This is a genomic window from Citrobacter sp. MGH 55, from assembly GCF_016906145.1.
In the GTDB taxonomy this organism is placed as follows: Bacteria; Pseudomonadota; Gammaproteobacteria; order Enterobacterales; family Enterobacteriaceae; genus Citrobacter_A; species Citrobacter_A amalonaticus.
Window position 1 is genome coordinate 2,077,763 of the sequence record NZ_CP070239.1, and the last position, 57,671, is coordinate 2,135,433.

The 57,671-nt window shown below is 55.0% G+C and carries 53 protein-coding genes, 1 other RNA gene and 1 pseudogene (2 of these 55 running past the window's edge); 34 read left to right on the forward strand and 21 right to left on the reverse strand.

Annotated features, from left to right (window positions below; all coding sequences use genetic code 11):
• The 7 genes from rimI to JTI98_RS08355 form a co-directional block, all read left to right on the forward strand.
• Positions 1-9 carry the final stretch of a ribosomal protein S18-alanine N-acetyltransferase gene (gene rimI, locus JTI98_RS08325; protein WP_044327054.1) on the forward strand. 438 nt of this gene lie to the left of the window's left edge, so the window shows 9 of its 447 coding nt (coding positions 439-447); its start codon lies beyond the left edge, outside the window; it ends in the stop codon at positions 7-9.
• A 14-nt stretch (positions 10-23) separates the two neighbouring features.
• Positions 24-701: a pyrimidine 5'-nucleotidase gene (gene yjjG / locus JTI98_RS08330; RefSeq protein ID WP_044264694.1), complete on the forward strand. Its 678-nt coding sequence runs from the start codon at positions 24-26 to the stop codon at positions 699-701.
• A gap of 92 nt (positions 702-793) precedes the next feature.
• Positions 794-2,383 carry a peptide chain release factor 3 gene (gene prfC / locus JTI98_RS08335; RefSeq protein WP_216082118.1) on the forward strand — a complete coding sequence of 530 codons (1,590 nt, stop codon included), beginning with the start codon at positions 794-796 and terminating at the stop codon, positions 2,381-2,383.
• Between the two features lie 414 nt (positions 2,384-2,797).
• Positions 2,798-3,415 (forward strand): molecular chaperone OsmY, encoded by a 618-nt coding sequence (gene osmY / locus JTI98_RS08340; protein ID WP_042999335.1) that lies wholly within the window; start codon positions 2,798-2,800, stop codon positions 3,413-3,415.
• 131 nt (positions 3,416-3,546) lie between these two features.
• Positions 3,547-3,708, forward strand: a complete 162-nt coding sequence (locus tag JTI98_RS08345; RefSeq protein ID WP_003019081.1) for a DUF1328 domain-containing protein — start codon at positions 3,547-3,549, stop codon at positions 3,706-3,708.
• A gap of 121 nt (positions 3,709-3,829) precedes the next feature.
• A complete protein-coding gene (locus JTI98_RS08350; protein ID WP_042999336.1) occupies positions 3,830-4,903 on the forward strand; it encodes a patatin family protein in 1,074 nt (357 codons plus the stop codon).
• Positions 4,900-5,682 carry a metal-dependent hydrolase gene (locus tag JTI98_RS08355; protein WP_216082119.1) on the forward strand — a complete coding sequence of 261 codons (783 nt, stop codon included), beginning with the start codon at positions 4,900-4,902 and terminating at the stop codon, positions 5,680-5,682. The genes JTI98_RS08350 and JTI98_RS08355 overlap by 4 nt, the downstream gene beginning before the upstream one ends.
• Here the strand turns inward: JTI98_RS08355 and JTI98_RS08360 are convergent.
• Both JTI98_RS08360 and JTI98_RS08365 read right to left on the reverse strand, forming a co-directional pair.
• Positions 5,671-6,534 carry a YjjW family glycine radical enzyme activase gene (locus tag JTI98_RS08360; RefSeq protein ID WP_216082120.1) on the reverse strand — a complete coding sequence of 288 codons (864 nt, stop codon included), beginning with the start codon at positions 6,532-6,534 and terminating at the stop codon, positions 5,671-5,673. The two genes, JTI98_RS08355 and JTI98_RS08360, sit on opposite strands and share 12 nt — an antisense overlap.
• Positions 6,506-8,056: a YjjI family glycine radical enzyme gene (locus JTI98_RS08365; RefSeq protein WP_054176771.1), complete on the reverse strand. Its 1,551-nt coding sequence runs from the start codon at positions 8,054-8,056 to the stop codon at positions 6,506-6,508. Before JTI98_RS08365 ends, JTI98_RS08360 begins: the two co-directional genes overlap by 29 nt.
• Before the next feature lie 261 nt (positions 8,057-8,317).
• Here JTI98_RS08365 and deoC point away from each other — a divergent pair, with 261 nt between their 5' ends.
• The 4 genes from deoC (at position 8,318) to deoD (ending at position 12,719) form a co-directional block, all read left to right on the forward strand.
• Complete coding sequence (deoC, locus tag JTI98_RS08370) at positions 8,318-9,097, forward strand: deoxyribose-phosphate aldolase (protein ID WP_042999340.1); 780 nt, start codon at positions 8,318-8,320, stop codon at positions 9,095-9,097.
• A 106-nt stretch (positions 9,098-9,203) separates the two neighbouring features.
• The gene (gene deoA, locus JTI98_RS08375; protein WP_058587105.1) at positions 9,204-10,526 is read left to right on the forward strand and encodes a thymidine phosphorylase; all 1,323 of its coding nucleotides are present in this window, start codon (positions 9,204-9,206) and stop codon (positions 10,524-10,526) included.
• Between the two features lie 51 nt (positions 10,527-10,577).
• On the forward strand, positions 10,578-11,801 hold the full coding sequence (gene deoB / locus JTI98_RS08380; protein ID WP_216082121.1) for a phosphopentomutase: 1,224 nt from the start codon (positions 10,578-10,580) through the stop codon (positions 11,799-11,801).
• 198 nt (positions 11,802-11,999) lie between these two features.
• Positions 12,000-12,719 carry a purine-nucleoside phosphorylase gene (gene deoD / locus JTI98_RS08385; protein WP_042999343.1) on the forward strand — a complete coding sequence of 240 codons (720 nt, stop codon included), beginning with the start codon at positions 12,000-12,002 and terminating at the stop codon, positions 12,717-12,719.
• A gap of 82 nt (positions 12,720-12,801) precedes the next feature.
• On the opposite strand, the pseudogene lplA reads toward deoD, so the two are convergent.
• Both lplA and JTI98_RS08395 read right to left on the reverse strand, forming a co-directional pair.
• Positions 12,802-13,819, reverse strand: a pseudogene (gene lplA / locus JTI98_RS08390) (lipoate--protein ligase LplA).
• A gap of 25 nt (positions 13,820-13,844) precedes the next feature.
• Complete coding sequence (locus JTI98_RS08395; RefSeq protein ID WP_216082122.1) at positions 13,845-14,489, reverse strand: YtjB family periplasmic protein; 645 nt, start codon at positions 14,487-14,489, stop codon at positions 13,845-13,847.
• A 117-nt stretch (positions 14,490-14,606) separates the two neighbouring features.
• Between JTI98_RS08395 and serB the strand changes: the two genes are divergently transcribed.
• The 4 genes from serB (at position 14,607) to JTI98_RS08415 (ending at position 19,222) form a co-directional block, all read left to right on the forward strand.
• A complete protein-coding gene (serB, locus tag JTI98_RS08400; RefSeq protein WP_042999345.1) occupies positions 14,607-15,575 on the forward strand; it encodes a phosphoserine phosphatase in 969 nt (322 codons plus the stop codon).
• A gap of 89 nt (positions 15,576-15,664) precedes the next feature.
• Positions 15,665-17,047, forward strand: coding sequence for a DNA repair protein RadA (radA, locus tag JTI98_RS08405; RefSeq protein WP_044253979.1), 1,383 nt, complete (start codon positions 15,665-15,667; stop codon positions 17,045-17,047).
• A gap of 21 nt (positions 17,048-17,068) precedes the next feature.
• Positions 17,069-18,301, forward strand: coding sequence for a multifunctional transcriptional regulator/nicotinamide-nucleotide adenylyltransferase/ribosylnicotinamide kinase NadR (gene nadR / locus JTI98_RS08410; RefSeq protein ID WP_042999347.1), 1,233 nt, complete (start codon positions 17,069-17,071; stop codon positions 18,299-18,301).
• Between the two features lie 21 nt (positions 18,302-18,322).
• The gene (locus JTI98_RS08415) at positions 18,323-19,222 is read left to right on the forward strand and encodes a LysR family transcriptional regulator (protein WP_042999348.1); all 900 of its coding nucleotides are present in this window, start codon (positions 18,323-18,325) and stop codon (positions 19,220-19,222) included.
• 7 nt (positions 19,223-19,229) lie between these two features.
• Here the strand turns inward: JTI98_RS08415 and argP are convergent, their stop codons facing one another.
• Entirely contained in the window at positions 19,230-20,123 is an 894-nt protein-coding gene (gene argP / locus JTI98_RS08420) for a DNA-binding transcriptional regulator ArgP (RefSeq protein ID WP_042322080.1), read from the reverse strand.
• A 159-nt stretch (positions 20,124-20,282) separates the two neighbouring features.
• On the opposite strand from argP, the gene rpiA reads away from it, so the two are divergent.
• Entirely contained in the window at positions 20,283-20,942 is a 660-nt protein-coding gene (rpiA, locus tag JTI98_RS08425; protein WP_042322083.1) for a ribose-5-phosphate isomerase RpiA, read from the forward strand.
• Between the two features lie 267 nt (positions 20,943-21,209).
• On the forward strand, positions 21,210-22,442 hold the full coding sequence (gene serA / locus JTI98_RS08430; protein WP_042999349.1) for a phosphoglycerate dehydrogenase: 1,233 nt from the start codon (positions 21,210-21,212) through the stop codon (positions 22,440-22,442).
• 394 nt (positions 22,443-22,836) lie between these two features.
• On the opposite strand, the gene JTI98_RS08435 is transcribed toward serA, so the two are convergent.
• The 3 genes from JTI98_RS08435 to zapA form a co-directional block, all read right to left on the reverse strand.
• Positions 22,837-23,433, reverse strand: a complete 597-nt coding sequence (locus JTI98_RS08435) for a 5-formyltetrahydrofolate cyclo-ligase (RefSeq protein ID WP_044253985.1) — start codon at positions 23,431-23,433, stop codon at positions 22,837-22,839.
• Positions 23,434-23,453: 20 nt separating this feature from the next.
• A non-coding RNA gene (gene ssrS / locus JTI98_RS08440) (6S RNA) lies at positions 23,454-23,637 on the reverse strand.
• A gap of 42 nt (positions 23,638-23,679) precedes the next feature.
• On the reverse strand, positions 23,680-24,009 hold the full coding sequence (gene zapA / locus JTI98_RS08445) for a cell division protein ZapA (RefSeq protein WP_042999351.1): 330 nt from the start codon (positions 24,007-24,009) through the stop codon (positions 23,680-23,682).
• Between the two features lie 166 nt (positions 24,010-24,175).
• On the opposite strand from zapA, the gene ygfB reads away from it, so the two are divergent.
• The 8 genes from ygfB (at position 24,176) to JTI98_RS08485 (ending at position 34,352) form a co-directional block, all read left to right on the forward strand.
• Positions 24,176-24,754, forward strand: coding sequence for a UPF0149 family protein YgfB (gene ygfB / locus JTI98_RS08450; RefSeq protein ID WP_086512802.1), 579 nt, complete (start codon positions 24,176-24,178; stop codon positions 24,752-24,754).
• A gap of 28 nt (positions 24,755-24,782) precedes the next feature.
• Entirely contained in the window at positions 24,783-26,099 is a 1,317-nt protein-coding gene (gene pepP, locus JTI98_RS08455; RefSeq protein WP_042999353.1) for a Xaa-Pro aminopeptidase, read from the forward strand.
• A complete protein-coding gene (ubiH, locus tag JTI98_RS08460) occupies positions 26,096-27,274 on the forward strand; it encodes a 2-octaprenyl-6-methoxyphenyl hydroxylase (protein ID WP_216082123.1) in 1,179 nt (392 codons plus the stop codon). The genes pepP and ubiH overlap by 4 nt, the downstream gene beginning before the upstream one ends.
• 88 nt (positions 27,275-27,362) lie before the next feature.
• Entirely contained in the window at positions 27,363-28,565 is a 1,203-nt protein-coding gene (gene ubiI, locus JTI98_RS08465) for an FAD-dependent 2-octaprenylphenol hydroxylase (RefSeq protein WP_044327065.1), read from the forward strand.
• A gap of 450 nt (positions 28,566-29,015) precedes the next feature.
• A complete protein-coding gene (gene gcvT, locus JTI98_RS08470; protein ID WP_216082124.1) occupies positions 29,016-30,110 on the forward strand; it encodes a glycine cleavage system aminomethyltransferase GcvT in 1,095 nt (364 codons plus the stop codon).
• A gap of 25 nt (positions 30,111-30,135) precedes the next feature.
• Positions 30,136-30,525: a glycine cleavage system protein GcvH gene (gene gcvH / locus JTI98_RS08475; protein ID WP_200112056.1), complete on the forward strand. Its 390-nt coding sequence runs from the start codon at positions 30,136-30,138 to the stop codon at positions 30,523-30,525.
• A 131-nt stretch (positions 30,526-30,656) separates the two neighbouring features.
• Positions 30,657-33,530: an aminomethyl-transferring glycine dehydrogenase gene (gcvP, locus tag JTI98_RS08480; protein WP_216082125.1), complete on the forward strand. Its 2,874-nt coding sequence runs from the start codon at positions 30,657-30,659 to the stop codon at positions 33,528-33,530.
• 78 nt (positions 33,531-33,608) lie between these two features.
• The gene (locus tag JTI98_RS08485) at positions 33,609-34,352 is read left to right on the forward strand and encodes an SDR family oxidoreductase (protein WP_042999359.1); all 744 of its coding nucleotides are present in this window, start codon (positions 33,609-33,611) and stop codon (positions 34,350-34,352) included.
• 104 nt (positions 34,353-34,456) lie between these two features.
• Here the strand turns inward: JTI98_RS08485 and bglA are convergent, their stop codons facing one another.
• Positions 34,457-35,890: a 6-phospho-beta-glucosidase BglA gene (bglA, locus tag JTI98_RS08490; protein WP_042999360.1), complete on the reverse strand. Its 1,434-nt coding sequence runs from the start codon at positions 35,888-35,890 to the stop codon at positions 34,457-34,459.
• Positions 35,891-36,009: 119 nt separating this feature from the next.
• Positions 36,010-36,738 (reverse strand): MurR/RpiR family transcriptional regulator, encoded by a 729-nt coding sequence (locus JTI98_RS08495; protein WP_044264419.1) that lies wholly within the window; start codon positions 36,736-36,738, stop codon positions 36,010-36,012.
• Positions 36,739-36,790: 52 nt separating this feature from the next.
• Between JTI98_RS08495 and yqfB the strand changes: the two genes are divergently transcribed.
• Positions 36,791-37,102, forward strand: coding sequence for a N(4)-acetylcytidine aminohydrolase (gene yqfB / locus JTI98_RS08500; protein ID WP_042999362.1), 312 nt, complete (start codon positions 36,791-36,793; stop codon positions 37,100-37,102).
• 162 nt (positions 37,103-37,264) lie between these two features.
• Complete coding sequence (locus tag JTI98_RS08505) at positions 37,265-37,924, forward strand: hemolysin III family protein (RefSeq protein WP_042999363.1); 660 nt, start codon at positions 37,265-37,267, stop codon at positions 37,922-37,924.
• 80 nt (positions 37,925-38,004) lie between these two features.
• Here the strand turns inward: JTI98_RS08505 and ygfZ are convergent, their stop codons facing one another.
• Positions 38,005-38,985 carry a tRNA-modifying protein YgfZ gene (ygfZ, locus tag JTI98_RS08510; RefSeq protein ID WP_044327232.1) on the reverse strand — a complete coding sequence of 327 codons (981 nt, stop codon included), beginning with the start codon at positions 38,983-38,985 and terminating at the stop codon, positions 38,005-38,007.
• A 256-nt stretch (positions 38,986-39,241) separates the two neighbouring features.
• Between ygfZ and sdhE the strand changes: the two genes are divergently transcribed.
• Both sdhE and JTI98_RS08520 read left to right on the forward strand, forming a co-directional pair.
• Entirely contained in the window at positions 39,242-39,508 is a 267-nt protein-coding gene (sdhE, locus tag JTI98_RS08515; RefSeq protein ID WP_042322123.1) for an FAD assembly factor SdhE, read from the forward strand.
• Positions 39,489-39,896: a protein YgfX gene (locus JTI98_RS08520; RefSeq protein ID WP_044254016.1), complete on the forward strand. Its 408-nt coding sequence runs from the start codon at positions 39,489-39,491 to the stop codon at positions 39,894-39,896. Before sdhE ends, JTI98_RS08520 begins: the two co-directional genes overlap by 20 nt.
• Positions 39,897-39,996: 100 nt before the next feature.
• Here JTI98_RS08520 and fldB read toward each other — a convergent pair whose 3' ends face one another.
• Complete coding sequence (fldB, locus tag JTI98_RS08525) at positions 39,997-40,518, reverse strand: flavodoxin FldB (RefSeq protein ID WP_042999366.1); 522 nt, start codon at positions 40,516-40,518, stop codon at positions 39,997-39,999.
• Between the two features lie 100 nt (positions 40,519-40,618).
• Between fldB and xerD the strand changes: the two genes are divergently transcribed.
• The 5 genes from xerD (at position 40,619) to lysS (ending at position 46,722) form a co-directional block, all read left to right on the forward strand.
• Positions 40,619-41,515, forward strand: a complete 897-nt coding sequence (gene xerD / locus JTI98_RS08530; RefSeq protein WP_042999367.1) for a site-specific tyrosine recombinase XerD — start codon at positions 40,619-40,621, stop codon at positions 41,513-41,515.
• A gap of 23 nt (positions 41,516-41,538) precedes the next feature.
• The gene (gene dsbC, locus JTI98_RS08535) at positions 41,539-42,252 is read left to right on the forward strand and encodes a bifunctional protein-disulfide isomerase/oxidoreductase DsbC (protein WP_042999368.1); all 714 of its coding nucleotides are present in this window, start codon (positions 41,539-41,541) and stop codon (positions 42,250-42,252) included.
• Positions 42,253-42,257: 5 nt separating this feature from the next.
• Positions 42,258-43,991: a single-stranded-DNA-specific exonuclease RecJ gene (gene recJ / locus JTI98_RS08540; protein WP_044327230.1), complete on the forward strand. Its 1,734-nt coding sequence runs from the start codon at positions 42,258-42,260 to the stop codon at positions 43,989-43,991.
• Positions 43,992-44,096: 105 nt separating this feature from the next.
• Positions 44,097-45,195, forward strand: a protein-coding gene (gene prfB, locus JTI98_RS08545; RefSeq protein ID WP_114149111.1) for a peptide chain release factor 2 whose coding sequence is annotated in 2 segments (ribosomal slippage) — positions 44,097-44,171 and positions 44,173-45,195 — 1,098 coding nt in all. Because the reading frame shifts where the segments join, the coding sequence is not laid out codon by codon here.
• Between the two features lie 9 nt (positions 45,196-45,204).
• Positions 45,205-46,722 (forward strand): lysine--tRNA ligase, encoded by a 1,518-nt coding sequence (gene lysS, locus JTI98_RS08550; RefSeq protein WP_042999370.1) that lies wholly within the window; start codon positions 45,205-45,207, stop codon positions 46,720-46,722.
• Positions 46,723-46,774: 52 nt separating this feature from the next.
• Here the strand turns inward: lysS and idi are convergent, their stop codons facing one another.
• From idi to ssnA, 9 genes are all read right to left on the reverse strand, one after another.
• Entirely contained in the window at positions 46,775-47,323 is a 549-nt protein-coding gene (gene idi, locus JTI98_RS08555; RefSeq protein WP_044327228.1) for an isopentenyl-diphosphate Delta-isomerase, read from the reverse strand.
• Between the two features lie 134 nt (positions 47,324-47,457).
• Positions 47,458-47,583 (reverse strand): hypothetical protein, encoded by a 126-nt coding sequence (locus JTI98_RS21170; RefSeq protein WP_099433739.1) that lies wholly within the window; start codon positions 47,581-47,583, stop codon positions 47,458-47,460.
• Between the two features lies 1 nt (position 47,584).
• Positions 47,585-49,033: a nucleobase:cation symporter-2 family protein gene (locus JTI98_RS08560; RefSeq protein ID WP_044327227.1), complete on the reverse strand. Its 1,449-nt coding sequence runs from the start codon at positions 49,031-49,033 to the stop codon at positions 47,585-47,587.
• Between the two features lie 63 nt (positions 49,034-49,096).
• Complete coding sequence (gene ghxQ / locus JTI98_RS08565; protein ID WP_058587097.1) at positions 49,097-50,464, reverse strand: guanine/hypoxanthine transporter GhxQ; 1,368 nt, start codon at positions 50,462-50,464, stop codon at positions 49,097-49,099.
• Positions 50,465-50,496: 32 nt separating this feature from the next.
• Complete coding sequence (guaD, locus tag JTI98_RS08570; protein WP_058587096.1) at positions 50,497-51,813, reverse strand: guanine deaminase; 1,317 nt, start codon at positions 51,811-51,813, stop codon at positions 50,497-50,499.
• Positions 51,814-51,830: 17 nt separating this feature from the next.
• Positions 51,831-53,231: an NCS2 family protein gene (locus JTI98_RS08575; RefSeq protein WP_042999375.1), complete on the reverse strand. Its 1,401-nt coding sequence runs from the start codon at positions 53,229-53,231 to the stop codon at positions 51,831-51,833.
• A 162-nt stretch (positions 53,232-53,393) separates the two neighbouring features.
• Entirely contained in the window at positions 53,394-56,264 is a 2,871-nt protein-coding gene (locus tag JTI98_RS08580; RefSeq protein WP_216082126.1) for a molybdopterin-dependent oxidoreductase Mo/Fe-S-binding subunit, read from the reverse strand.
• A complete protein-coding gene (ygfM, locus tag JTI98_RS08585) occupies positions 56,261-57,040 on the reverse strand; it encodes a molybdopterin-dependent oxidoreductase FAD-binding subunit (RefSeq protein WP_042999377.1) in 780 nt (259 codons plus the stop codon). The genes JTI98_RS08580 and ygfM overlap by 4 nt, the downstream gene beginning before the upstream one ends.
• A gap of 45 nt (positions 57,041-57,085) precedes the next feature.
• A protein-coding gene (gene ssnA, locus JTI98_RS08590) for a putative aminohydrolase SsnA (RefSeq protein WP_181627863.1) crosses the window boundary here: on the reverse strand, positions 57,086-57,671 show its end. It continues 743 nt past the right edge of the window; the window shows 586 of its 1,329 coding nt (coding positions 744-1,329); its start codon lies off the right edge, out of view; its stop codon occupies positions 57,086-57,088.

Genomic DNA, 57,671 nt, shown 5'->3' on the forward strand with positions numbered 1-57,671 from the left:
AGTATGTAAAAGAAGGTGTAATGATGAAGTGGGACTGGATTTTCTTTGATGCCGACGAAACGCTGTTCACGTTTGACTCGTTTACTGGCTTACAGCGGATGTTTCTCGACTACAGCATCACCTTTACCGCTGAGGATTTTCAGGACTACCAGGCCGTGAATAAACCGCTATGGGTGGATTATCAGAACGGCGCGATCACCTCATTACAGCTTCAGCATGCTCGCTTCCAGAGCTGGGCAGAACGGTTAAAGGTTGAACCGGGCTCGCTTAACGATGCCTTTATGAACGCGATGGCCGAAATTTGCGCGCCGCTGCCAGGGGCCGTTTCGCTGCTCAATGCGATACGCGGCAAAGCCAAAATTGGCATTATTACCAACGGTTTCACCTCCTTACAGCAGATCCGCCTGGAGCGCACGGGACTACGCGACTACTTTGATTTGCTGGTCATTTCTGAAGAAGTGGGCGTGGCGAAGCCGGATCCGAAGATTTTTGATTACGCCCTGGCGCAGGCGGGCAATCCCGATCGTGATCGGGTGCTGATGGTTGGAGATACCGCTGCGTCCGATATTCTTGGCGGCATCAACGCCGGGCTTTCTACCTGCTGGCTGAATGCGCATCATCGCGAGCAGCCCGAAGGCATCGAGCCGACCTGGACCGTATCGTCATTACACGAACTGGAGCTGCTCCTGTGTAAACACTGATTGCCTCCCCCCCGCTGATGGGTAAAATAGCCGCAATTTTTCGTATTCAACATGCGCGGTGCGATGCCGCGTTTACTCAAGAAGAATGAACTATGACGTTGTCTCCTTATTTGCAGGAGGTGGCCAAGCGCCGCACTTTTGCCATTATTTCTCACCCGGATGCGGGTAAAACGACCATCACTGAGAAGGTGTTGCTGTTCGGACAGGCGATCCAGACTGCCGGTACGGTAAAAGGCCGTGGTTCCAGCCAGCATGCGAAATCAGACTGGATGGAAATGGAAAAGCAGCGTGGGATCTCCATTACCACCTCCGTGATGCAATTTCCGTATCACAACTGCCTGGTTAACCTGCTGGACACCCCGGGGCACGAAGACTTCTCCGAAGATACCTATCGTACCCTGACGGCAGTGGACTGCTGTCTGATGGTGATCGACGCCGCGAAAGGTGTTGAGGATCGTACCCGTAAGCTGATGGAAATCACCCGTCTGCGCGATACGCCGATCCTGACTTTTATGAACAAACTCGACCGCGACATCCGTGACCCGATGGAGTTGCTGGACGAAGTTGAGAACGAGCTGAAAATCGGCTGTGCGCCGATCACCTGGCCGATTGGCTGCGGCAAGCTGTTCAAAGGGGTTTACCACCTCTATAAAGATGAAACCTATCTGTATCAGACGGGTAAAGGCCATACCATTCAGGAAGTGCGCATCGTTAAAGGACTGGATAACCCGGATCTCGACGCGGCCGTTGGCGAGGATCTGGCACAGCAGTTGCGTGACGAACTGGAACTGGTGAAGGGCGCCTCTAACGAGTTTGATAAAGAGCTGTTCCTGGCGGGCGAAATTACCCCGGTCTTCTTTGGTACCGCACTGGGTAACTTCGGCGTTGACCACATGCTGGATGGTCTGGTGGAGTGGGCGCCAGCACCAATGCCACGCAAGACCGATACGCGCGTGGTGGAAGCGGAAGAAGAGAAGTTCACTGGCTTTGTCTTTAAAATTCAGGCCAACATGGATCCGAAACACCGTGACCGCGTGGCATTCATGCGCGTTGTTTCCGGCAAGTACGAAAAAGGCATGAAGATGCGTCAGGTCCGTATCGGCAAAGACGTGGTGATCTCTGACGCGCTGACCTTTATGGCCGGTGACCGTTCGCATGTAGAAGAGGCTTACCCGGGCGATATCCTCGGTCTGCACAACCACGGTACAATCCAGATTGGCGATACTTTCACCCAGGGTGAAATGATGAAGTTCACCGGTATACCGAACTTCGCGCCGGAACTGTTCCGTCGTATTCGCCTGAAAGATCCGCTGAAGCAGAAACAGTTGCTGAAGGGGCTGGTACAGCTTTCCGAAGAAGGTGCGGTACAGGTGTTCCGTCCGATCGCCAATAACGATCTGATTGTGGGCGCGGTCGGGGTACTGCAGTTCGACGTGGTTGTTGCCCGTCTGAAGAGCGAGTACAACGTTGAAGCCATTTATGAATCTGTCAACGTGGCGACGGCACGCTGGGTGGAATGTGCTGATGCGAAGAAATTCGAAGAGTTTAAGCGTAAGAATGAAGTTCAACTGGCACTGGATGGCGGTGATAACCTGACCTACATCGCACCGACGATGGTGAACCTCAACCTGACGCAAGAGCGTTATCCAGACGTTCAGTTCCGTAAGACGCGCGAACACTAATTACCCCTTCAGGGCGCGGCTGTCGCTGCGCCCTGCGACTTTTCCAGCCTTATTATCCCCTTGCGGAATGTTCTTAAATCCCTCTGTTTTGCTTATGACTGCCTGTTTTTTATACAATCCTCCGCGCTTTTTCAAAATTGTGATCTATATTTAACAAAGTGATGACATAAACATTGGCTTTAAATACCGTTCAACTCGTGAATCTAAGTAGTTAAAGCTAATGTCTGATGTAGTCACGATATTAATAACTGACTCAGAGGGGCGCCTGTCAGCGTATCATCATCACCTTTTCTGTTGCGTGATTGTGACCGCCGCCATTGACTTCTGAGCTGGGTGAATTTTTCACCATATTCAGCAATGCAACCTTATGTTGCCTGAGCTCAAATTATGAGCAAACCATACAGGAAAAAATCGATGACTATGACAAGACTGAAGATTTCTAAAACTCTGCTGGCCGTGATGTTGACCTCCGCTGTGGCAACGGGTTCTGCGTATGCAGAAAACACCACAATGGATAAAGCGCAATCCGGTGTAGAAAGCGCAGGGCAGAAAGTCGATAGCTCTATGAATAAAGTCGGTAATTTCATGGATGACAGCGCCATTACCGCCAAAGTGAAAGCGGCACTGGTGGATCATGAAAACATTAAGAGTACCGATATTTCCGTCAAAACCGAACAGAAAGTCGTAACGCTGAGCGGCTTCGTCGAAAGCCAGGCGCAGGCGGAAGCGGCCGTGACCGTGGCGAAAGGTGTTGAAGGCGTAACCTCCGTCAGCGACAAACTCCACGTGCGCGACAGCAAATCAGACTCCGTAAAAGGCTATGCCGGCGATACGGCAACCACCAGCGAGATCAAAGCGAAACTGCTGGCGGATGACATCGTTCCTTCTCGCAAAGTGAAAGTAGAAACGACCGATGGTGTGGTCCAGCTTTCCGGCACCGTGGATTCCCAGGCGCAAATCGAGCGCGCTGAGAGCATCGCGAAAGCCGTTGATGGCGTAAAAAGCGTCAAAAACGATCTGAAAGCGCAGTAAGTCTTCGGTTTCTCCTCCGGCCCCGGTCGGAGGACGTCATGAGCACTAGCACTACACAAACAATAGCGTGAATGAGCAGCCTGAGCGCTCATATCAAGCGGTCGACATTAACTATGGTAAAGGAGAAGCGTATGTTTCGTTGGGGCATTATATTTCTGGTTATCGCGTTAATTGCCGCCGCTCTGGGATTTGGTGGACTGGCCGGTACGGCAGCGGGCGCGGCGAAAATCGTCTTCGTCGTCGGGATTATTCTCTTCCTGGTCAGCCTGTTTACAGGGCGTAAGCGGCCCTAGCGCGTAAAGCGTACAATGATTTTGCTGTCAAGCCAGTCCAGTGGACTGGCTTTTTCGGTTTTAGCCGCCGTCTATTTGCGTTATTTTGGCACATTACGTAATAAGAAACAGGAAGGCAGAGGTGGGGCAGCGTATACCCGTCACGCTCGGCAATATTGCGCCGTTGTCATTAAGAAGGTTCAAACCGGGTCGCCTGGCGTTGGTCTGCGAGGGCGGCGGGCAGCGTGGCATCTTTACCGCAGGTGTACTGGACGAGTTCATGCGCGCGCAGTTTAATCCGTTCGATCTCTATTACGGCACCTCGGCGGGGGCGCAAAACCTGTCGGCCTATCTGTGCAACCAGCCCGGCTACGGGCGCAAAGTCATCATGCGCTATACCACCAGACGGGAATTCTTTGACCCGGTACGCTTCGTGCGCGGCGGGAATCTGATCGATCTCGACTGGCTGGTGGAATCTACGGCCAGTCAGATGCCGTTACAGATGGATACCGCCTCGCGCCTGTTCGAAACCGGGAAATCGTTTTACATGTGCGCCTGTCGGGGGGATGACTACACACCGTACTATTTCTCTCCCAATACGCAAAACTGGCTCGATCTGATCCGGGCGTCCAGCGCGATCCCAGGGTTCTATCGTAGCGGCGTATCGCTGGAGGGAATCAATTACCTGGATGGTGGGATCAGCGATGCCATTCCGGTGCGTGAGGCCGTGAAGCAGGGGGCGAAAACGCTGGTGGTGATTCGGACGGTGCCTTCGCAAATGTATTACACTCCGCAGTGGTTCAAGCGGATGGAGCGCTGGCTGGGCGAAAGCAGCCTGCAGCCGCTGCTCAATCTGGTTCAACACCACGAAGCCAGCTATACGGAAATTCAGCGATTCATTGAAAAACCGCCGGGCAAGCTGAAGATCTTTGAAATCTACCCGCCGAAGCCGCTAAAAAGTATGGCGCTGGGAAGCCGGATTCCGGCATTGCGGGAAGATTATAAAACCGGGCGGCTGTGTGGGCGCTACTTCCTGGCGACCGTGGGAAAACTACTGGCAGCGGAACCGCCGTTATCACGCCATCTGCCGCAAATCGTCACGCCGACGCCAGTGGTGGTTCCACCAGCACCGGTGGCCAACGATACCCATGCGGCGGTGGTGAGCGATGCGCCGCAGGCTAACGATACGACATTCAGCAATGAGGATCTGGCGTGAGTTTTCGCTTTATCGATACCCACTGTCACTTTGATTTTCCGCCTTTTACCGGGGATGAAACCCACAGCCTGCAACTCGCGGGTAAGGCGGGCATTGAGAAGATCATCATTCCGGCCACCGCAGCGGAAAACTTTGCCCGCGTGCAGGCGCTGGCGGAACGCTTTTCGCCTCTCTATGCCGCGCTCGGTTTACATCCGATTGTGATTGAACAGCATACGGAAGAGCATCTCGAACGGCTGCGACAGGCGCTGGAACAGCGTCCGGCAAAGGTGGTCGCTGTTGGTGAGATAGGCCTGGATCGGTATCGCGACGATCCGCAATTTGCGAAGCAGGAGCGGTTTCTGCAAGCGCAATTGACGCTGGCAAAACGGTTCGATCTTCCGGTGATCCTCCATTCCCGGCGCACGCATGACACGCTGGCGATGCATCTTAAACGTCATGATTTACCGCGTACGGGTGTGGTGCATGGATTCGCCGGCAGCCTGCAACAGGCCGAACGCTTTGTACAACTGGGATACAAAATCGGCGTCGGTGGCACGATAACCTATCCGCGCGCCAGTAAAACCCGTGACGTGATGGCACGATTGCCGCTGGAGGCGCTGCTGCTGGAGACCGACGCGCCGGATATGCCGTTGAATGGTTTTCAGGGGCAGCCAAATCGTCCGGAACAGGCGGCGAGAGTGTTCGATGTGTTATGCGAACTGCGCCCGGAACCCGCAGAGGCGATCGCTGAGACGCTGTATCGCAATACGACAGCATTATTTACTCTAGAGATATAGTGCAGGGAAGATAAGCTCAGTCACGCCGCGTTCCCGTAATGCCTGCGCCAGCGTCTCCACCTCTTGTGGCGTCGCGCTCGGCCAGGATTTTGCCTCACCGTATACCCCGTGCGCATGAAAGGCATTCAGTCGTAGCGGGACATTTCCCAGTTGTCCGATGAATGCGGCGAGTGAATCAATGTGCTGCAGATAATCCACCTGCCCGGGGATGACCAGCAGGCGCAGTTCTGCCAGCTTTCCTCGCTGCGCCAACAGCGTAATACTGCGCTTGATCTGCGCGTTATCCCGACCGGTGAGTGCGATGTGGCGCTCACTATCCCAGGCTTTGAGATCGAGCATCACGCCATCGCAAACCGGTAGCAGTTTCTGCCAGCCGGTTTCGCTCAACAGCCCATTGCTGTCGACCAGACAAGTCAGCGACCGGAGCTGCGGGTCGGCCTTAATCGCCGTAAACAAATCCACAACGAAAGGCAACTGCGTTGTGGCTTCGCCGCCGCTGACGGTGACTCCCTCAATGAACAATGATGCTTTGCGGATCTGGCGCAACACCTCGTCCACGCTCATTGTTTGCGCCATCGGCGTTGCCTGCTGCGGGCACATCTGCAAACAGGTATCACACTGTTCGCAGACCTCGGCATGCCAGACAACATTCCCATCACTGAAACTCAGCGCCTGGTGTGGGCACTGTGGAACGCATTCGCCGCAGTCGTTGCAGCGTCCCATCGTCCACGGGTTATGGCAATTCTTACAGCGCAGATTGCACCCTTGCAGAAAGAGGGTCAGACGACTGCCCGGCCCGTCCACGCAGGAGAACGGGATAACCTTACTGACTGAAGCGCATCTGCTGTTCATGACTGACGACACGAGGTTGGCGTTCCAGAATATGCGTATTGCGTGCGGCCTCTTCCCCCAGCCAGGTGGTATTGGTCCGCGAGCCTTCGGCGCGGTATTTTTCCAGATCCGACAGGCGCACCATGTACCCGGTAACGCGGACCAGATCGTTGCCGCTGACGTTGGCGGTAAACTCGCGCATTCCCGCTTTGAACGCGCCCAGACAGAGTTGCACCAGCGCCTGCGGGTTACGCTTGATGGTCTCATCGAGCGTCAGAATGTCGCTGATACCGGACTGATAATGCGCATGGTGCGGTGCGACGGTTTGCAGGTGGGTGATCGGATCGGGTTCATCGCCATAGGGCAAACGTGCGCCCGGCGTAGTACCAATATCTGAACTGATCCCCGACTGGGCATGCAGCATTGCGCGCTGCTGCCAGCCATATTTCACCGGCGTGTTCTCGACAAAATCCGCAAGCTGGGCGCTGATGCGATAGCCCAGATCGTTCGCCGTCTCATCTTTGCCGTAGCGCGCATTCATACCCGCTTTTTCGCACAACAGGTTAACCGCCTCCGCCAGGCCGTACATACCGAACATCGGCACAAAACGTTGTGGATCGATCAGACCTTCCTGCACCAGGAAGCTATTCTCAAAGAAATGTGATTTTTCATAGAGGAACTCACATCGCGCATCGATGATGGCAATTTGCTGCTGACAATAGTACGGCAGTGTGCGGTTAAAGAAGTCATAGACAGAAGTGCTGCGCTCGGCAATGGCTTTCAGATTGAGACGAACCAGCGTGCTGCCGCCACCGGCAAGCGGCAGAGAGTTGTAACAGCTGACAATACCATAGTGACCTTTTGTGAAAATTTTATCATTTACCGGCCCATTGGAAATATGCGGCTTGCTGCATTCACAGATGTTTTTTGCCACTTCCAGCAGCAGATCATCGGGGGTGATTTCCGGGTCGTAGATGAACGTCAGATTAGGCGCAACCTGCTTTAACTCTGCGTCGGCGCGTAAAATAGCCCGGGTGATGGGGGTATCTGCCGGGCCAATGTTGGCGTGCATAAAAGCGTCAGGCAGCGTTCTGTCGAGATACCGCCAGAAACGTTTTATTCGAATATCGATCGCTTCTTGTGTTAGAATTTTCACATATGGTTGCAGCAGCGTATCCAGTTGCCCCAGGTAAACCGGCATCGATGTGACGGAAGGCACGTGGTGATACAGAATGGTCAACAGAGACAGTGCATCGTCCAGATCTTTCGCCCCTTCCAGTTCCAGCCAGGCTGAACCGTTGGCCAGAAAACGCGCGTAATCGGGAAGCACATAGCGCGGTTTATACGGTGCGTGACCTTCGAACATATCGCAGATAACCCCGTCGTCCAGCGCCTGGCGCGCCCCGGCGGGCAGTGAAGGGTAAGGCAGGTTGTTCTCTGCTTCCAGCGCGAGAAAATGACGTTTCTGTTCCGGACTGAGGAGTGAGCTGGTGACGATTTGCTGGCAACGTTGTTGCAGCGCGGTTTCATGGGTCGTAGGCATCGTAATTCCTTTATAGGCCGAAGATCATAACGTCATTGTAGAAAGATGTGCTGTCAGCACTTTGATCCTGATGCGCCTGAGTGGAGAAGAAATCGACAGAAAAGGACTATTTTTTGAAGTTGATCTCATTACAGTAATGCAAATTTGTACGTAGTTTTCATTAACTGTGATGTATATCGAAGTGTAACGGTGAGTCGATGTTAGAATACTAACAGACTCGCAAGGTGAGAATTTTATACGGCGACGCCGTTGGAGAATGTTATGAGCGATTTAACTGCAAGCAGCCTGCGCGCACTGAAACTGATGGACCTGACCACCCTGAATGACGACGACACCAATGAAAAAGTGATCGCCCTGTGTCATCAGGCGAAAACTCCGGTTGGCAACACGGCAGCAGTCTGCATCTATCCGCGTTTTATCCCGATTGCGCGTAAAACGCTGAAAGAGCAGGGCACCCCGGATATCCGTATTGCGACGGTGACTAACTTCCCGCATGGCAACGACGATATTGAGATCGCGCTGGCGGAAACCCGCGCGGCGATTGCTTACGGGGCGGATGAAGTGGACGTGGTCTTCCCGTACCGTGCGCTGATGGCTGGTAACGAGCAGGTCGGCTTCGATCTGGTGAAAGCCTGTAAAGACGCGTGCGCGACGGCAAACGTGCTGCTGAAAGTGATCATCGAAACCGGTGAGCTGAAAGAAGAGCAGCTTATTCGTAAGGCCTCTGAAATCTCTATCAAAGCAGGTGCGGATTTCATTAAAACCTCTACCGGTAAGGTACCCGTAAACGCCACGCCGGAAAGCGCTCGCATCATGATGGAAGTGATCCGCGATATGGGCGTATCCAAAACCGTGGGCTTCAAACCTGCGGGCGGCGTGCGCACCGCCGAAGATGCTCAGCAGTTTCTGGCTATCGCTGACGAACTGTTCGGCGCGGACTGGGCGGATTCTCGTCACTATCGCTTTGGGGCATCCAGCTTGCTGGCAAGCCTGCTGAAAGCGCTGGGTCACGGCGATGGTAAGAGCGCAAGCAGTTACTAAATTTGAATTGCCCATCGTAGGCCGGATAAGGCGTTAGCCGCCATCCGGCATCAATACGACTCGCCGGGGAGCACATGGCTTACCCGGCCCTAATCGGGAGGTTATCGTGTTTCTCGCACAAGAAATTATTCGTAAAAAACGTGATGGTCAGGCGTTGAGCGATGAAGAAATTCGTTTCTTTATCAATGGTATTCGTGACAATACCATTTCAGAAGGGCAGATCGCCGCCCTGGCGATGACCATTTTCTTCCACGATATGACGATGCCAGAACGCGTTTCGCTGACCATGGCAATGCGGGATTCAGGAACCGTCCTGGACTGGAAGAGCCTGAATCTGAACGGCCCGATCGTGGATAAACACTCCACCGGCGGTGTGGGCGACGTGACGTCGCTGATGCTCGGCCCAATGGTCGCAGCCTGTGGCGGCTACATTCCGATGATTTCAGGTCGCGGACTGGGTCATACCGGCGGTACGCTCGATAAACTGGAAGCTATTCCGGGATTCGACATCTTCCCGGACGACAACCGTTTCCGCGAAATCATTAAGGACGTGGGTGTGGCGATCATCGGGCAAACCAGCTCGCTCGCACCGGCGGACAAACGTTTTTATGCCACCCGCGATATTACCGCAACGGTGGATTCCATCCCGCTTATCACCGGCTCCATTCTGGCGAAAAAACTGGCTGAAGGGCTGGATGCGCTGGTTATGGATGTGAAAGTCGGCAGCGGCGCGTTTATGCCAACCTATGAGCTCTCTGAAGCGCTGGCGGAAGCAATTGTGGGCGTGGCGAACGGTGCTGGCGTGCGCACCACCGCGCTGCTGACCGACATGAACCAGGTACTGGCGTCCAGCGCGGGTAACGCGGTGGAAGTACGCGAAGCGGTGCAGTTCCTGACCGGCGAATACCGCAACCCACGCCTGTTCGATGTGACGATGGCGCTGTGTGTTGAAATGCTGATCTCCGGCAATCTGGCGAAAGACGACGCTGACGCGCGGGCGAAATTGCAGGCGGTGCTGGATAACGGTAAAGCAGCTGAGATCTTTGGCCGGATGGTTGCCGCCCAGAAAGGCCCGACCGACTTCGTGGAGAACTACGCGAAATACCTGCCGACGGCAATGCTCAGTAAAGCGGTTTATGCTGATAACGAAGGGTTCGTCAGCGCGATGGATACGCGTGCGCTGGGTATGGCGGTGGTGTCGATGGGCGGCGGTCGTCGCCAGGCGTCGGATACCATTGATTACAGCGTCGGCTTTACCGATATGGCGCGTCTTGGCGACAGCGTAGACGGGCAGCGTCCGCTGGCGGTGATCCACGCGAAAGATGAAGCCAGCTGGCAGGACGCGGCGAAAGCCGTCAAAGCGGCAATTATCCTTGACGATAAAGCGCCTGAAAGCACACCAACGGTCTATCGTCGTATCACCGAATAGCTATATACTGATCTGATCGCTTTTTTGCAGCGCAGATGAATGGAGAACAAGATGAAACGTGCATTTATTATGGTGCTGGACTCCTTTGGTATTGGTGCGACGGAAGACGCAGATCGCTTTGGCGACGTCGGTTCCGACACCATGGGGCATATCGCTGAAGCCTGTGCCAAAGGCGAGGCTGACAAAGGGCGTAAAGGCCCACTGAATCTGCCAAACCTGACCCGCCTGGGTCTGGTGAAAGCGCATGAAGGGTCTACCGGTAAAATCGCAGCCGGTATGGACGCTAACGCACAAGTGATTGGCGCATACGCCTGGGCGCATGAGCTCTCTTCCGGTAAAGATACGCCGTCTGGCCACTGGGAAATCGCCGGTGTGCCGGTTCTGTTTGACTGGGGCTATTTCAGCGACCACGAAAACAGTTTCCCGCAGGAACTGCTGGATAAACTGGTCAAACGGGCAAACCTGCCGGACTATCTCGGTAACTGCCACTCTTCCGGTACGGTGATTCTGGACCAGTTGGGCGAAGAGCATATGAAAACCGGCAAACCGATTTTCTATACCTCCGCGGATTCCGTGTTCCAGATTGCCTGCCATGAAGAGACGTTTGGCCTGGATAAACTTTACGAGCTGTGCGAGATCGCCCGTGAAGAGCTGACCGAAGGCGGTTACAACATCGGTCGCGTCATCGCGCGTCCGTTCATTGGCGACAAAGCGGGTAACTTCCAGCGTACCGGCAACCGTCACGATCTGGCCGTTGAACCGCCCGCGCCGACCGTGTTGCAGAAACTGGTTGATGAGAAAGACGGCCACGTAGTTTCCGTCGGTAAAATCGCGGACATCTACGCCAACTGCGGCATCACTAAAAAAGTGAAAGCCACCGGCCTGGACGCGCTGTTTGACGCCACTATTAAAGAGATGAAAGAAGCGGGTGACAAGACGATTGTCTTCACTAACTTCGTTGACTTCGACTCCTCCTGGGGCCACCGCCGTGATATCGCCGGTTATGCGGCCGGTCTGGAATTGTTCGACCGCCGTCTGCCGGAGCTGATGGAGCTGGTGGGTGAAGATGACATTCTGATCCTGACCGCTGACCATGGCTGCGATCCGAGCTGGACCGGTACCGATCACACCCGTGAACACATTCCGGTGCTGGTGTACGGCCCGAAAGTAAAACCGGGCTCGTTAGGCCACCGCGAAACTTTTGCGGATATTGGTCAGACTCTCGCTTCGTACTTTGGCACGTCGCCAATGGAATACGGTAAAAACATGCTGTAATACCCGTTGTCTTTCGCGCTGTAGATGCGTTGACTTCATTCGCTCACCCCGGTCACATAGTTAATCTATGCTCCCGGGGATTCACGAATTCGTCGCCTTCCTACAACGCGAAATCCTTAGGGTATTTGAATACGTTTTGTAGGCCTGATAAGGCATAGCCGGCATCAGGCAAAAACAACAATACAAAAGGAACTGAAGATGGCAACTCCTCACATTAATGCAGAAATGGGTGATTTCGCTGACGTCGTTTTGATGCCGGGCGACCCGCTGCGCGCAAAACACATTGCGGAAACTTTCCTTGAAGATGTACGCGAAGTAAACAACGTTCGCGGCATGTTAGGTTTCACCGGGACTTACAAAGGCCGTAAGATCTCCGTCATGGGTCACGGTATGGGTATCCCGTCCTGCTCCATCTACACCAAAGAGCTGATCACCGATTTCGGCGTGAAGAAAATCATTCGCGTAGGGTCCTGTGGTGCTGTGCGTCCGGACGTAAAACTGCGTGACGTGGTAATTGGTATGGGTGCCTGCACCGATTCCAAAGTGAACCGCATTCGTTTCAAAGACCATGATTTTGCCGCGATTGCTGATTTCGGCATGGTACGTGACGCGGTTGACGCGGCAAAAGCACTGGGTGTGGACGCACGCGTTGGCAACCTGTTCTCTGCGGATCTGTTCTACTCTCCGGACGGCGAAATGTTCGACGTGATGGAAAAATACGGCATCCTGGGCGTGGAAATGGAAGCGGCGGGTATCTACGGCGTGGCGGCAGAATTTGGCGCGAAAGCACTGACTATCTGCACCGTGTCTGACCACATCCGTACGCATGAGCAGACGACGGCGGCTGAACGTCAAACCACGTTCAACGACATGATTAAAATCGCGCTGGAATCCGTTCTGCTGGGCGATAAAGCGTAAGACCTGGTGTGCCGGGGGGAGGCTTCGCCTCACCCGACCTACGGTTTTCCAGGCCCGCTGAGCAGTGCCAGCGGGCTTTTTATTAGCGCACCGCCTGTGCAATCCACGCCGACAATTCCCGCAACTCTTTTTCCTGCTCCGGAAAATCCCTCGTCAAAGATTCGCACTCCTGCTGTACGACACTGGCACGATACAGGCAGCCCTGAAGACGTGCGGCCAGCGCTTCTAGCGGTGCCGGATTGAGACTGTCCGTAAACACCTGCGCACGGGTGATATGCCCTTTCTCAACGTCAAAGTGCAGTTCGACGCCTCCCCAGGTAAAACGTTCATCCAGCAGATGCGAGAAGGCTGGTGCCTGCCCGAAGTTCCACTCCCAACTGCTCTGGCGGGCGAAGGTTTCGACAAAGTTCGGCAGATCGGGCGTGTTGTCCGGGGAGATCACCTCCGCTTCAACGCGTTCGCCGTAGTGGGCAAAAAAGGGCCTCGGTTACCGCCGCACACACCTGATCATGGGTGATGCCTGGCAACAGTTCGGTGAGATTCGCCACGCGCGAGCGTACAGAGGTAATGCCTTTGGCCGCCAGTTTCTTTTTGTCTGGATTCAGGTAGTTTGCCAGTCGGCTGAGATCGGCGTTCAACAATAGTGTGCCGTGATGAAAACCGCGATCTTTGGTTTCGCGGTAGGCTGAGCCAGAAACCTTACGGTCGCCATCCGCCGTTTTCACCACCAGATCGTTACGTCCTGAAGCTTCAGCCGTCACGCCCAGTGCGTTAAGCGCATTCAGGACAATGGACGTCGAGATGGTCTTATCGTATTCCGGCTTCCCGGCCATAAAGGTGAAACAGGTATTGCCGAGATCGTGGAAGACCGCGCCACCGCCGCTGCTGCGGCGCGCCAGGCGCACGTTGTCCTCTTCCATCCGCCGCGTATTGCACTCTTTCCACGGGTTTTGCGCACGCCCAATGACGACCGTATCGGCATTGCGCCACAAAAACAGCACGCGCTGAGTGGCGGGCATCTGACGGAAAATACACTCTTCGACCGCCAGGTTAAACCAGGGGTCATAAGAGTCAGAAATAAGCAGGCGAAGTGTCGACATGTCAGTTTTCCTTTCCTGTAACGAATTACTCTTTTTTCTCGCTCTCTTCCTCTTCCGGCACCGACTTGTTGGCGGTGAGCAGGAAGGGCGATTGCTGCCAGCGGGTTCGTTTACCCTGCAGCAGAGTGCGGGTCAGCACTACGCCGATGGCCAGTGAAAGCAGCAGCATCAGGCGTAAAATGTTGGTGGTATTATCCACCTGCCGGGCTTCAGTGGCTAAGGTATGCGTATCCAGCGTCAGGCGCAGATAGCCCAGTGGGCCATTTTTCCCCTGGATGGGTTCTACAATCTGCTGGTTGAAGTAGCCGCCGGCTTTTTTACCGTCCAGCGCCAGACGGTCGCGCACATTTACGCTTTCGCCTGCGCGGGCAATCATATCGCCTTGTTCATCATAAACGCCGGCATCAAGTATGCGGCTTTCCTTCGTCAACTGCTGCAGAATGGTCTTGATGCGTTTTTCGTCAGGCGTTTCGGTACGCATCAGCGGCGCGATGTTCAGCGTGACCTGGTGCGCCAGCGTGCGCGCCAACTCTTCAAGCTGCGGATTACGCTGTCTCTGGTGATTTTGACTGAACCAGGAGGCGCCCTGCATGAGCGCAACAAGCAGTGCGAGACAGAACAATACAATCACTGCACGATGAAGTCCGAATTTCAGTTTTGCGCGAGCCATATTCCACCTGCTGAAAATTTGAGGCTTAATGTTGCCAGAAGCGATGGTTACAGGGTAGCCTCATGCGTTATTTTCCCCGTGAACCTTCCCGGCCCGAACGATTTTACAGGAGCTTTAATGCCTAACATTACCTGGTGCGATTTGCCTGAAGATGTCTCTTTATGGCCAGGTTTGCCCCTTTCTTTGAGTGGTGACGAGGTGATGCCACTGGATTACCACGCTGGACGTAGCGGCTGGCTGCTGTACGGACGCGGGCTGGATAAACAACGTCTGACTCAGTACCAGAGCAAACTGGGCGCGGCGATGGTGATTGTCGCGGCGTGGTGTGTCGAGGACTATCAGGTCATTCGCCTTGCCGGTTCGCTCACGCCTCGCGCGACGAAACTGGCGCATGATGCGCAATTAGACGTTGCGCCGTTGGGGAAAATCCCGCATTTGCGTACGCCTGGCCTGTTGGTGATGGACATGGACTCCACCGCGATTCAGATCGAGTGCATTGATGAGATCGCCAAACTGGCCGGTACCGGCGAAAGGGTCGCGGAAGTGACCGAACGGGCGATGCGCGGTGAACTCGACTTCACCGCCAGCCTGCGCAGTCGTGTGGCGACGCTGAAAGGCGCGGATGCCAATATTTTGCATCAGGTACGTGAAAGTCTGCCGCTGATGCCAGGCCTGACGCAACTGGTGCTGAAGCTGGAAACGCTGGGCTGGAAGGTGGCAATCGCCTCCGGCGGCTTTACCTTCTTTGCCGAGTATCTGCGTGAGAAACTGCGGCTAACGGCGGCAGTGGCGAATGAACTGGAGATCATGGACGGTAAATTTACCGGCAACGTGATTGGCGATATCGTCGATGCGCAGTATAAGGCCAAAACGCTGACCCGACTGGCGCAGGAATATGAAATCCCGATCGCGCAGACCGTGGCGATTGGCGATGGCGCCAACGATCTGCCGATGATCAAAACGGCGGGGCTGGGGATTGCGTACCATGCCAAGCCGAAAGTGAATGAAAAGACGGAGATTACTATCCGTCACGCTGACCTGATGGGGGTGTTCTGCATTCTCTCCGGCAGCATGAACCAGAAATAATTGAGATACCGGCTGGTATTAAGGTGTAGGCCGGGTAAGGCGCCGCCGCCGCCCGGCACACAGGCGGTACAGAGATAACGAGGTAAACCGTGGCAAAAGCTCCAAAACGCGCCTTTGTATGTAATGAATGCGGGGCGGATTATCCGCGCTGGCAGGGGCAATGCAGCGCCTGTCATGCCTGGAACACCATCACCGAGGTGCGCCTGGCTGCATCGCCGACGGTGGCGCGTAATGAGCGACTGAGTGGTTATGCCGGGAGCGCTGGCGTTGCAAAGGTTCAGAAGCTTTCCGATATCAGCCTGGAAGAGCTGCCGCGTTTTTCCACCGGTTTTAAAGAGTTTGACCGCGTGCTGGGCGGCGGCGTCGTTCCCGGCAGTGCGATTCTGATTGGCGGTAACCCCGGCGCGGGTAAATCCACGCTGTTATTGCAGACGCTGTGCAAGCTCGCGGAGCAGATGAAAACCCTGTACGTCACCGGGGAAGAGTCCCTGCAGCAGGTGGCAATGCGCGCGCACCGTCTCGGTTTGCCGACCAACAATCTCAACATGCTTTCGGAAACCAGTATTGAGCAGATTTGCCTGATTGCAGAAGAAGAGCAGCCGAAGCTGATGGTGATCGACTCCATTCAGGTTATGCACATGGCGGATATCCAGTCATCACCCGGCAGCGTGGCGCAGGTGCGTGAGACGGCGGCCTACCTGACGCGCTTTGCCAAGACGCGCGGCGTGGCGATTGTGATGGTGGGCCACGTGACCAAAGACGGCTCGCTGGCCGGGCCAAAAGTGCTTGAACACTGCATCGACTGCTCGGTATTGCTGGATGGCGATGCCGATTCCCGTTTTCGTACCCTGCGCAGCCACAAAAACCGTTTTGGCGCGGTGAATGAGTTAGGGGTCTTCGCGATGACCGAACAGGGACTACGCGAAGTGAGCAACCCTTCGGCGATCTTCCTGAGTCGTGGCGATGAAGTCACCTCCGGCAGTTCGGTGATGGTGGTCTGGGAAGGGACGCGACCGCTGCTGGTGGAGATCCAGGCGCTGGTCGATCACTCGATGATGGCTAACCCGCGTCGTGTCGCGGTGGGGCTGGAGCAGAACCGTCTGGCGATTCTGCTGGCGGTGTTGCATCGCCACGGCGGTCTGCAAATGGCCGATCAGGACGTGTTCGTTAACGTGGTGGGCGGCGTCAAAGTCACAGAGACCAGCGCGGATCTGGCGCTGCTGCTGGCGATGGTCTCCAGCCTGCGCGACAGGCCGCTGCCGCAGGACCTGGTAGTGTTTGGCGAAGTGGGGCTGGCAGGAGAGATTCGCCCGGTGCCCAGCGGTCAGGAGCGTATTTCCGAGGCCGCAAAACATGGTTTCCGTCGCGCGATTGTTCCGGCAGCTAACGTGCCGAAAAAACCGCCGGAAGGGATGCAGGTTTTTGGTGTCAAGAAGCTGGCGGATGCGTTAAACGTGTTTGACGACTTATAATGAGTGAAACGGAGGTTACCCATGTCGTCATTTGATTATCTGAAAACCGCGATCAAGCAAAAGGGCTGTACCCTGCAACAAGTGGCGGATGCCAGTGGAATGACCAAGGGCTATCTCAGTCAACTTCTCAATGCCAAGATCAAAAGTCCCAGCGCGCAAAAGCTGGAGGCGTTGCACCGTTTTCTGGGGCTGGAGTTTCCCCGGCAGCAGAAAAATATCGGTGTGGTGTTCGGCAAATTTTATCCGCTGCACACCGGTCATATCTATCTGATTCAGCGCGCCTGTAGCCAGGTGGACGAGTTGCATATCATCATGGGCTATGACGATACGCGCGACCGCGCGCTGTTTGAAGACAGCGCCATGTCCCAGCAACCGACCGTGCCGGATCGTCTGCGCTGGCTGTTACAAACGTTCAAATATCAGAAAAATATCCGCATTCATGCCTTCAACGAAGAGGGGATGGAGCCGTATCCGCACGGCTGGGACGTCTGGAGCAAGGGCATCAAAGCGTTTATGGCGGAGAAGGGGATTGCGCCAAACTGGATCTATACCTCAGAGGAAGCCGATGCCCCGCAGTACCTGGAACATCTGGGTATCGAAACGGTGCTTATCGACCCGAAACGCACCTTTATGAGCATCAGCGGCGCGCAAATCCGTGAAAACCCCTTCCGCTACTGGGAATATATTCCGACTGAAGTGAAGCCGTTCTTCGTGCGTACCGTGGCGGTGCTGGGTGGAGAATCGAGTGGGAAATCGACGCTGGTCAATAAGCTGGCGAATATCTTCAATACCACCAGTGCGTGGGAGTATGGCCGGGATTATGTCTTCTCTCATCTCGGGGGGGATGAGATGGCGCTGCAATATTCTGACTACGATAAAATTGCGCTGGGCCACGCGCAGTACATTGATTTTGCCGTGAAGTACGCCAATAAAGTGGCGTTTGTCGACACCGACTTCGTCACGACTCAGGCCTTCTGCAAAAAGTACGAAGGGCGAGAACATCCGTTTGTGCAGGCGTTGATTGATGAATACCGCTTCGACCTGGTGATCTTGCTGGAAAATAACACGCCGTGGGTGGCGGACGGTCTGCGCAGCCTCGGTAGTTCAGTGGATCGCAAAGAATTTCAGACGCTGCTGGTGGAGATGTTGCGCGAAAACAATATCGACTTCGTGCATGTCGAAGAGGCGGATTACGATGGCCGTTTCCTGCGTTGCGTCGAGCTGGTCAAAGAGATGATGGGTGAGCAGGGGTGATCCTCGCCAGGGGTGAACGCGATGTTTAAGCACTTGCAGGATATGGCGCTGTTTGCCCTGGTCGCCGAACACGGCAGCTTTACCGTCGCCGCGCAAAAGGCGGGGCTGCCGAAGTCGAGCGTCAGTCAGCGTATCAGCCAGCTTGAGCAGCACGTTGGCATTCGCCTGATCAACCGTACCACCCGCAAACTGAACCTGACCTACGCCGGTGAACACTATCTGGTGCACTGCCGGGAAATACTCGCTGCCAGCGAACGCGCCGATTATGCGGTTCAGCGCCTGCGCGACAACCCCAGCGGACGATTGCGCATCACGTCGCCGGCGGGCATTGGCGCGACACTGCTCGCGCGCCTGAACACGCAGTTCCAGCAACGCTACCCCGATGTTTATCTTGAGGTCAGTATCTCCGATGAACTGCTGGATTTGGTGGACAGCGGTTTTGACGTCGCGTTGCGCACTGGTAAGCCGCAGGATTCCTCGCTGATCGGACGTATGATTGGCCATTGCCCGCGCTATTTGCTGGCCTCGCCCGATTATCTGTCACGTTATGCGCCGTTGAACCATCCCCGTCAACTGGTCGAACACCATTGCATCGCGCACAAAGCCTGGGCTGAGTGGTTATTTCATCGCGGTGATGAAGACTATCAGTACATGCCTGAGCGGGTGCATCTGACGGATAATCTGGTCTATGCCCGCGAAAGCGCCATCGCAGGGGCGGGGATCACGCTGCTGCCGGCGTTTATGCTGGAAGATAAAATCGAAAAGGGCGCTCTGATACCGGTACTGGCGCCATGGACAGTGGCGGGAAACGATCTTTGGCTGGTGTATCCCAGCCGTAAGCTGAACTCTCCCGCGCTGATGAGCTACATCGAATTTGCCATGCAGTTCGATGAGCTCAGACACTTCTACACCGCGGAATGAGACCGGCTCAGTCCTGACGCAGCACCTTGTGACCGTAGGCCAGCAGCGCGTCGGTGACGTTGCGCATCATCCGGCTTTCAGGCGCAAACCGATGCCAGTAGAGCATCCGGCGCTGAAACAGGCCTGGCGTGAGATCGATCAGTTCACCGCTTTGCAGCTCTTTTTCAATCTGCAGGTGCGGGATCATACAGCAGGTGGTGCCCTGACGCGCCAGTTGCACAAAGGCTTCCGAAGAGTTGACGATGTGGCACGGAACGCTGCCCGGCGGCAGATCAAAGTTCTGTTGCAGGAAGGCCTGGTGCATATCGTCCAGATGGTCAAACGCCACCGCAGGCGCTTTCAGCAGCGCGGAGCGGGTGACACCGTTCGGGAAGTAGCGTTCAGCAAACGCTTTGGAACCCACAAACAGATAGTCGAGCGCGCCGAGTTTATCCACCAGACAACTGGGCAGCGCCTGATGCTGAATACTCACCGCGCCTACCACTTCGCCGCGACGCAGACGTTCCTGGGTGCGGGTTTCATCTTCCACCTGCAGGTTAAGACGAATAGGGGAGTCAGCCAGTACCGGCGCCAGGGCCGGTAACAGCCAGGTCGCCAGACTGTCGGCGTTAACCGCCAGCGACAGCAGCAACGGCGTGGAGCCGGTCTGCTCATCGCCCAGCCATTCCTCTTCCAGCAGTTCGACCTGACGAAGCAGCGCCAACAGTTTTTGCCCCTGCTCGGTCGGACGCGGCGGAACGGTGCGGACCAGCAGCGGTTGTCCGAACATATTCTCAAGCTGCTTGATGCGTTGCGAAACGGCAGATTGGGTGATGCACAGCTTTTGCGCCGCGCGCTCAAACCCGCGTTCACGTATAACGGCATCCAGTGCTTGTAGTGTTCTGTAGTCCGGACGTTTCATTGATCTGACACACTCCTGAAATTTTTGCTTGTTCTGCACTATGACATAAATTTGCATTGGGTAAAGACGAAATCCGCAGCCTGCGAGCGGGTCGGGAAGATTTTTCCGCGCAATGGTCTATAATGCGCGTGAATTTTTCTCCACAAAGGCGAGACAATCATGACGCAGGATGAACTGAAAAAAGCAGTAGGATGGGCGGCACTTCAGTATGTACAGCCCGGCACCATTGTAGGGGTAGGTACCGGTTCAACAGCCGCGCACTTTATTGACGCGCTGGGCACCATGAAAGGTCAGATTGAAGGCGCGGTTTCCAGCTCGGATGCCTCAACCGAAAAACTCAAAAGCCTCGGCATCCCTGTGTTTGATCTCAACGAAGTGGACAGCCTTGGCGTTTACGTTGATGGCGCGGACGAAATTAACGGTCACATGCAGATGATTAAAGGCGGCGGCGCGGCGCTGACCCGTGAAAAAATCATTGCCTCCGTGGCGAAGAAATTTATCTGTATCGCCGACGCGTCCAAGGAAGTGGATATTCTGGGTAACTTCCCGCTGCCGGTTGAGGTTATCCCAATGGCGCGCAGCGCAGTGGCCCGCCAGTTAGTCAAACTGGGCGGTCGTCCGGAATACCGTCAGGGCGTGGTGACTGACAACGGTAACGTGATCCTTGATGTGCACGGCATGGAGATCCTCGATCCGGTGGCGATGGAAAATGCCATTAACGCTATTCCCGGCGTGGTGACTGTCGGCCTGTTTGCTAACCGTGGCGCGGATGTGGCGTTAATCGGGACCGCTGACGGCGTCAAAACCATCGTGAAATGATCTGACCAGGGGAGCGCTTCCCCGGTTAAAATTTTTTTGCAGGGCAAATTTGGTGACATGTATCACGTTTTGAATCTTGCCCTGCTGATTTCTCCAAAGAAAAACTTATCCCCAGCATTTTCCTCTGGCATTTGCCACTGAATGAACGTTCCTCAACAGAGCGACGCAAACGTTCATATTGCCGCAATAATTATTTTTGATATGTTGAAAGGCGGATGCAAATCCACACACACAATATCAGATTGCATAAAAAGACAGGGTCGGGAAATGGCAAAGGTATCGCTGGAGAAAGACAAGATTAAATTTCTGCTGGTTGAAGGCGTGCATCAAAAGGCGCTGGATAGCCTTCGGGCGGCAGGTTATACCAACATCGAATTTCACAAAGGGGCACTGGATGCTGAAGAGCTGAAAGAGTCCATCCGTGATGCCCACTTCATTGGCCTGCGATCCCGTACCCATCTGACAGAAGAGGTGATCAACGCGGCGGAAAAACTGGTCGCTATCGGTTGCTTCTGTATCGGCACCAACCAGGTAGACCTGAAGGCGGCAGCAAAGCGCGGTATTCCGGTGTTTAACGCGCCGTTCTCTAACACTCGTTCCGTGGCGGAGTTGGTGATTGGTGAGTTGCTACTGCTGCTGCGCGGCGTACCGGAAGCAAATGCCAAAGCGCACCGCGGCGTGTGGAATAAACTGGCTGCCGGTTCGTTTGAAGCGCGTGGTAAAAGACTCGGCATTATTGGCTACGGCCACATCGGGACTCAATTGGGTATTCTGGCGGAATCCCTGGGGATGCACGTTTACTTCTACGACATTGAAAACAAGCTGCCGCTGGGTAATGCCACTCAGGTTCAGCATCTGTCTGAACTGCTCAACATGAGCGACGTGGTCAGCCTGCACGTGCCGGAAAACGCCTCAACGAAGAACATGATGGGCGCGAAAGAGATCGCGCTGATGAAGCCTGGCTCGCTGCTGATCAACGCCGCACGTGGCACCGTGGTAGATATTCCCGCGTTGTGCGATGCGCTGGCGACCAAACACCTGGCAGGGGCGGCAATCGACGTGTTCCCAACCGAGCCGGCAACCAACAGCGATCCGTTCACTTCACCGCTTTGCGACTTTGATAACGTGATTCTGACGCCGCATATCGGAGGTTCCACTCAGGAAGCGCAAGAAAACATTGGTCTGGAAGTGGCAGGTAAACTGGCGAAGTATTCTGATAACGGCTCTACGCTTTCTGCGGTTAACTTCCCGGAAGTGTCGCTGCCGCTCCACGGCGGGCGTCGTCTGATGCACATCCATGAAAACCGTCCTGGCGTGCTGACTTCCCTGAACCAGATTTTTGCCGAGCAGGGCGTCAACATTGCCGCGCAGTATCTGCAAACGTCGGCGCAAATGGGTTATGTCGTTATCGACATTGAAGCGGATGAAGCAGTCGCCGAGAAAGCGCTGTTGGCGATGAAGGCCATTCCGGGCACTATTCGCGCGCGCCTGTTGTACTGATCCTTACCGATGCGGGCAGGCGCTGAGTCTGCCCGTCATTTCTTCCTTTCTCCTTTCGTTTTCCCGACATCGCCATCCTTTTTGTAACGTATACATCTTGTTTTCGAGCCTTGCCGCAATTGATGATTAAAGGCTTCGCTACGCGTTGTACATCAACAAAAGGAATTTACGATAAAGGCGCAGCACAGCGCTGAAACGGGAAAGCCCCTACCGAAGCAGGGGCTCTAAAAAGGAAAGGGACGATGATGAGTTATGTCATCATGCTGCTTATCCTGTTAATCATCGCCTGGCCAGCATATTAACAGCGAAAACGCAGGAGGGAGGTTCGCCTCCCTCACCCTTACCGAGGAAATTTAGGTCAAAAAAACGGCGGTGTCAATCAGCAAAGAAGCGCTTACCATTCCCACACTTTTGACGGCGTTACGACGGCCGGTAAGGGGACATCCCACTCTTCTGCCGGCAATTTCTCCACACGCTGACAGTCGTGGGCATACCCTACGGGCGTCAGACCATGCTGTTGCCAGTTTTGCAAGGTGCGATCGTAGAATCCGCCACCCATCCCTAAACGCTGACCGTACTCATCAAACGCCACCAGTGGCGTGACCAGCACGTCCAGTTGCGAAAGCGGCAGAACATCACGAACGTCGAGTTTAGGTTCCTGAATCTTCAGCCGATTAGTGATCAGTTCACTGTGCGGGTGATAGTGCAGAAACAGCAAATTACCGGGGCTGAATGGGTGCAGGACCGGGAGATAGACGCGTTTCCCCGCGTGCCAGAGTTGTTCAATTAGGGGCTGAGTATCGAGTTCGCCATCAAATGACAAAAACACGGCGACCGTGTGCGCCATCACTACGGGAGGGTATGCAAGCATGCGTGTTGCGGCCTGCTGACCGAAGGTGATTTGCTGCGAAAGTGTGAGCGCACGACGACGTTGCCTAATCATCTGGCGAATGGTTTGTCGTGATAAAGGGAGTTCAGAAAGTAATGTCATGGCTGTCGCCAGGTAGAAGGAGAATCTCCGAGATGCCGCCGCAGGCTGTAACCCTTGAACCCTTGGTTCAAGGTGAATGCGTCGTCACAGTTTTAAGGCTTCTCGGACGGACCGAGCATGCTCACCAACCATGGATCGCCACATTCTTGTGGTATGAAATATCGGCTCAGGGGACTGGCCCGCTTGCAAACATCTCAGAGAAATTTTTGTCTTCACGGTCACTCTACCATAGTAAACCGAAAAGTGTTATTCAAAGTTTTGGTTCGTTTTTTCGGTTATGCGACCCTGATCAAGCAGTGCCTGTTCAATGGTCTGTTGGAGCATCCGAATACGTTGTTCCATGCTCGCCGCGTAGTCGCGGGTCTTCGCTTTTTCCTGAGCCAGTTCGTAGCTAATATTCAGTGCAGCAATGAATACCAGTTGCTCAGTATTTGTGACTCTAGTGCGAACTTTCAGATCTTGCAACCGCTGATTCAGATCGTCCGCAGCCTGATTCAACGCATCCCTTTGTTCAGGCGGGCAATTCACTCGCAGTGAACGGCCAAATATTTGGATATCGACGGGTTGTGCAGACATGCCACCTTCCTGCTGATTGACTGTGCTGCCTTCGTCTCCAGACCCTGGGTCCGCGAAGGGGCGACACTATAGCTACCCTGGTGTGAAGATACAAGCCCTATTCTGGTTCACCAGGGTCCAAAGTGGTAGCATACCATGAATATCCTCCCTTTGATGACGAATGCTTATGTCTATACAGAACGAAATGCCTGGTTACAGTGAAATGAACCAGTATTTGAACCAACAAGGGGCCGGACTGACCCCTGCGGAAATGCACGGTTTGATCAGCGGGATGATTTGCGGTGGTAATAACGACAGCTCCTGGCAGCCGCTGCTTCACGACCTGACGAACGAAGGGCTGGCCTTCGGTCATGAACTGGCTCAGGCGCTGCGTAAAATGCACTCCGCGACCAGCGACGCGCTTGAAGATGATGGTTTCCTTTTTCAGCTTTATCTGCCTGAAGGCGATGACGTGAGCGTTTTCGATCGTGCAGACGCACTGGCGGGATGGGTTAATCACTTCCTGCTTGGCCTCGGCGTCACGCAGCCGAAGCTCGATAAAGTGACCGGAGAAACGGGCGAAGCCATCGACGATTTGCGCAATATCGCGCAGCTCGGCTATGACGAAGATGAAGATCAGGAAGAGCTGGAGATGTCGCTCGAAGAGATCATCGAGTATGTGCGTGTCGCGGCGCTGCTGTGCCACGATACCTTCACTCGTCAACCGCCGACCGCACCGGAAGTGCGTAAACCGACCCTACACTAAAAAGTAAAACGATAATGGAGGCCACGTCATGACACCGCAGGAATACCAACGTCGTCGCCAGGCACTGCTTGCGCAAATGCAGCCAGGCAGCGCCGCGCTGATTTTTGCCGCGCCGGAAGTAACGCGCAGCGCGGACAGTGAATACCCGTATCGCCAGAGCAGCGATTTCTGGTATTTCACCGGTTTTAACGAACCGGAAGCCGTTCTGGTACTGATTAAAAGCGACGATACCCATAACCACAGCGTGTTGTTCAACCGCGTTCGCGATCTGACTGCAGAAATCTGGTTTGGTCGACGTCTGGGACAAGATGCCGCGCCGGAAAAACTGGCGGTGGATCGCGCGCTGGCCTTCAGCGAAATTAATCAACAGCTTTTTCAACTGCTTAATGGTCTGGACGTGGTGTATCACGCGCAGGGCGAATATGCGTATGCGGATGAGATTGTCTTCACCGCGCTGGAAAAACTGCGCAAAGGCTCGCGCCAGAACCTGAAAGCGCCGTCGACCCTGATCGACTGGCGGCCGATGGTGCATGAAATGCGCCTGTTTAAGTCGCCCGAAGAGATTGCGGTGATGCGTCGTGCTGGAGAAATTACGGCACTCGCGCATACCCGGGCGATGGAGAAATGCCGTCCGGGGATGTTTGAGTATCACCTGGAAGGCGAAATTCACCACGAATTTACTCGCCACGGCGCACGCTATCCGTCCTACAACACCATTGTGGGCAGCGGTGAAAATGGCTGTATTCTGCATTACACCGAAAATGAAAGTGAACTGCGTGACGGTGATTTGGTGCTGATTGATGCAGGTTGTGAATACCAGGGCTATGCCGGGGATATCACCCGAACGTTCCCGGTGAATGGCAAATTTACCCCGGCGCAACGTGAAATCTACGACATCGTCCTGGAATCACTGGAAACCAGCCTGCGTCTGTACCGTCCGGGCACCTCGATTCAGGAAGTCACCGGCGAAGTCGTGCGCATTATGATTACCGGGCTGGTGAAGCTGGGTATTTTGCAGGGCGAAGTGGATCAACTGATCGCCGATAACGCGCATCGTCCGTTCTTTATGCACGGTCTGAGCCACTGGCTGGGGCTGGATGTCCATGATGTCGGCGAATATGAGCAGGATCGCTCCCGCATCCTGAAGCCAGGAATGGTGATTACCGTTGAACCAGGGCTGTATATTGCGCCTGATGCCGATGTCCCGGAAGCGTATCGGGGGATCGGGATCCGTATTGAAGATGACATTCTGATCACCGAAAACGGCAACGAAAATCTGACCGCTGGCGTCGTCAAAAAGGCGGATGAGATTGAAGCGTTAATGGCGGCGGCGAAAAAGGCATGAGCGTGATCATTGTTGGCGGTGGCATGGTGGGCGCGACGCTGGCGCTGGCGATTTCCCGGTTGAGTCAGGGGACGCTGCCGGTTCATCTGATTGAAGCGACCGCCCCCGAAGCGGACAGTCATCCCGGGTTTGATGCCCGGGCGATTGCGCTCGCGGCGGGGACCTGCCAACAACTGGCACGCATTGGCGTCTGGCAGGCAATTGCCGACTGCGCCACCGCGATCAATACCGTCCATGTCAGCGATCGGGGTCATGCCGGTTTTGTGACGCTCGATGCTGAGGACTATCGCATTCCGGCGCTGGGTCAGGTGGTTGAGCTGCATGACGTGGGGTTACGCCTGTTTGCTCTGCTGCGAAAAGCGCCTGGCGTCACGTTGCACTGCCCGGATCGGGTTGCCAGCGTGTCGCGTACCGAAGACCAGGTGAATGTCACGCTGGAGACGGGCGAAACGATCGTCGGACGCGTTCTGGTGGCAGCGGATGGTACCCGTTCAGCGCTGGCCACCGCCTGCGGCGTTGACTGGCAACAGGAACCCTATGAACAGTTGGCGGTGATCGCTAACGTCTCAACCGCCGTTACACATAATGGCCGCGCGTTTGAACGGTTTACGGCGCATGGACCATTGGCGATGCTGCCGATGTCTGAAGGGCGCAGTTCGCTGGTGTGGTGCCATCCGCTGGAACACCGTGAGGAGATTCTGGGCTGGTCAGATGAACGTTTCTGTCGCGAACTCCAGACGGCATTTGGCTGGCGGTTGGGGAAAATCACGCACGCAGGCAAACGGAGCGCGTATCCGCTGTCGCTCACCACGGCGGCGAAGGCATTCACGCACCGTACCGTGCTGGTAGGTAACGCCGCGCAGACGCTGCATCCGATTGCAGGGCAGGGGTTCAACCTCGGACTGCGCGATGTCATGAGCCTCGCCGAAACGCTGACTGAAGCGCAGGCAACGGGCAGGGACGTCGGTGATTACGCCGTGCTCTCGCACTATCAACAGCGTCGTCAGGGGGATCGCCAGGCTACGGTCGGCGTGACGGACAGTCTGGTCCATCTGTTTGCCAACCGCTGGGCGCCGCTGGTTGTTGGGCGCAACATGGGACTGATGACCATGGAATTATGCCCTCCCGCCCGCAATGCGTTTGCGCAGCGGACGTTAGGCTGGGTGGCGCGGTAAACATCTCCAGACCGGATAAGCGAAGCGCCATCCGGTATTTATACGAACATGACGCCCGATGGCGGTTTCCGATTTCCAGGAGTAAACAGTGCAAAGTGTTGATGTAGCAATCGTGGGTGGAGGCATGGTTGGCCTGGCTGTCGCGTGCGGGTTACAGGGCAGCGGTTTACGTGTCGCTGTGCTCGAACAGCGCGAACCGCAGCCGTTGGCGATGGATGCCGATCCTGCGCTTCGCGTGTCGGCAATCAATGCCGCCAGTGAAAAACTGCTTACCCGTCTGGGCGTCTGGTCAGACATTGTGGCTCGTCGCGCCAGTTGTTATCACGGGATGGAAGTGTGGGATAAGGACAGCTTTGGCCGCATTGAATTTGATGACCAAAGCATGGGCTACAGCCATCTGGGCCATATCGTAGAGAACGCGGTGATCCATTACGCGCTGTGGCAAAAAGCGCAGCAATCCTCCGATATCACGCTGATGGCGCCTGCCGAATTGCAGCAGGTGGCGTGGGGGGAAAACGAAGCCTTCCTGACGCTGAAAGATGGCGCAATGCTCACCGCGCGTCTGGTGATTGGTGCCGACGGGGCGAATTCGTGGCTACGCAATAAGGCAGACATTCCGCTGACCTTCTGGGATTACCGCCATCATGCGCTGGTCGCGACTATTCGCACCGAAGAAGCGCACGGTGCTGTTGCCCGTCAGGCGTTTCACGGTGAAGGCATTCTGGCGTTTTTGCCGCTCAGCGATCCGCATTTGTGCTCCATCGTCTGGTCGCTTGTGCCGGAAGCGGCTGAACGGATGCAGCAGCTTAGCGATGAGCAATTTAATCAGGCGCTGAACATCGCCTTTGATAATCGTCTGGGGCTGTGTCAGGTGGAAAGCGACCGCCAGGTGTTTCCGCTGACAGGACGCTATGCGCGTCAGTTTGCCGCGCATCGTCTGGCGCTGGTGGGCGACGCTGCGCATACTATCCATCCGCTGGCCGGACAGGGCGTAAACCTCGGTTTTATGGATGCAGCAGAACTGGTGGATGAACTCAAACGTCTGCATCGTCAGGGTAAAGACATCGGTCAGTACCTTTATTTGCGTCGCTATGAGCGTAGCCGTAAGCACAGCGCCGCGATGATGCTCGCGGGCATGCAGGGATTCCGCGAGCTGTTTGCGGGGACGAATCCGGCGAAAAAACTGCTGCGTGATATAGGGCTGAAACTGGCTGATACGCTCCCTGGCGTTAAACCGCAACTTCTCCGTCAGGCAATGGGATTAAACGATCTGCCTGAGTGGCTTCGCTAAGCATTCCCTCTTTTTAAAGAATTTGAAACCCGTCACATTTCCTTCTCCCGGCGTCTTCGCCGGGAGGCTTCCCTCATTTGAAATAAACTAATTTCACTCTTCTTTTCGCATTATATTTTCTAATGTCATGATTTTCTCGCAACGCCAGTTTTGACATTTTTTTAGCGTTTAATATTGGTATGTGCGGCTGTTATGGATGAGTGCTTATCATTTATCTGTATTAATGGCCTTTTCAATGGTTTTTTATGCTGATGGTGTTTTGGCGGCTTTTGGTCATAAGCTAATGTGATGGTTAATTTTGTTTTATGGTTTAGCGTGGATTTCGGTGGTAAGTTCAGGGGCAAAGAGAACGTTTGCGTCGGAGTCCAGGAGTGACGTCGATGCCGGGTTTCGTGGCGACAATTTTCGCTGCGAAAGGGTGGTCAGCCCCGCTTATTCAATGAGGACAAGATGGCTCAACAGACGCCTTTGTACGAACAACACACGCTATGCGGCGCGCGCATGGTCGATTTCCACGGCTGGATGATGCCGCTGCATTATGGTTCTCAGCTCGATGAACACCATGCGGTTCGCACCGATGCCGGAATGTTTGATGTGTCGCACATGACCATCGTCGATCTACGCGGCAGTCGCACTCGGGAGTTCTTGCGTTATCTGCTGGCGAACGATGTGGCAAAGCTCACGAAAACCGGCAAGGCGCTTTATTCCGGTATGCTTAACGCCTCGGGCGGCGTGATAGATGACCTGATTGTCTATTACTTTACCGAAGACTTCTTCCGCCTCGTTGTTAACTCCGCCACTCGCGAAAAAGACCTCTCCTGGATTACCCAACACGCTGAACCTTATGCCATCGACATTACCGTGCGTGATGACCTGTCGCTGATCGCGGTGCAGGGGCCTAACGCGCAGACGAAGGCGGCATCTCTGTTTACTGACGAGCAGCGCAAAGCCGTTGAAGGCATGAAACCTTTCTTCGGCGTGCAGGCCGGCGACCTGTTTATCGCCACGACCGGTTATACCGGTGAAGCGGGCTATGAGATTGCGATGCCGAATGAAAAGGCGGCGGATTTCTGGCGTGCGCTGGTGGAAGCGGGGGTGAAACCGTGTGGTCTGGGCGCGCGCGATACGCTGCGTCTGGAAGCGGGGATGAACCTGTATGGTCAGGAGATGGACGAGGGCATTTCTCCACTGGCGGCTAATATGGGCTGGACTATCGCCTGGGAGCCGACTGACCGCGATTTTATCGGGCGTGAAGCGCTGGAACTCCAGCGTGAAAAAGGCCACGAGCAGCTGGTTGGTCTGGTGATGACCGAGAAAGGCGTGCTGCGTAACGAACTGCCGGTACGTTTCACCGATGCCCAGGGTAATCAACTGGAAGGCGTTATCACGAGCGGTACCTTCTCTCCGACGCTGGGCTACAGCATTGCGTTGGCGCGCGTACCAGCGGGCATTGGCGAAACGGCCATTGTGCAGATTCGCAACCGCGAAATGCCGGTAAAAGTCACTAAACCTGTTTTTGTGCGTAACGGCAAAGCCGTCGCGTGATTCATCCTTTTCTGGAGATTGATTGATGAGCAACGTACCAGCAGAACTGAAATACAGTAAAGAACACGAATGGCTGCGCAAAGAAGCTGACGGCTCTTACACCGTTGGCATTACCGAACACGCTCAGGAACTGTTGGGCGACATGGTTTTTGTTGACCTGCCGGAAGTCGGCGCGACCGTGAGTGCGGGTGATGACTGCGCGGTTGCAGAATCGGTCAAAGCCGCTTCTGATATCTATGCGCCGATCGGCGGTGAGATCGTGGCCGTTAACGATGCGCTGAGCGACTCCCCGGAACTGGTGAACAGCGAGCCGTACGCCGATGGCTGGATCTTCAAAATCAAAGCCAGTGATGAGAGCGAACTGGACTCGCTGCTGGATGCAACTGCGTACGAAGCATTGTTAGAAGACGAGTAAATCTGCCTTTGCCGGATGGCGCTGCGCTTATCCGGCCTGGAAGGCATGCGTAGGCCCGGTAAGCGTTAGCGCCACCGGGCTCGCAGACAGAGACAATCACGATTCACTGCACGTTTCAGGAACCATCGCCCATGACACAGACGTTAAGCCAGCTTGAAAACAGCGGCGCTTTCATTGAACGCCACATCGGACCGGACGCCACGCAACAGCAAGAGATGCTGAATGCCGTTGGCGCCGGGTCGTTAAACGCGCTGATCGGCCAGATTGTGCCGAAAGACATTCAGCTCGCAACCCCGCCGCAGGTGGGCGAGGCGGCGACCGAATACGCCGCGCTGGCAGAATTAAAGGCCATCGCCGGGCGTAACAAGCGCTTCACGTCATACATCGGCATGGGTTATACCGCCGTGCAACTACCACCGGTTATCCTGCGTAACATGCTGGAAAACCCGGGCTGGTACACCGCCTATACGCCTTATCAGCCGGAAGTGTCTCAGGGCCGCCTGGAAGCACTGCTGAACTTCCAACAGGTGACACTGGATCTGACCGGTCTGGACATGGCTTCCGCTTCGCTGCTCGATGAAGCCACTGCGGCTGCAGAAGCGATGGCAATGGCGAAGCGCGTCAGCAAACTGAAAAACGCGAACCGTTTCTTTGTGGCTTCAGATGTGCATCCGCAAACGCTGGATGTTGTTCGTACGCGTGCGGAAACTTTTGGTTTTGACGTGATTGTGGATGATGCGGCGAAAGTGCTGGATCACCAGGATGTGTTCGGCGTGCTGTTACAGCAGGTGGGTACCACCGGTGAAGTCCACGACTACAGCACGCTGATTAGCGAACTGAAATCACGCAAAGTGATCGTCAGCGTTGCTGCCGATTTTATGGCGCTGGTGCTGCTGACCGCACCGGGAAAACAGGGCGCGGACATTGTTTTCGGCTCTGCGCAACGCTTTGGCGTACCGATGGGCTATGGCGGCCCACACGCGGCATTTTTTGCTGCAAAAGATGAATTCAAACGCTCCATGCCGGGCCGTATTATCGGCGTATCGAAAGATGCGGCGGGCAATACCGCGCTGCGTATGGCGATGCAGACGCGCGAGCAGCATATTCGCCGCGAGAAAGCGAACTCCAACATTTGTACCTCACAGGTACTGCTGGCAAACATCGCCAGCCTGTATGCCGTTTATCATGGCTCGGTTGGCCTGAAACGCATTGCGAATCGTATCCACCGTCTGACCGATATCCTGGCCGTGGGCCTGCAACAAAAAGGGCTGAAACTGCGTCATGCCCACTATTTTGACACACTGTGCGTGGAAGTGGCGGACAAAGCCGCAGTGCTGGCGCGTGCGCAAGCGGCAGAAATCAACCTGCGCAGTGATATCCATAACGCAGTCGGCATTACGCTTGACGAAACCACCACCCGTGAAAATGTCTTGCAGTTGTTTACGGTTCTGCTGGGTGACGGCCACGGTCTGAACATCGACACCCTGGACAAAGAGGTGGCGCACGACAGTCGTTCAATTCAGGAAAGTATGCTGCGTGATGACGCCATCCTGAGCCACCCGGTATTCAATCGCTATCACAGTGAAACTGAGATGATGCGCTACATGCACTCGCTGGAGCGCAAAGATCTGGCGCTGAATCAGGCGATGATCCCGCTGGGTTCCTGCACGATGAAGCTGAATGCGGCAGCGGAAATGATCCCAATTACCTGGCCGGAATTTGCCGAACTGCATCCGTTCTGCCCGCCAGAACAGGCGGAAGGCTACCATCAGATGATTGGTCAGCTTTCTGACTGGCTGGTCAAACTGACCGGTTACGACGCCGTCTGTATGCAGCCGAACTCTGGTGCGCAAGGGGAATACGCCGGTCTGCTGGCGATCCGCCATTATCACGAAAGCCGCAATGAAGGGCATCGCGATATCTGCCTGATCCCGGCCTCTGCGCACGGGACTAACCCGGCTTCCGCACAGATGGCAGGGATGCAGGTAGTGGTCGTGGCCTGTGATAAGAACGGGAATATCGATCTTGGCGATCTGCGTGAAAAAGCCGCTCAGGCGGGCGAAAACCTCTCTTGCATCATGGTGACCTATCCGTCTACCCACGGCGTTTACGAAGAGACGATCCGCGAAGTGTGCGAGATCGTGCATCAGTTCGGTGGTCAGGTTTATCTCGACGGCGCAAATATGAATGCTCAGGTGGGTATCACCTCGCCGGGATTTATCGGCGCTGATGTTTCGCACCTGAACCTGCACAAAACCTTCTGCATTCCGCACGGCGGCGGTGGCCCAGGCATGGGACCGATTGGCGTGAAATCGCACCTTGCGCCGTTTGTACCAGGCCACAGTGTGGTGCAGATTGAAGGGATGCTGACCCGTCAGGGCGCGGTGTCTGCCGCACCGTTCGGCAGCGCATCAATTCTGCCAATCAGTTGGATGTACATCCGCATGATGGGCGCTGAAGGACTGAAGCAGGCAAGTCAGGTGGCGATTCTGAATGCCAACTACATTGCCAGCCGTCTGAAAGACGCATTCCCGGTGCTCTATACCGGTCGTGATGGGCGCGTGGCGCACGAGTGTATTCTCGACATTCGTCCGCTGAAAGAAGCGACCGGCATCAGTGAACTGGATATTGCCAAACGCCTGATCGACTACGGTTTCCATGCGCCGACCATGTCGTTCCCGGTCGCGGGTACGCTGATGGTTGAGCCAACGGAATCGGAAAGCAAAGTGGAACTGGATCGCTTTATTAACGCGATGCTGGCGATTCGTGCGGAAATCGATCGCGTGCAGAGCGGCGAATGGACGCTGGAAGATAACCCACTGGTTAACGCGCCGCATACCCAAAACGAGTTGGTAGCAGAGTGGAATCACGGTTACAGCCGTGAAGTGGCGGTCTTCCCGGCGGGTGTAGCGAACAAGTACTGGCCAACCGTGAAGCGTCTTGATGACGTTTATGGCGACCGTAACCTGTTCTGCTCCTGCGTGCCGATGAGCGAATACCAGTAATTTTGCCACGGTAGTAAATCATTTGTAGGCCGGGTAAGGCGAAGCCGCCACCCGGCTTTTTCATATCGGGAGAACGTTATGGGAATCGCACTGGTTACCGGCGGCAGTCGTGGCATTGGGCGCGCGACCGCGTTGCAGCTGGCAGATGAGGGTTACACGGTTGCCGTTAATTTTCATCATAATATTCGGGCTGCCACCGAGGTGGTGAATAAGATAGTCGCCGCTGGCGGGAACGCGTTTACCCTGCGCGCAGATATCAGTGACGAAGCGCAGGTCGTGGCGATGTTCGAATCGATCGACCGTGAAAATGAGCCGCTGGTGGCGCTGGTCAATAATGCCGGAATTTTGTTTGAACAAAGCACAATCGAAAACCTCTCTGCCGAGCGGATTAACCGCGTGTTAGCGACCAACGTGACGGGGTATTTCCTCTGCTGTCGCGAAGCGGTCAAGCGGATGTCGCACAAACACGGCGGTCACGGCGGGGCGATTGTGAACGTGTCGTCAGCGGCGTCGCGGCTGGGCGCGCCGGGGGAATATGTTGACTATGCGGCGTCGAAAGGGGCTGTCGATTCTCTGACGACGGGACTGGCGCTGGAGGTGGCGGCGCAGGGTATACGGGTCAACGGTGTACGTCCGGGGTTAATTTACACCGAAATCCACGCCTCCGGTGGCGAGCCTGGACGGGTGGATCGCGTGAAGTCGATGTTACCTATGCAGCGCGGCGGACAGCCGGAAGAGGTGGCGCAGGCCATAGCCTGGCTGCTGAGCGAGAAAGCGTCGTATGTCACGGGCAGTTTTCTGGAACTGGCGGGCGGGAAGTAATGTAATGTTTGCCGGATAACGCTGCGCGATATCCGGCTTATATTCCCTTTCCCGAAAGAGCATGTAGGCCGGATAAGGCGTTTACACCGTCATCCGGCAAAAGCTCACAGCACCTCGCCGTTGCTGGCGATCACGGCTTTGTACCAGTCGAAACTCTTCTTGCGTGAACGGGACATGTCACCCGTGCCGTCGTCGTGCTTGTTCACATAGATAAAGCCATAACGTTTGCTGTACTGGCCGGTGGTGAAAGAGACGCAGTCGATACAGCCCCATGGCGTGTAACCCATCAGATCCACACCGTCATACGTGACCGCCTTCATCATCTCTTCGATATGGGCGCGCAGATAGTCAATGCGGTAGTCGTCGTTAATGCTGCCATCGTCTTCTACTTTATCGTAAGCGCCAAAGCCGTTTTCAACGATGAACAACGGTTTCTGGTAACGTTCATACAGTTCGCACAGCGAGTAGCGTAGACCCACCGGGTCAATCTGCCAGCCCCAGTCGGAGGCTTTGACGTGCGGATTCGGTACGCTGCCTTCGAACCCCGAAATGGCATCGCCACTGCCGCCTTCGGCCTTCACTGCGTTGGTCATGTAGTAACTGAAGCCGAGGTAATCGCAGGTACCTTCACGCAGAATCGCGGTATCGCCGTCTTCCATTTTAATGTTAAAGCCGCGACGCTCCCACTCATTGAGGACATAGGACGGGTAGTAACCGCGCAACTGAACGTCAGTGAAAACATAACGCTCGCGCATGGATTCCTGGGCGAACATGACGTCTTCTGGCTTGCAGGAGAATGGATACAGCGCGACCATCGCCAGCATGCAGCCCACCTTCATCTCCGGATTGATGCGACGCGCCGCCTTCACGGCTAACGCGCTGGCAACAAACTGGTGGTGCAGCACCTGGTACATGGTCTCTTCCGGGTTTTCGTGCTCGGTATAAACAACGCCAGAGCAGCAATAGCCAAACAGCGGCGCACGCCAGTTGCGCTGGTTGTTGATTTCGTTGAAGGTCATCCAGTATTTGACCTTATGCTTATAGCGTTCAAACACCACTTCGGCAAAACGAACAAAGAAATCAACGACCTTGCGGTGAGTCCAGCCGCCGTACTGCTGAACCAGGTGCAACGGCATTTCAAAGTGAGAAAGGGTAATGACCGGTTCGATATTGTACTTGAGCAATTCATCAAACATGTCGTCGTAGAATTTCAGCCCTTCTTCATTTGGCTGTGTTTCGTCACCTTGTGGGAAGATTCGGGTCCAGGCGATGGACGTGCGGAAGCATTTAAAGCCCATTTCGGCAAACAGCTTGATGTCTTCTTTATAGTGGCCATAAAAATCGACCGCTTCGTGGTTCGGGTAATATTTACCCGGCACCACCTGCTGAGTGATTTCACGGGGTACGCCATGCGCGCCGCCGGTCAGAACGTCACAAATGCTCGGTCCTTTACCGCCTTTGTTCCAGCCGCCTTCAACCTGATGTGCAGCAACCGCGCCGCCCCAGAGAAAATCTTTTGGTAAGGTGAGTTTTTTCATCGTTGCGTCATCTCAAATTAATACAATCTGATTTGAGTCTAACAAAGGGAAGGTAAATGTCACGATATAACAAAATAGCGAAACGGTAATTTGTTACCGCCAAAAAACAATCTGTTTTTTTATGCTATTTTTTTCGCCAGCTTTCGGCCAAGGGATTCGAGAATATAAATAACGGGAATTTGCGTGGTGATATCGTACACGCCAGCAATGCGGGTTTGCGGCACATGCCAGGAGAGATTAAAGTCCGCCAGTTTGGCGAGGCGCGAGTGTTCATGGCTGGTAATCGAAAGCACTTTGCAGTTATGCAGGCTGAACTGGCTGGCAAAGCGCAGGATCTCTTCGGTTTCGCCAGAGACCGATAACACAATTGCCAGCGCATTACGCGCCATATCGTTCGTCACCGGGAAATAAGGATCATCAATGTGGTTGCTGAATTTCCCGACGTTTGAGAAAAAACGCGCGCCATATTTCGCCAGGGCACCTGAGGTACCGGCACCGACAAATATAATGCGCTCGGACGATAAAATAATCTCTACAGCCTGATCGAGTAATTGATCAAATTCATCGTTATTTACGCCTTTAAAGAAACTGATAATTTCGCTGGCGCCAAAATTAGCCTGTTGCGGTTCGTTCTGCTCTAAATATAATTTAAAGCGTACGCGAAATTCAGAGTAGCCTTCACAGTTAAGCTTGCGACAGAAACGCAACACGGTGGTGGTCGATACACCCGCCGCTTCAGCCAGCTCCCGAATGGTCATGTACATGACTTTGTCACGGTTCTTGATGACATAGTTGTAGACCAACATCTCAATGTTGTTGAGACTGGCGATGGCAGCGTGGGAGAACATACTCACTATGGCAATACTCACTCATCAGATTTTACCTAAAGGGAATAATAACATGCAGCCAAATGACATCACTTTTTTTCAACGTTTCCAGGACGACATTCTGGCAGGGCGTAAGACGATCACTATTCGTGATGAGTCAGAATCTCACTTCAGGACCGGTGACATTCTGCGGGTAGGGCGTTTCGAGGACGATGGCTATTTTTGCACAATTGAGGTGCTGGGAACGTCAACCGTCACGCTCGACACGTTGACGGAAAAACATGCACAACAGGAAAACATGACGCTGGAGGAACTGAAGCGGGTGATTGGCGAGATTTACCCGAATCAGTCACAGTTTTATGTGATTGATTTTAAATGCCTTTGAATTAAATGAACAACTGTTAGTTGAAAAGTGCGTTTCAACATTTTGATTTATAACGATTAGTTTTAAAATGATATTTATTTTGGCTAACAGGTGTTCACTGGAACCATTCTCAGTTACGCTAGAGGCGCAATCACGAACAAGTTCGTTTCTCCGGAGTAAGTTATGGTCCAGAAGCCATTAATCGCGCAAGGATATTCACTGGCAGAGGAAATCGCCAACAGCATCAGTCATGGCATTGGGCTGGTGTTTGGTATCGTCGGTCTGGTGTTGTTGCTGGTGCAGGCGGTGGATATGAATGCCAGTGCGACAGCGATTACCAGTTACAGCCTGTACGGCGGCAGCATGATTTTGCTGTTTCTGGCGTCGACCCTGTATCACGCGATACCACATCAGCGGGCGAAGATCTGGCTGAAAAAATTCGACCACTGTGCGATTTACCTGCTCATTGCCGGGACCTATACGCCGTTTCTGCTGGTTGGGCTAAATTCACCGCTGGCGCGTGGGCTAATGATCGTTATCTGGAGTCTGGCGCTGCTCGGCATTTTATTCAAACTGACGATAGCCCACCGGTTTAAAGTGCTGTCGCTGGTGACCTATCTGACGATGGGGTGGCTGTCACTGATTGTGGTGTATCAACTGGCGATCAAACTGGCGGTGGGCGGCGTAACGCTACTGGCCGTAGGCGGCGTGGTCTATTCGCTGGGAGTGATTTTCTACGTCAGTAAGCGTATTCCCTACAACCATGCTATCTGGCACGGGTTTGTGCTGGGCGGCAGCGTATGCCACTTTCTGGCCATCTATTTGTACGTAGGACAGGCGTGATGTGATGCTTTACCGTCTTATCCGGACTACGACTTTTCCCCGTAGACCGGATAAGCGAAGCGCCATCAGGTGCTGATGAATTACTCTTCCAGTGAATAGGGCAGCGGCTCGATGTGCAATGTGTTGGCATCGTCGCGCACGCGGAATACACTGTCGGCCTCCATATCGTTGTTCATCACCACCTGTACCCGTAGCTGACCGTCATCCAGTTGCACTGCCGCGAGGACGGTGCCAGTACGACGCCAGTTCTCACCCATTTTCATTTCAAGATCGTCACCCGCTTCCGGTACACGACTGGCCTTACCCGCCAGAGACCATAACGCGCGTTTGTTCGCCCCGCGGAATTTCGCTCGCGCCACCATCTCCTGACCGGTATAGCAGCCTTTCTTAAAGCTGATACCGCCCAGCGCCTGGAGATTAGTCGCCTGCGGGATAAACTGCGCGCTGTTTGCTGAATCAATCACCGGCAGACCGGCCTCAATATCCAGTGCCAGCCATTGCTGACTGTTATTCAGTTCGGCTTCACCACGCAGTTTTTCGGTTACGGTTTCCGCGGTTGCCACATCGGTAACCAACAGGAAGCGTTCTACCGGATGTTCAAACCACAGCAGGGTCGTCGCTCCTTCACGCGTGACAGGCTTTTCGCTGTCGGGCAGTTCGCTGAACAGATTCACCAGTGCGGCACGCGCCTGGAAACCCGCCACACCGAGCAGTACGCGTTCGTCGTCTGGGGCAATCGTCACTTTCGAGAACACAGCGTATTTTTTCAGTTCGCCTACCTGCGCATCACGCAGACTACGGCGTTCAATCCAGGCAAAACCGTCGCCGTCGCGGAACAGCCGCAGGTTGCTCCACATTTTTCCTTTAGCGTCGCAGTGGGCGGCCAGGACGTGTTGGTGTTCAGTCAGTTGACTCACGTCAGCTGTCACCTGACCCTGGATATACTTCTCGCTGTCAGCCCCGGTAATCGTGGCCAGCGCCCAGTCATCTAACGTCATCAGCGTCACGGGCAAACGCGCTGAAGCTGAGGGTTGACGAGGTGGAAATGGAGTAAATGCCATAAAAATGTCCTGATTTGCTTAACGCAGTGATAATGACTAATGGTAAAAGAGCTATGGCCCAATGCAAGCGCTTTGATAGTCCCATTTGTGCCTTATCTTACAGATTGCGAGGCGGCATCCATAAAACATGAACCCATTGACTTATTGGGGATTTAATTAGCGATCGCGCTTGTGGTTACGGATATTCCCGCAAAACAGGATGAAAAACACGTTACAATAGCCGGGTAGTTCATTTGAGTGAGACAGGAAGAAGAACATGGATATTAACAATAAAGCACGTATTCACTGGGCATGCCGACGCGGTATGCGTGAACTCGATATTTCCATCATGCCGTTTTTCGAACATGAATACGACACGTTGAGTGATGATGAAAAACGTATTTTTATCCGCCTGCTGGAGTGTGATGACCCGGATTTATTCAACTGGTTGATGAATCACGGTAAACCGGCAGATGCTGAACTGGAGCAGATGGTACGACTCATCCAGACACGGAATCGGGATCGTGGTCCTGTGGCAATCTGATCTCCGCGTCTCATGGCGCGCACAGTGGCTATCACTCCTTCTGCATGGGCTGGTGGCCGCGGCGATTCTATTAATGCCATGGCCGCTGAGCTACACGCCGCTGTGGTTGATACTGCTTTCGCTGGTGGTGTTTGACTGTGTCCGCAGCCAGCGGCGAATTAACGCCCGTCAGGGAGAGGTCAAACTTCTGATGGATGGACGGCTCCGCTGGCAGGGGCAGGACTGGCTTATCGTCAGTGCACCGTGGATGATCAAAACCGGCATGATGCTGCGCTTGCGCTCAGAAACCGGTAAACGCCAGCATTTGTGGCTCGCGGCTGACAGTATGGATAAGGCGGAATGGCGGGATTTACGCCGCCTGATGATGCAACCGTCGACGCAAGGGTAGTGCCGACGAATGCCTGATGGCGGACAGCTTTAAGGCCTACGATGCGGTGTGTCATGTAGGCCGGATTAGGCGTTCACGCTATCATCCGGCAAAACGGTTATCAGGAATAGTGCTCGGCCATTTCACCGAGAATCTGCTCGCACCACGCCTGAATACGCTCATCGCTGAGATCGTATTGATTGGTTTCATCCAGTGCGAGACCGACGAACAACTGCCCATCGGCAATGACCGGTTTAGGGCTGGTGAACTCATAGCCTTCGGTAGGCCAGTAACCGACGAATTTGACGCCTTTGGTCGACAGTTTGTCATGCAACATGCCCAACGCGTCAAGGAACCACTCGCCGTAGCCTAACTGGTCGCCCATACCGTAAAGCGCGACAATTTTGCCTTCGAGGTTGAGTTCGTCCAGTTGATCCCAGACGGCTTCCCAGTCCTCCTGAATTTCACCGAAATCCCAGGTGGGAATGCCTAAGATCAGCACATCGTACTGCTCCATCAGGGCCGGGGCATCATCTTTCAGATTATGCAGCGTCACCAGTTCCGGGCCGATGATGTCACGAATTTTCTCCGCAGCCATCTCGGTGTAGCAGGTGCTGGAACCGTAAAAAAGACCAATATTCATCGCGTAAACGTCTCAATACTTGCTATGACTTTGCGCGTAGTGTACCAGAAACCCGTATCATTGAGTCATAATGGCAGACTGCAGAATCAAAGGAGCAGATGTGGAACAGGATCTTGCGCGCATCGAACAATTCCTTGATGCGCTCTGGCTGGAGAAAAATCTGGCGGAAAATACGCTGAGCGCCTATCGCCGCGATCTGACCATGCTGGTGGAGTGGCTCGCGCACCGTCAGGTGTCGCTGGAAACCGCGCAAAGTGACGATCTGCAGGCCTTGCTGGCCGAGCGGATGGACGGTGGGTATAAAGCTACCAGTACCGCACGACTGCTGAGCGCGGTGCGGCGGCTATTCCAGCATCTTTACCGCGAGAAAATTCGCACCGACGATCCAAGCGCGACGCTGGCATCGCCCAAGCTCCCGCAGCGTCTGCCGAAGGATCTCAGTGAAGCGCAAGTAGAACGGTTATTACAAGCTCCCGTGGTTGACCAACCGCTGGAGTTACGCGATAAAGCCATGCTTGAGATTTTATATGCCACCGGACTGCGCGTGTCTGAACTGGTCGGACTGACGATGAGCGATGTCAGCTTGCGTCAGGGCGTAGTGCGGGTGATTGGTAAAGGCAATAAAGAGCGTCTCGTGCCATTGGGCGAAGAGGCGGTGTACTGGCTGGAGACGTATCTGGAACATGGGCGTCCGTGGCTGCTGAACGGCGTGTCGATTGACGTGCTGTTTCCCAGCCAGCGCGCGCAGCAGATGACGCGCCAGACCTTCTGGCACCGCATTAAGCACTATGCCGTCTTAGCGGGAATCGACAGTGAAAAGCTGTCGCCGCACGTTTTACGCCACGCATTTGCCACGCATTTGCTCAATCATGGCGCCGATTTACGCGTGGTGCAGATGTTGCTGGGTCACAGCGATCTCTCCACCACGCAGATTTATACACATGTTGCGACAGCGCGCCTGCGTCAACTTCATCAACAGCATCACCCAAGAGCGTGAATGCTGAGCGAACAGGAAAGGTTATGAAAAAAGGTTTAATGCTGTTTACCCTGCTCACCACTGCGTTTTCCGGCCTGGCACACGCCGACGACGCCGCGATCCGTCAGTCTCTGACGAAACTGGGCGTGCAGAGCACGGATATTCAACCCGCCCCGGTTGCCGGGATGAAAACGGTGCTGACCAACAGCGGCGTGCTGTATGTGACAGAAGACGGTAAACACATCATTCAGGGGCCAATGTACGATGTCAGCGGCGCGACGCCAGTCAACGTGACCAACCAGCTGCTGATGAAGCATCTGAACGCGCTGGAAAACGAAATGATCGTCTATAAGGCGCCGCAGGAAAAACACGTCATTACCGTCTTTACCGATATCACCTGCGGCTACTGCCACAAGCTGCATGAAGAGATGAAGGACTACAATGCGCTGGGCATTACCGTGCGCTATCTCGCCTTCCCGCGTCAGGGACTGGATAGTCAGGCCGAGCAGGATATGAAGTCAATCTGGTGCGCGCAAGACAAAGCCAAAGCGTTTGACGACGCGATGGCAGGCAAAGGCGTGAAAGCGGCGACCTGTGAGGTGAACATCGCGGATCACTATGCGCTGGGCGTGCAGTTTGGCGTAAGCGGTACACCGGCGATTGTGCTGAGCAACGGCTATGTCGTGCCAGGCTATCAGGGACCGAAAGAGATGAAAGCGTTTCTTGACGAGCACCAAAAACAGACCAGTGGTAAGTAATTCGCGTGAAACAACAGATACAACTTCGTCGGCGGGAAGTCGATGAGTCGGTAGAACTGCCTGCCGACCTTTCGCCGCTGCTACGTCGCCTGTATGCCAGCCGTGGCGTACGCAGTGCTCAGGATCTTGAGCGCAGCGTCAAAGGCATGCTGCCATGGCAGCAACTGAGCGGCGTCGAAAAAGCGGTCGAAATTCTCTATAACGCCTTTCGCGAGGGGACGCGCATCATTGTTGTCGGCGATTTCGATGCGGATGGGGCGACCAGTACCGCCCTGAGCGTGCTGGGTATGCGCGCTCTGGGCTGCGATAACATCAGCTACCTCGTGCCAAACCGCTTTGAGGATGGTTACGGCTTAAGTCCGGAAGTGGTCGATCAGGCCCATGCGCGTGGCGCGCAGCTGATCGTCACCGTCGATAACGGTATCTCTTCCCATGCCGGTGTGGATCACGCCAGGGCGCTGGGGATCCCGGTCGTGGTCACCGATCACCACCTGCCGGGCGAGACGCTGCCCGCCGCCGAAGCCATCATCAACCCGAATCTGCCCGATTGTGATTTCCCCTCGAAATCGCTGGCCGGTGTGGGCGTGGCGTTTTACCTGATGCTCGCCCTGCGTACCTTCCTGCGCGACAAAGGCTGGTTTGACGAACGCGGCATTGCGCCGCCAAACCTGGCGGATCTGCTCGATCTGGTCGCGCTGGGCACCGTGGCGGACGTGGTGCCGCTGGATGCCAACAACCGAATCCTCACCTGGCAGGGCTTAAGCCGCATTCGGGCCGGAAAATGCCGTCCGGGGATCAAAGCGTTGCTGGAAGTGTCCAACCGTGATGCGCAAAAACTCGCCGCCAGCGATTTAGGGTTTGCGCTTGGTCCGCGTCTGAATGCGGCGGGTAGGCTGGATGATATGTCCGTCGGCGTGGCGCTGCTGTTGTGCGATAACATTGGCGAAGCGCGGATACTGGCCAACGAACTGGATGCGCTAAACCAGACGCGTAAAGAGATTGAACAGGGAATGCAGGCGGAAGCACTGACCCTGTGCGAGAAGCTGGAACGCAGTCGCGAAACGTTGCCCGGAGGTCTGGCGATGTATCATCCTGAGTGGCATCAGGGGGTGGTCGGGATCCTCGCCTCGCGCATTAAAGAGCGTTTTCACCGCCCGGTGATCGCTTTCGCACCGGCTGGCGACGGCACGCTAAAAGGCTCCGGACGTTCCATTCAGGGACTGCACATGCGTGATGCGCTGGAGCGGCTGGATACGTTGCATCCGGGGTTGATGATTAAATTCGGCGGCCATGCGATGGCGGCGGGACTGTCGCTGGAAGAGGCAAAATTCGACCTGTTCCAGCAGCGTTTTGGCGAGCTGGTCACGGAATGGCTGGATCCCTCGCTGTTACAGGGGGAAGTGGTCTCTGACGGCCCGCTCAGCGCCGCGGAGATGACGATGGAGGTCGCGCAACTGCTGCGTGATGCCGGTCCGTGGGGGCAAATGTTCCCGGAACCGCTGTTTGACGGGCGTTTTCGCCTGCTTCAGCAGCGTCTGGTTGGCGAGCGACATTTGAAAGTGATGGTCGAACCCGTTGGCGGAGGACCGCTGTTAGACGGCATCGCCTTTAACGTCGACACTGCCTGCTGGCCGGATAACGGCGTGCGCGAAGTCGAGCTGGCCTACAAACTGGATATTAACGAATTTCGCGGCAACCGCAGTTTGCAGATCATCATCGATAATATCTGGCCCGTGTAATCTGACCAATTTCCCGTCACTATTCTCTATAAATAAGCGCGTGGATTGGGTACAATCCCGCTCTTATCACCGCATTTTGACAAGTCCAATAAAAGAAATCAGACCATGTTTGAAATTAATCCGGTAAAAAACCGCATTCAGGACCTCACGGAGCGCTCTGACGTTCTTAGGGGGTATCTTTGACTATGATGCCAAGAAAGAGCGTCTGGAAGAAGTAAACGCCGAGCTGGAACAGCCTGACGTCTGGAACGAACCCGAACGCGCACAGGCGCTGGGTAAGGAACGTTCCTCTCTTGAAGCGATTGTCGACACCCTCGACCAAATGTCTCAGGGTCTGGAAGATGTTTCCGGCCTGCTGGATCTGGCTGTAGAAGCCGACGACGAAGATACTTTTAACGAAGCCGTTGCTGAACTCGATACGCTTGACGAAAAACTAGCGCAACTGGAGTTCCGCCGTATGTTCTCCGGCGAATATGACAGCGCCGATTGCTACCTCGATATCCAGGCCGGTTCCGGCGGTACTGAAGCGCAGGACTGGGCAAGCATGCTGGAGCGTATGTATTTGCGCTGGGCAGAAGCACGCGGCTTCAAGACCGAAATTATTGAAGAGTCAGAAGGGGAAGTGGCCGGGATCAAGTCCGTGACCATTAAGATTTCTGGCGAATATGCCTACGGCTGGCTGCGTACGGAAACCGGCGTTCACCGTCTGGTGCGTAAGAGCCCGTTCGACTCCGGTGGTCGTCGCCATACCTCGTTTAGCTCCGCGTTCGTTTACCCGGAAGTGGATGACGATATTGATATCGAAATCAACCCGGCGGACCTGCGTATCGACGTGTATCGCGCATCCGGTGCGGGTGGTCAGCACGTTAACCGTACGGAATCCGCGGTGCGTATTACCCACATCCCGACCGGGATTGTGACGCAGTGTCAGAACGATCGCTCCCAGCACAAGAACAAAGACCAGGCCATGAAGCAGATGAAAGCGAAGCTTTATGAACTGGAAATGCAGAAGAAAAACGCTGAAAAGCAGGCGATGGAAGACACTAAATCCGACATCGGCTGGGGAAGCCAGATCCGTTCTTACGTCCTTGATGACTCCCGCATTAAAGACTTGCGTACCGGGGTTGAAACCCGCAACACGCAGGCGGTGCTGGATGGCAGCCTGGATCAATTTATCGAAGCAAGTTTGAAAGCAGGGTTATGAGGAACCAACATGTCTGAACAACACGCACAGGGCGCTGACGCGGTAGCCGATCTTAATAACGAACTGAAAACGCGTCGTGAGAAACTGGCTGGCCTGCGTGAGCAGGGTATCGCCTTCCCGAACGATTTCCGTCGCGATCACACCTCAGACCAACTGCATACTGACTTCGATGCGAAAGAGAACGAAGAGCTGGAAGCGCTGAACATCGAGGTGTCCGTTGCAGGCCGCATGATGACCCGTCGTATCATGGGGAAAGCGTCCTTTGTGACGTTGCAGGACGTGGGTGGCCGCATTCAGCTGTACGTTGCCCGTGACGATCTGCCGGAAGGTGTTTACAACGAGCAGTTCAAAAAATGGGATCTCGGCGACATCCTCGGCGCCAAAGGAAAGCTGTTCAAAACCAAAACCGGCGAACTGTCTATCCACTGCACCGAATTGCGTCTGTTGACCAAAGCGCTGCGTCCGCTGCCGGATAAATTCCACGGTTTGCAGGATCAGGAAGCGCGTTATCGTCAGCGCTATCTGGATCTCATCTCTAACGATGAATCCCGCAACACCTTTAAAGTGCGTTCTCAGATCCTGGCCGGTATTCGTCAGTTCATGGTCGGTCGCGGCTTTATGGAAGTTGAGACCCCGATGATGCAGGTGATCCCAGGCGGCGCGTCTGCGCGTCCGTTTATCACCCATCACAATGCGCTGGATCTGGACATGTACCTGCGTATTGCGCCGGAACTGTACCTGAAGCGTCTGGTGGTTGGCGGCTTCGAGCGCGTATTCGAAATCAACCGTAACTTCCGTAACGAAGGGATCTCCGTGCGTCATAACCCAGAGTTCACCATGATGGAACTCTACATGGCCTATGCGGATTATAAAGATCTGATCGAACTGACCGAGTCTCTGTTCCGTACGCTGGCGCAGGACGTGTTGGGTAAAACGGAAGTGCCTTACGGCGATGAAGTGTTCGACTTCGGCAAACCGTTCGAAAAACTGACTATGCGCGAGGCTATCAAGAAATACCGTCCGGAAACGGAAATGGCTGAACTGGATAACTTCGACTCCGCCAAAGCGATTGCTGAATCCATTGGTATCAAGGTCGAGAAGAGCTGGGGTCTGGGCCGTATCGTGACGGAAATTTTCGAAGAAGTGGCCGAAGCGCATCTGATTCAGCCGACGTTCATCACCGAATACCCGGCAGAAGTGTCTCCGCTGGCGCGTCGTAATGACGAGAACCCGGAAATCACCGATCGCTTTGAGTTCTTCATCGGCGGTCGTGAGATCGGTAACGGCTTTAGCGAGCTGAACGATGCGGAAGATCAGGCGCAGCGCTTCCAGGATCAGGTTGACGCGAAAGCGGCGGGCGACGACGAAGCGATGTTCTTCGACGAAGACTACGTTACCGCGCTGGAGCATGGTCTGCCGCCGACCGCGGGTCTGGGTATTGGTATCGACCGTATGGTGATGCTGTTCACCAACAGCCACACCATCCGCGACGTGATCCTGTTCCCGGCGATGCGTCCGGTCAAATAAGCTTCACGGCGACGGCTAATAAAAAAATCCCCGGCTGACATGCCGGGGTTTTTTATTGCTGACGGCTAAAGTTAAGGAGTGACGCTCGCGCCGTATCGTTTGACGCCTGCATCACCATCCACGGACTGAAAGCCCACGGCGTCGCGTCAATTCCGCGTAAAACCGCCTCCAGATCGCTCCACTGATAATCCATCACCTCATCGCGATTGACCTGCAGTTCACTGGTCACCCGTGCTGCATAGACCGGGCAGACCTCATTCTCGACGATCCCACTGGGATCGGTCGCGCGATAGCGAAATGTCGGGTAGACGGGAGTCAGACTGGCAATCTCTACGCCCAGCTCATAACGACAGCGGCGGATAACAGCCTCTTCGTGACTTTCACCTTGTTGAGGGTGGCCGCAGACCGAGTTAGTCCAGACGCCTGGCCACGCTTTTTTTTCCAGCGAACGGCGAGTCACCAACAGCTGTCCCTCTGTATTGAACAGCCAGGAGGAGAAGGCGAGATGCAATGGTGTGTTAACGGTGTGGGCGGTATATTTTTCCAGCGTGCCGGAAGGTGTGTCCTGTGCATCCAGTAAAATGACGTGTTCCTGTCGCATAATGTCTCACTGTCAATCTCAAGCGCACACCAGTATATGAGATCTCACGATGAAATGATTAACGCCGGGAGCGTTTAACACAGGAATGTGACATCCGCATCTTGCGGTACGGATGTCGGGAGCGGGGCGTGATTTTAGAAAAACAGCAGCATAAACCGGAAGCGACTTTCGATACCCAGCGCAATGCCGTCAGAAATGGCGGGTATCGACATCAGCATGAGCAACAGCAAGGTAATCAGGCAGCGCCAAAAGAGATTCATGCTATTCATCCTGCTGATTTTTTTTCAGCTTGCGCATCAGTAACCACATTCGAACCGTTCTGACCTTCAGGTTTTTATCCGAGACGGATTCTTGCACCAGCCCGGTATGGTGGTGGTAGCCATTGAAAAAGAGATTCAGTACGACAGCACTGAAGGTGGCAAGCATAATTCCGCTGTGCAGTAACGGCTGGAGAACGGCAGGCAGGCGAGAGAAAAAGTCATGCGATAACGTCGGCGTCATGCCGACGCCCAGGCTGATGGCCACAATGTAGAGGTTGTAACGGTTCGTGGTGTAATTGCAGCGCGAGAGAATGCGGATCCCGGTTGCCAGTACCATACCAAACATCACCAGACCCGCGCCGCCGAGGACGAACTGCGGAATGGAGGCGACCAGAACCGCCATTTTCGGCACCATGCCAAACAAAATTAAGATGACGCCGGAAGCGATGCAGACCCATCGACTGTGCACGCGCGTGACGCTGACCAGGCCAACGTTTTGGGAAAATGAGGTGTGGGGAAAGCTGTTAAACAGTCCGCCAATCATTGTCCCGACGCCATCCACGCGCAGGCCGCGAATGATATCCTGCGATGAGAGTTTGCGACCGACGATTTCGCCGAGCGCCAGGAACATCCCCATCGATTCAATAAACACAATGATTAACACAGCCGTCATGGTCAGAATCGACACCGGATCAAAGACAGGGGTGCCGAAGGCCATGGGGGTGACAATCGCGAACCACGAGGCATCGTGCAGGCCTGACAAATTCACTTCATTCATCATCCATGACAACGCAAAGCCAAAGATGATCCCCAGCAGGACCGCGACGTTGGACATGAAGCCTTTGGCAAATCGGGTGATTAATAAAATAAAGATTAAGACCGCAAATGAAATCCCTAAATAGACCGGATTCCCATACTCAGGATTACCTTTTCCGCCTGCAGCCCAGTCAACGCCCACCTGAATAATGCTCAGACCAATCGAGGTGATCACCACGCCCGTTACCAGCGGTGGAAATAAGGGCATCAGGCGACCGACAAGCGGCGCTAAGAGTGTGGTGATCGCGCCAGCGGCAATGGTTGAGCCAAAAATACCCAACAGACCGATATCCGGATTGATGCCAATCGCAATCATCGGCGTCACCGCGGCAAACGTCACCGACATAATCACGGGCAGGCGAATCCCCATAAAGCGACCGATGCCAATACATTGCAGCAGGGTCACGATCCCGCAGCAGAAGAGATCCGAGCTGATTAACAGCGCAATAGCTTCTTTGCTGAGGCCGAGTCTGTCGCCAATCATCAGCGGTACAGCGACCGCGCCCGCGTACATGACCAGCACATGTTGCAGACCGAGGACGACCAGCTTGCCAGGCGATAATATACGGTCGACCTCATCGGTGGCGCGGCCCTGCCCCGACGGTGAGGGAAGTTGGGAATCTATGGCGCTCATGCGTTTTCTCCTGAATGGCGAGGCCGATAGAACAGCTCCGCGCGCGTTGGCGCGGAGCCTCGCTTAAATAGCCCATCCGCCGGCGTAAAAAGCCACCAGCGCGACGGTAATGATGACGGTACCGATGTTCAGCTTCTGCCATTCCCGGGCAAAAACGCGACCGACAACCAGCGTCACGAAACCGAGCATAATGCCGGTGACGATATTGCAGGTCAGGACGATAAATACCGCGCAGACCAGACCGGCCATCGCATCGATGAAGTCATTGAAATCCAGTTTTGAGACATTACTGAGCATCAGTAAGCCGACGTACATCAGCGCAGGCGCCGTCGCATAGCCGGGTATCAGGTAAGAGAGAGGCGATAAGAACAGGATAAGCAAGAACAAACAGCCGACGATGGCGGCGGTCAGTCCTGTTTTTCCACCGGCGGCGGTTCCCGCAGCGGATTCAATATAGACGGCGGCCGGCGCTGCGCCCACCAGACCGGAGAATACGGAGCTGATGGAGTCGCTGGTCAACGCTTTACCGCCGTTGATGATTTGGTTGTCTTTATCCAGCAGATTCGCTTGTCCGGCGACGGCGCGGATGGTGCCGGTAGCATCAAATACCGCCGTCATCACCAGCGCCAGTACGCTGGGCAGCACCGCAGGCTGTAAGGCGCCCATGATATCAAGACTGAAAATCAGAGACTTACCGTCTTCACCGCTCAGGCTGGGCATGGCGACCAGGCCGTGATATTTAACGGCAGGGTCAAATATCAATCCGATAATCGAGATGGCGATAATCACCAGCAGGATCCCGCCAGGGACGCGGCATTTCTCCAGCCCGAAGATGACCGCCAGTCCCAGCAGACTCATCAGAACCGGAAAAGAGGTAAATGCGCCGAGTGCCACCGGAAGCCCTTCCAGCGGGTTTTTAATCACCATACCGACGCCGTTCGCCGCGATCAGCAACAGGAACAACCCGATGCCAATCCCTGTGCCATGCGCGATACCCATGGGTAAGTTTCGTAAGATCCAGGTCCGGACGCCGGTGACCGAGATAGCGGTAAAAATGACCCCCATCAGGAAAACCGCGCCGAGGGCGACAGGAATCGAGATCTGCTGCCCCAGCACCAGGCTGAATGCGGTGAAGGCGGTCAGCGAAATAGCACAGCCAATCGCCATCGGCAGGTTGGCCCACAGGCCCATCAACAGTGAGCCGAAGCCTGCGACGAGGCAGGTGGCGACAAAGACGGCGGCGGGTGGGAATCCCGCTTTCCCCAGCATTCCGGGCACGACTATGACCGAATAGACCATCGCCAGAAAGGTGGTCAACCCGGCCAGTATTTCCTGACGCACGGTACTGCCACGCGCCGTAATCTTGAAGTAATTATCCAGCGCGCTGCGTGGTTTCGACGCGCCGGGGGTTTGCAGAATATCTCCAGACATAATGATGTCCTCAGCAGGATGTTAGCGTTCTGTCAGGTCCGTTCGTACACCAGACGTCCGTCGACGTAAGTGCGGTAAATTGAGCGATCGTCGCCCAGCGTCATCATCACGAACAATTTGTCGACCAGGGATGTAGAGTTGTCATAGCGCAGTTGTTGCAGCGGCGTCGCTGTCGGTTCCAGCACCACAAAGTCCGCCTCTTTGCCCGGCATAAAGTTACCAATCAGATCGTCGAGGCCCAGCGCTTTCGCGCCGCCGAGCGTCGCCAGGTAAAAGGCTTCGTATGCCGAGAGTCGGTACCCCTGTAGTTGCACCACTTTGTAGGCTTCGTTCAGCGTTTGCAGCATGTTGAAGGTGGTACCGGCGCCGATATCGGTTCCCATACCGACGTTGATCTTCTTCCTCCAGGCTTTTTGCAGATTGAACAAACCGCTGCCGAGGTAGAGGTTTGAGGTCGGACAAAAGGCGATGCTGGAGTGGGTTTCGCTCAGGCGATCCCACTCTTTCTCTTCCAGATGGACACAGTGGGCGAAGACGCAATTTTTGCCGGTCAGTCCGTACTGGTGGTATACATCCAGATAGCCGTCATGTTCAGGATAGAGTTCTTTAACCCAGGCAATTTCGTCTTTGTTTTCACAGAGATGGGTATGTACCCAGGTATCGGGATATTCTTCCCGCAGACGCTGCGCCATCGCCATCTGTTGCGGTGACGAGGTCGGGGCAAAGCGCGGCGTGATGGCATACAGCAGGCGGCCATTTTTATGCCAGCGCTCAATCAACGCCTTACTTTGCAGGTAGCTGCTCTCGGCGTCGTCCAGAAGATAATCCGGCGCGTTACGATCCATCATCACTTTGCCGGCGATCATGCGCATATTGATATGGCTGGCGGCTTCAAATAGCGCATCCACGGACTGCGGATGCACCGTGCCAAAAACCAACGCGCTGGTGGTGCCGTTACGCAACAGTTGCTTGATGAAAAAAGCCGACATCTCGCGCGCGTATTCCAGATCCTCATAGCGTCTTTCGGTCGGGAAGGTGTGCTTATTCAGCCATTCCAGCAACTGCTCGCCATAGGCACCGACCATTTCGCTCTGGGGGTAGTGGATATGCGTATCAACGAATCCCGGCACGACCAGTTTTCCGCGATAGTCACGGACACGGATGGCATCAGGGATCCGCTGTTTTCCTGCTTCCCACTCACCAAACCATTCGACTTTTCCCTGGCGAATCAGCAGCAATCCGTCTTCCAAAAATCGCAGCGCTGAGGCGATCTCTTCCGGGTTTTCAACGGTGCGGGTGACATCAATAAAGCTGCCGCGTACCGCTTTCAACGTGTGTTCTCCAGACATCGTAAACTCCTTTACCGTTAATCCGTTTCCTCCGGGGAGACGATGCCCGGCAGCACTTCTTCAGGCCGGTAGCCTCCTGGGAGAATGATATTCAGTAGAATGGCGGTCAGACCGCCCGCGCAGATGGGGTTTTCCACCAACACATAAATTGAGGCAGGCAGGATTTTGAATATTTCCGGGTCATAGGAGACGCCCAGCCCCAGTCCCAACGAGGTGGCAACAATCAGCGTTTCACGGCGCTTAAGCCCGTTCGTGATGATGATGCGGATCCCGGCGATTGCGATCATCGAGAACATTAGCGTCATCGCGCCACCCAGCACCGCCGAAGGAATAGTGGTAAAGAAGCCGCCAATCATGGGAAACAGCCCAAGCAGCACCAGCATGACGGCGATGGTACGGCCGATATAGCGAGAGGCGACGCCGGTCATCTGGATAACGCCGTTGTTTTGCGCAAAGGTCGTCAATGGCAGTGAACCCACCGCAGAGGCAATAACGGAGACCAGCCCATCGGCCAGCACGCCGCCCTTCAGGCGTGACTGGTATTCATCTCCCTGAATGGGGCGTCTGGACACCATCGCGGTCGCGGTAATGTCGCCGACGGCTTCCAGCACGCTGAGCAGATAAATGGTCCCCACCACCAGAAAGTGATGAAAGTTGAACTGGAAACCGTACTTAAAAGGGGTCGGGATGGTGACCCACGGCAGATTGCGCATACTGCTGAAATCCACCATGCCCAGGCACAAAGAGACGATATAACCCACGCACAGCCCGATCGCGATGCCGCCCATTCTCAGTAACGGACTGCGGCAGCAGTTAAAACCGATCACCACGATCAGCACCAGCAACCCGACGCCGATATTCTCGTAATTTCCGTAGGTGCCGCTGCTTTTCGCCGCAAAGCCGCCGCCAAAATCGATAATCCCGACTTTAATCAGGCTCAGGCCAATCATCAGCACCACAATGCCGCTGACGGTCGGCGTGATAACCCTGCGCAAGTAAGGCAAAATGAAAGACGATCCCACCACCAGAAATGCCCCGACAAATGAAACGCCGAGCAGCGATGACATGATCAACTCTTCGTGGAATCCATCGTTTTTCATCCCGCTGCCCAGTGCAATCATCACCGTAACAAACGAAAAGTTGACCGACTGAATCGAGAGTAAGCCGGAACCGACCATGCCATAGCGATTGACCTGCAGCCAGGTGCCGATGCCAGATGCAATCATCGCCATTGAGACCAGATAGGCGGTGGTTTCCGTTGAGAGCTGTAGCGCGGTGCCAACAATTAATGCGGGCGTGACCATGGGGACAAAGATGGCCAGCAGGTGGGTGATCGCGCCGATAATAGACTGATGAAAGGGAGGGCGATCCTCCAGTTCGTAAATCAGATCTGAGCCTGCACGTGATATATCAGACATCCCTTCACTCCTTAATAAGTAAATTTGATCATCTGAATCAGCAGAATTAAATTCTGCGAATTTGAGGCGCAGGTTGCCCTGAGAACGGCTTATCTCATTTCCGCAGACGGCATTTAATCGTTATTGAGTCATGTGAGCGGGCCGCCTGAGCGGCCCACGTCGTTACATTTTTTCCAGCGCGGTCAGTATTTTCTCCGGTGTGAAATGCCATTCGCGTAACCATACGCCACAGGCATCATGAATAGCAGTGGCAATGGCCGGCGCCGCGCCGTTAACGCCAATTTCAGAGATCGATTTGGCGCCAAAGGGGCCAACCTTATCGTCGCTCGGCACCAGAACGGCACGAAAATCCCGAGGGATGTCGCCAATTTTTGGCGCACCGTAACTGCGCAGATCGCGGGTCAACGGATGGCCTTCGGCATCATAGAGGATCTCTTCGCTCAGACTATGGCCAATGGCCCGCATTGACGCACCGTAGATTTGCCCGAGTGCGAGTTCCGGGTTGACCGGTGTGCCACAGTCCAGCAGTGCGTAGAACTTGTCGAGACGGATTTCGCCGGTTCGGGTATTCACCGCGACTTCGGCGAAGTTCGCCCCATACGGAAATGCGAAGTCTGCGGTGATGTAACTGGCCGTGGCGACCAGCGTGCCAAAACCAGTTCCCGTCTCCGCTTTGTGCGCGATCTCAGCGTAACTCACTTCGCCCTGCTTGCCGCGTACAACGCCAGGTGCTACCAGTTGAACGTCAGCAACGGGTTCACCCAGCATCTGCGCCCCATGAAAGAGGATTTTCTCACGCAGGTTTTCTGCTGCCTTACGCGCCGCGTTCCCCGAGAAGCAGGTGCCGGATGAGGCGTAAGCGCCTTTGTCGAAGAGTGCATGGTCAGTATCGCCGGAAATGACATGCACTTCCTCTGGCGCACAGTGCAGCACTTCCGCCGTCAGTTTAGTGACAACCGTATCCAGCCCGGTGCCAATATCTGCGCCGCCGGAGTGGACGATGAAAGTGCCATCGGACTCCAGTTTGATCATGCAGTTCGCCTGATCGATGTCCGGGATCCCTGATTTCTGCATAATAATGGCGACCCCGCGACCGGTACGCCAGTCACCGTCCTGTGGTTTGGGCGACGACCAGTCGATCATCTTCCGTCCCTGACGCAGGATCGCTTCCAGTGCGCAACTGGCGGCGGAAGGAACGGAGGTTGGCGCTTTCCCTTCACCGATCGCGCCGAGAATTTTCAGTTCCTGTCCCTCGTGAACCCGATTGCGTTCGATGATCTCCAGTTGATCAATGTGCAGTTGTTCGGCAAGTTCGGCTAACGCCATCGTCATCGCAAAGGTGCCTTTCGGCGCGCCATAGCCCTGATACGCCCCCGTCGGACAGATATTGCTGTAGTAGGTGGTGACCTGGAAATCGACGTTGTCGCAGGGGTACAGCGGTAACGAGAGCGCCGGGCCGTTGCTCGGCACCGTCAACGAATGGTTGCCATATGGGCCAGTATTGGCGCGGAAGTCCATTTTGACCGCCGTCAGGCGACCATCTTTCTTCGCGCCAAGTTTGACCGTGACTTTTGCAACGTGACGGGAGGTATTGGCAATAAACTCCTCTTCACGGGTATAGCGGAAATAGACCGGGCGTCCGGTCACGCAGGTCGCCCATGCGCAGACTTCTTCCAGCAGGATGTCCTGTTTAGAACCAAAGCCGCCGCCGACGCGTTCCTTAATGACGTGGACTTTGTGCTGCTTCATGCCAACGAGACGGGCAACCTGGCGGCGAAGGTGCCACGGTACCTGAGTTGAGGCGTGAATGATCAGGCGATCGCCGTCCATGCGCGTAAAACATATGTGAGGCTCTGCCGGACACTGCTGCGCCTGTGTGGAGTGATAAGTGCGCTCGATGATCACATCCGCTTCGGCAAACCCTTTCTCCATATCGCCGATATGACCATGAATGCTGGCGGCGATATTTTTCCGCGGGCGTGAACCTATCGGGAAGTTGATGACCATGTGCTCGCCACGTTGGGCGGCATGGCGGTTATCTTCTTCCAGTGTCTGTGGCGCGCCTGTGACGTACACCACCGGTTCATCGTGTACGACGGGTGCATCGTCTGCCATGGCTTCGTCTATCGACAATACCGGCTTAAGCACATCATATTTCACATCAATGAGTTCGAGCGCGGCCAGCGCAATCTCTTCGCTCTCTGCAACCACGGCGGCAACACGATCGCCGACATGGCGCATTTTTTTGCCGAACATGCGGCGGTCAAGCGGGGAGGGTTCCGGCGCGCTCTGCCCGCCGGGCGTATAATAGATGTCCGGGCAGTTGCGGTGGGTGATCACGTGAACCACGCCGGGCAATGCTTCGGCTTTGCTGACGTCGAGATGAGTGATCAACGCATGGGCGTGCGGACTGCGCAGCATTTTAATTACGCAGGCGTCTGGGGTGATACGGTCTTCCACATAGCAGGGTTTGGCCTGGACCATTTTGGCCGCATCGGTTTTTGGCCAGGGTTTACCAATCACCGCGAGATCGTCGCGGAAAGTGGGGGCGACAGTCATACGGGCTTGCGGATCGTTTTTACGCGCCACCGCCAGTTCGATCACCTGATAATATTGCTGCCAGCCCGCATCACGACTGAACAGGCCGGACAACGCATCGTCAATCTCTTCACGGGTAGGATTCGCGATTCGTTCCAGCAGATCGGTGATGATCAATGCGGCCGCCGGATCGTTATAACCGGACTGCACGACGCCGACATCCACCATCGCCTGTTGTACCAGGCTCAACGCATTCCATTGACCGAGTGATTCGCTGGTGCGGATCTCCGCGTGATCCAACTGCGCGGCAATCAGTAATGAGGCATTGACGATGCGACCGTTGTAGAGAATCGCGTCCGAACCGGCGAAACCGAATCCGTCGTCACTGTTGCGCACGGAGTGCATGCCGAGGCTAAACAGCAGCTTCTGTACGTTTTCGCCCGGGTTAATCTTCATTTCACGGGCCATGCCGTTCAATGTGAAGTGAATCATCATACAACGTCCTCCCCGGCCATCAGACAGTCGGCATACAGATCGGCGACAACCACGCCGGTGATATAGCGCTTATAGGCCGCACTGCCCCGAATATCATCCTGTGGGAACAGGGCGTTTGCGACCGCCTGTTCCAGTTCCGTACCTTCTCGCGTTTGTGTTTCCACATCACGCAGGCGCAGTGCTTTGTCCGCCACGCCGTCCAGCGCGATGCACATGCCACCGTGCTCTGTTAACGCGACCGCCGCCGTCACGACGGTTAATCCGGCCTGTGAACGGCTCACTTTGCGCGTAGCGCAAGGGCGGAAGGGATCTTTAATGATAATTTCGGTGAGCAGGCGATCGCGTGGATCGGCGAGATAGCTTTCCAGCGACAGGGTTTCGCCATCACCACACACCAACTGGGCGTCCAGCGCCAGCAGGACGGGGAGTAACACGGACTCTTGCTGTTGCGCGGCAATCTCGCCGCCGAGGGTCGACTGGTTGCGAAGATGGCGGGAGTAGATAAAGCCTATCGCCTCACGCAGTGCCGCCGGGAGATAGCGGGCGTCATGCAACGGTTGCAGGCGAGTCATCGCCCCGATACGCAATGCGCCATTGTCCCAGTCGATCCACTCCAGTTCCAGATCCTGCAATGAAATGGCAATCCGCTTATCGGTACGCGTTGGCGTGGCGTTAAGTTTGCTGCCCCCGGCAAACCAGACGGCGTCCTCCTGATAGCGGCGCTTGAGTTCCAGCGCCTGGTCAACGGAGTCGGGCCTGAAAAATTGTTCAATCATCATCATTCCTCATCACTCCCTCTCCCGTTCAGGAGAGGGTATGGGCTATGCCAGCGCATCCATTCGCCGCCACATGTTGGCGGCGGCTTTTCGGGCCTGCGCATAAATGGAATCGGTATCGAAAGTGAACTGACGGTCTTCATACACCATCACGCCATTCACCATCACGCTGTGCACGCTGCCTGAACCGAGACCGAAAGCGATATGCCCGGCAACGTTTTCAGCGATCAGCGGCGTCGGCGACGAATAGTCGAGAAGGGTTAAATCGGCTTTATAACCGGCTTCCAGTTGGCCAAATTTTTCTCCGAAGTTGCGGTGCAACAGTTCGTTGCCGTTCGCCAGTGCTTTCGCAAAGCTGTCAGGCCACAGAGGACCGCCCGCGTCGCGATGTTTGAAGAAGGCAAATTTCATCTCTTCAAGCATGTCGGAGCCGATACCGTCCGTCCCCAGCGCCAGATTGCGAATATGGGTAAGGTGGTGGTTATAGCCCACATGGTTATTCATGTTGGAGCGGGCATTGTGTACCAGGAAGGCATCTTGCTGATTCAACAGCGCGATATCTTCAACTGACAGGTACAAGCCGTGTGCGACCAGCGTTTTACGGTCAATGAGCCCATATTCCGCCAACCTG

Bases quoted from the DNA above. Each gene is read 5' to 3' on its own strand.
- bglA (WP_042999360.1), bottom strand. From the start codon at position 35,890: ATGAAAAAACTCACCTTACCAAAAGATTTTCTCTGGGGCGGCGCGGTT.
- JTI98_RS08395 (WP_216082122.1), bottom strand. From the start codon at position 14,489: ATGGCTCGCGCAAAACTGAAATTCGGACTTCATCGTGCAGTGATTGTA.
- JTI98_RS08495 (WP_044264419.1), bottom strand. From the start codon at position 36,738: ATGTTCTCCCACGCTGCCATCGCCAGTCTCAACAACATTGAGATGTTG.
- sdhE (WP_042322123.1), top strand. From the start codon at position 39,242: ATGGATATTAACAATAAAGCACGTATTCACTGGGCATGCCGACGCGGT.
- osmY (WP_042999335.1), top strand. From the start codon at position 2,798: ATGACTATGACAAGACTGAAGATTTCTAAAACTCTGCTGGCCGTGATG.
- JTI98_RS08505 (WP_042999363.1), top strand. From the start codon at position 37,265: ATGGTCCAGAAGCCATTAATCGCGCAAGGATATTCACTGGCAGAGGAA.
- serB (WP_042999345.1), top strand. From the start codon at position 14,607: ATGCCTAACATTACCTGGTGCGATTTGCCTGAAGATGTCTCTTTATGG.
- gcvT (WP_216082124.1), top strand. From the start codon at position 29,016: ATGGCTCAACAGACGCCTTTGTACGAACAACACACGCTATGCGGCGCG.
- ubiH (WP_216082123.1), top strand. From the start codon at position 26,096: ATGAGCGTGATCATTGTTGGCGGTGGCATGGTGGGCGCGACGCTGGCG.
- ghxQ (WP_058587097.1), bottom strand. From the start codon at position 50,464: ATGTCTGGAGATATTCTGCAAACCCCCGGCGCGTCGAAACCACGCAGC.
- yqfB (WP_042999362.1), top strand. From the start codon at position 36,791: ATGCAGCCAAATGACATCACTTTTTTTCAACGTTTCCAGGACGACATT.
- idi (WP_044327228.1), bottom strand. From the start codon at position 47,323: ATGCGACAGGAACACGTCATTTTACTGGATGCACAGGACACACCTTCC.
- JTI98_RS08560 (WP_044327227.1), bottom strand. From the start codon at position 49,033: ATGAGCGCCATAGATTCCCAACTTCCCTCACCGTCGGGGCAGGGCCGC.
- JTI98_RS08360 (WP_216082120.1), bottom strand. From the start codon at position 6,534: ATGAACAGCAGATGCGCTTCAGTCAGTAAGGTTATCCCGTTCTCCTGC.
- rpiA (WP_042322083.1), top strand. From the start codon at position 20,283: ATGACGCAGGATGAACTGAAAAAAGCAGTAGGATGGGCGGCACTTCAG.
- JTI98_RS08415 (WP_042999348.1), top strand. From the start codon at position 18,323: ATGTTTAAGCACTTGCAGGATATGGCGCTGTTTGCCCTGGTCGCCGAA.
- JTI98_RS08575 (WP_042999375.1), bottom strand. From the start codon at position 53,231: ATGTCTGATATATCACGTGCAGGCTCAGATCTGATTTACGAACTGGAG.
- JTI98_RS21170 (WP_099433739.1), bottom strand. From the start codon at position 47,583: ATGAATCTCTTTTGGCGCTGCCTGATTACCTTGCTGTTGCTCATGCTG.
- zapA (WP_042999351.1), bottom strand. From the start codon at position 24,009: ATGTCTGCACAACCCGTCGATATCCAAATATTTGGCCGTTCACTGCGA.
- pepP (WP_042999353.1), top strand. From the start codon at position 24,783: ATGACACCGCAGGAATACCAACGTCGTCGCCAGGCACTGCTTGCGCAA.
- prfC (WP_216082118.1), top strand. From the start codon at position 794: ATGACGTTGTCTCCTTATTTGCAGGAGGTGGCCAAGCGCCGCACTTTT.
- deoD (WP_042999343.1), top strand. From the start codon at position 12,000: ATGGCAACTCCTCACATTAATGCAGAAATGGGTGATTTCGCTGACGTC.
- JTI98_RS08345 (WP_003019081.1), top strand. From the start codon at position 3,547: ATGTTTCGTTGGGGCATTATATTTCTGGTTATCGCGTTAATTGCCGCC.
- deoC (WP_042999340.1), top strand. From the start codon at position 8,318: ATGAGCGATTTAACTGCAAGCAGCCTGCGCGCACTGAAACTGATGGAC.
- argP (WP_042322080.1), bottom strand. From the start codon at position 20,123: ATGAAACGTCCGGACTACAGAACACTACAAGCACTGGATGCCGTTATA.
- JTI98_RS08485 (WP_042999359.1), top strand. From the start codon at position 33,609: ATGGGAATCGCACTGGTTACCGGCGGCAGTCGTGGCATTGGGCGCGCG.
- fldB (WP_042999366.1), bottom strand. From the start codon at position 40,518: ATGAATATTGGTCTTTTTTACGGTTCCAGCACCTGCTACACCGAGATG.
- JTI98_RS08580 (WP_216082126.1), bottom strand. From the start codon at position 56,264: ATGATGATTCACTTCACATTGAACGGCATGGCCCGTGAAATGAAGATT.
- JTI98_RS08435 (WP_044253985.1), bottom strand. From the start codon at position 23,433: ATGACATTACTTTCTGAACTCCCTTTATCACGACAAACCATTCGCCAG.
- JTI98_RS08365 (WP_054176771.1), bottom strand. From the start codon at position 8,056: ATGCCTACGACCCATGAAACCGCGCTGCAACAACGTTGCCAGCAAATC.
- ygfM (WP_042999377.1), bottom strand. From the start codon at position 57,040: ATGATTGAACAATTTTTCAGGCCCGACTCCGTTGACCAGGCGCTGGAA.
- ygfB (WP_086512802.1), top strand. From the start codon at position 24,176: ATGTCTATACAGAACGAAATGCCTGGTTACAGTGAAATGAACCAGTAT.
- nadR (WP_042999347.1), top strand. From the start codon at position 17,069: ATGTCGTCATTTGATTATCTGAAAACCGCGATCAAGCAAAAGGGCTGT.
- lysS (WP_042999370.1), top strand. From the start codon at position 45,205: ATGTCTGAACAACACGCACAGGGCGCTGACGCGGTAGCCGATCTTAAT.
- gcvH (WP_200112056.1), top strand. From the start codon at position 30,136: ATGAGCAACGTACCAGCAGAACTGAAATACAGTAAAGAACACGAATGG.
- ygfZ (WP_044327232.1), bottom strand. From the start codon at position 38,985: ATGGCATTTACTCCATTTCCACCTCGTCAACCCTCAGCTTCAGCGCGT.
- yjjG (WP_044264694.1), top strand. From the start codon at position 24: ATGAAGTGGGACTGGATTTTCTTTGATGCCGACGAAACGCTGTTCACG.
- serA (WP_042999349.1), top strand. From the start codon at position 21,210: ATGGCAAAGGTATCGCTGGAGAAAGACAAGATTAAATTTCTGCTGGTT.
- dsbC (WP_042999368.1), top strand. From the start codon at position 41,539: ATGAAAAAAGGTTTAATGCTGTTTACCCTGCTCACCACTGCGTTTTCC.
- guaD (WP_058587096.1), bottom strand. From the start codon at position 51,813: ATGTCTGGAGAACACACGTTGAAAGCGGTACGCGGCAGCTTTATTGAT.
- deoB (WP_216082121.1), top strand. From the start codon at position 10,578: ATGAAACGTGCATTTATTATGGTGCTGGACTCCTTTGGTATTGGTGCG.
- gcvP (WP_216082125.1), top strand. From the start codon at position 30,657: ATGACACAGACGTTAAGCCAGCTTGAAAACAGCGGCGCTTTCATTGAA.